Annotated in this window: 54 protein-coding genes, 1 tRNA gene and 1 pseudogene (1 of these 56 running past the window's edge); 26 read left to right on the forward strand and 30 right to left on the reverse strand. The window is 65.2% G+C overall.

Annotated features, from left to right (window positions below):
- Positions 1-18: 18 nt before the first annotated feature.
- Together GJ631_RS05105 and bioD are read left to right on the forward strand one after the other, a co-directional pair.
- On the forward strand, positions 19-1,218 hold the full coding sequence (locus tag GJ631_RS05105) for an 8-amino-7-oxononanoate synthase (RefSeq protein WP_156708209.1): 1,200 nt from the start codon (positions 19-21) through the stop codon (positions 1,216-1,218).
- On the forward strand, positions 1,215-1,880 hold the full coding sequence (bioD, locus tag GJ631_RS05110; RefSeq protein WP_370518562.1) for a dethiobiotin synthase: 666 nt from the start codon (positions 1,215-1,217) through the stop codon (positions 1,878-1,880). The genes GJ631_RS05105 and bioD overlap by 4 nt, the downstream gene beginning before the upstream one ends.
- A gap of 89 nt (positions 1,881-1,969) precedes the next feature.
- On the opposite strand, the gene GJ631_RS05115 is transcribed toward bioD, so the two are convergent.
- The 7 genes from GJ631_RS05115 to GJ631_RS05145 form a co-directional block, all read right to left on the reverse strand.
- Positions 1,970-2,686 carry a bifunctional 2-polyprenyl-6-hydroxyphenol methylase/3-demethylubiquinol 3-O-methyltransferase UbiG gene (locus GJ631_RS05115; RefSeq protein WP_156708110.1) on the reverse strand — a complete coding sequence of 239 codons (717 nt, stop codon included), beginning with the start codon at positions 2,684-2,686 and terminating at the stop codon, positions 1,970-1,972.
- Positions 2,687-2,748: 62 nt separating this feature from the next.
- The gene (locus tag GJ631_RS05120; RefSeq protein ID WP_156708111.1) at positions 2,749-3,807 is read right to left on the reverse strand and encodes a phosphotransacetylase family protein; all 1,059 of its coding nucleotides are present in this window, start codon (positions 3,805-3,807) and stop codon (positions 2,749-2,751) included.
- Positions 3,804-5,897 carry an acetate--CoA ligase family protein gene (locus tag GJ631_RS05125; protein WP_156708112.1) on the reverse strand — a complete coding sequence of 698 codons (2,094 nt, stop codon included), beginning with the start codon at positions 5,895-5,897 and terminating at the stop codon, positions 3,804-3,806. Before GJ631_RS05125 ends, GJ631_RS05120 begins: the two co-directional genes overlap by 4 nt.
- A 59-nt stretch (positions 5,898-5,956) precedes the next feature.
- Positions 5,957-6,994 carry a metal ABC transporter permease gene (locus GJ631_RS05130; RefSeq protein ID WP_156708113.1) on the reverse strand — a complete coding sequence of 346 codons (1,038 nt, stop codon included), beginning with the start codon at positions 6,992-6,994 and terminating at the stop codon, positions 5,957-5,959.
- Positions 6,994-7,734: a metal ABC transporter ATP-binding protein gene (locus tag GJ631_RS05135; protein WP_156708114.1), complete on the reverse strand. Its 741-nt coding sequence runs from the start codon at positions 7,732-7,734 to the stop codon at positions 6,994-6,996. Before GJ631_RS05135 ends, GJ631_RS05130 begins: the two co-directional genes overlap by 1 nt.
- Positions 7,731-8,735 (reverse strand): metal ABC transporter solute-binding protein, Zn/Mn family, encoded by a 1,005-nt coding sequence (locus tag GJ631_RS05140; RefSeq protein ID WP_156708115.1) that lies wholly within the window; start codon positions 8,733-8,735, stop codon positions 7,731-7,733. The genes GJ631_RS05135 and GJ631_RS05140 overlap by 4 nt, the downstream gene beginning before the upstream one ends.
- Positions 8,736-8,831: 96 nt before the next feature.
- Positions 8,832-9,308 carry a YbaK/EbsC family protein gene (locus tag GJ631_RS05145; protein ID WP_156708116.1) on the reverse strand — a complete coding sequence of 159 codons (477 nt, stop codon included), beginning with the start codon at positions 9,306-9,308 and terminating at the stop codon, positions 8,832-8,834.
- Between the two features lie 102 nt (positions 9,309-9,410).
- Here GJ631_RS05145 and GJ631_RS05150 point away from each other — a divergent pair, with 102 nt between their 5' ends.
- Positions 9,411-9,962, forward strand: a complete 552-nt coding sequence (locus GJ631_RS05150; RefSeq protein WP_156708117.1) for a hypothetical protein — start codon at positions 9,411-9,413, stop codon at positions 9,960-9,962.
- A 1-nt stretch (position 9,963) separates the two neighbouring features.
- On the opposite strand, the gene GJ631_RS05155 is transcribed toward GJ631_RS05150, so the two are convergent.
- The 3 genes and pseudogenes from GJ631_RS05155 to GJ631_RS05165 form a co-directional block, all read right to left on the reverse strand.
- Positions 9,964-11,337 (reverse strand): zinc ribbon domain-containing protein, encoded by a 1,374-nt coding sequence (locus tag GJ631_RS05155; RefSeq protein ID WP_156708118.1) that lies wholly within the window; start codon positions 11,335-11,337, stop codon positions 9,964-9,966.
- Positions 11,334-12,524 (reverse strand): thiolase domain-containing protein, encoded by a 1,191-nt coding sequence (locus GJ631_RS05160; RefSeq protein WP_156708119.1) that lies wholly within the window; start codon positions 12,522-12,524, stop codon positions 11,334-11,336. The genes GJ631_RS05155 and GJ631_RS05160 overlap by 4 nt, the downstream gene beginning before the upstream one ends.
- A 126-nt stretch (positions 12,525-12,650) precedes the next feature.
- A pseudogene (locus GJ631_RS05165) lies at positions 12,651-13,686 on the reverse strand (guanosine monophosphate reductase).
- Positions 13,687-13,811: 125 nt separating this feature from the next.
- Here GJ631_RS05165 and GJ631_RS05170 point away from each other — a divergent pair.
- From GJ631_RS05170 to GJ631_RS05180, 3 genes are all read left to right on the forward strand, one after another.
- Positions 13,812-14,246, forward strand: a complete 435-nt coding sequence (locus tag GJ631_RS05170) for a hypothetical protein (protein ID WP_156708120.1) — start codon at positions 13,812-13,814, stop codon at positions 14,244-14,246.
- Positions 14,247-14,333: 87 nt separating this feature from the next.
- Entirely contained in the window at positions 14,334-15,521 is a 1,188-nt protein-coding gene (gene aroC, locus GJ631_RS05175) for a chorismate synthase (RefSeq protein WP_156708121.1), read from the forward strand.
- A gap of 89 nt (positions 15,522-15,610) precedes the next feature.
- Positions 15,611-16,042, forward strand: a complete 432-nt coding sequence (locus tag GJ631_RS05180) for a hypothetical protein (RefSeq protein ID WP_156708122.1) — start codon at positions 15,611-15,613, stop codon at positions 16,040-16,042.
- A gap of 14 nt (positions 16,043-16,056) precedes the next feature.
- Here GJ631_RS05180 and GJ631_RS05185 read toward each other — a convergent pair.
- From GJ631_RS05185 to GJ631_RS05195, 3 genes are all read right to left on the reverse strand, one after another.
- Positions 16,057-16,140 (reverse strand) — tRNA-Ser (locus GJ631_RS05185).
- Between the two features lie 107 nt (positions 16,141-16,247).
- Positions 16,248-16,661: a group I intron-associated PD-(D/E)XK endonuclease gene (locus GJ631_RS05190; protein ID WP_156708123.1), complete on the reverse strand. Its 414-nt coding sequence runs from the start codon at positions 16,659-16,661 to the stop codon at positions 16,248-16,250.
- A gap of 69 nt (positions 16,662-16,730) precedes the next feature.
- A complete protein-coding gene (locus tag GJ631_RS05195) occupies positions 16,731-17,453 on the reverse strand; it encodes a hypothetical protein (RefSeq protein WP_156708124.1) in 723 nt (240 codons plus the stop codon).
- A 59-nt stretch (positions 17,454-17,512) separates the two neighbouring features.
- Here GJ631_RS05195 and GJ631_RS05200 point away from each other — a divergent pair, with 59 nt between their 5' ends.
- Positions 17,513-17,728, forward strand: a complete 216-nt coding sequence (locus tag GJ631_RS05200) for a hypothetical protein (protein WP_156708125.1) — start codon at positions 17,513-17,515, stop codon at positions 17,726-17,728.
- Positions 17,729-17,791: 63 nt separating this feature from the next.
- Here the strand turns inward: GJ631_RS05200 and GJ631_RS05205 are convergent, their stop codons facing one another.
- Positions 17,792-18,337 carry a hypothetical protein gene (locus tag GJ631_RS05205; protein ID WP_156708126.1) on the reverse strand — a complete coding sequence of 182 codons (546 nt, stop codon included), beginning with the start codon at positions 18,335-18,337 and terminating at the stop codon, positions 17,792-17,794.
- 237 nt (positions 18,338-18,574) lie between these two features.
- The gene (locus GJ631_RS05210; RefSeq protein WP_156708127.1) at positions 18,575-19,558 is read right to left on the reverse strand and encodes a peptidylprolyl isomerase; all 984 of its coding nucleotides are present in this window, start codon (positions 19,556-19,558) and stop codon (positions 18,575-18,577) included.
- 93 nt (positions 19,559-19,651) lie between these two features.
- Here GJ631_RS05210 and cyaB point away from each other — a divergent pair, with 93 nt between their 5' ends.
- The 5 genes from cyaB to GJ631_RS05235 all read left to right on the forward strand — a co-directional run bounded on the left by cyaB (position 19,652) and on the right by GJ631_RS05235 (position 23,469).
- Positions 19,652-20,185: a class IV adenylate cyclase gene (gene cyaB / locus GJ631_RS05215; RefSeq protein WP_156708128.1), complete on the forward strand. Its 534-nt coding sequence runs from the start codon at positions 19,652-19,654 to the stop codon at positions 20,183-20,185.
- Positions 20,186-20,257: 72 nt separating this feature from the next.
- Positions 20,258-21,463 (forward strand): methionine adenosyltransferase, encoded by a 1,206-nt coding sequence (locus GJ631_RS05220; protein WP_156708129.1) that lies wholly within the window; start codon positions 20,258-20,260, stop codon positions 21,461-21,463.
- Between the two features lie 40 nt (positions 21,464-21,503).
- On the forward strand, positions 21,504-22,052 hold the full coding sequence (locus GJ631_RS05225; RefSeq protein WP_156708130.1) for a hypothetical protein: 549 nt from the start codon (positions 21,504-21,506) through the stop codon (positions 22,050-22,052).
- A 64-nt stretch (positions 22,053-22,116) separates the two neighbouring features.
- Positions 22,117-22,569 (forward strand): DUF5804 family protein, encoded by a 453-nt coding sequence (locus GJ631_RS05230; RefSeq protein ID WP_156708131.1) that lies wholly within the window; start codon positions 22,117-22,119, stop codon positions 22,567-22,569.
- Positions 22,570-22,605: 36 nt separating this feature from the next.
- Positions 22,606-23,469: an alpha/beta fold hydrolase gene (locus GJ631_RS05235; protein WP_156708132.1), complete on the forward strand. Its 864-nt coding sequence runs from the start codon at positions 22,606-22,608 to the stop codon at positions 23,467-23,469.
- Here the strand turns inward: GJ631_RS05235 and GJ631_RS05240 are convergent.
- Entirely contained in the window at positions 23,466-24,446 is a 981-nt protein-coding gene (locus GJ631_RS05240; RefSeq protein WP_156708133.1) for a PLP-dependent cysteine synthase family protein, read from the reverse strand. The genes GJ631_RS05235 and GJ631_RS05240 overlap by 4 nt on opposite strands.
- Before the next feature lie 110 nt (positions 24,447-24,556).
- On the opposite strand from GJ631_RS05240, the gene GJ631_RS05245 reads away from it, so the two are divergent.
- Both GJ631_RS05245 and GJ631_RS05250 read left to right on the forward strand, forming a co-directional pair.
- Positions 24,557-26,032 carry an HTTM domain-containing protein gene (locus GJ631_RS05245; protein WP_156708134.1) on the forward strand — a complete coding sequence of 492 codons (1,476 nt, stop codon included), beginning with the start codon at positions 24,557-24,559 and terminating at the stop codon, positions 26,030-26,032.
- 113 nt (positions 26,033-26,145) lie between these two features.
- On the forward strand, positions 26,146-26,517 hold the full coding sequence (locus GJ631_RS05250; protein WP_156708135.1) for a thioredoxin family protein: 372 nt from the start codon (positions 26,146-26,148) through the stop codon (positions 26,515-26,517).
- Between the two features lie 18 nt (positions 26,518-26,535).
- Here the strand turns inward: GJ631_RS05250 and GJ631_RS05255 are convergent, their stop codons facing one another.
- Positions 26,536-28,641 (reverse strand): thioredoxin domain-containing protein, encoded by a 2,106-nt coding sequence (locus GJ631_RS05255; RefSeq protein ID WP_156708136.1) that lies wholly within the window; start codon positions 28,639-28,641, stop codon positions 26,536-26,538.
- Positions 28,642-28,816: 175 nt separating this feature from the next.
- Here GJ631_RS05255 and GJ631_RS05260 point away from each other — a divergent pair, with 175 nt between their 5' ends.
- The 3 genes from GJ631_RS05260 to GJ631_RS05270 all read left to right on the forward strand — a co-directional run bounded on the left by GJ631_RS05260 (position 28,817) and on the right by GJ631_RS05270 (position 31,797).
- Entirely contained in the window at positions 28,817-29,596 is a 780-nt protein-coding gene (locus GJ631_RS05260; protein WP_156708137.1) for a hypothetical protein, read from the forward strand.
- 137 nt (positions 29,597-29,733) lie between these two features.
- Positions 29,734-31,029 carry a phosphoribosylamine--glycine ligase gene (gene purD, locus GJ631_RS05265; RefSeq protein ID WP_156708138.1) on the forward strand — a complete coding sequence of 432 codons (1,296 nt, stop codon included), beginning with the start codon at positions 29,734-29,736 and terminating at the stop codon, positions 31,027-31,029.
- A 69-nt stretch (positions 31,030-31,098) separates the two neighbouring features.
- The gene (locus tag GJ631_RS05270; protein ID WP_156708139.1) at positions 31,099-31,797 is read left to right on the forward strand and encodes a sterol carrier protein; all 699 of its coding nucleotides are present in this window, start codon (positions 31,099-31,101) and stop codon (positions 31,795-31,797) included.
- 1 nt (position 31,798) lies between these two features.
- Here GJ631_RS05270 and GJ631_RS05275 read toward each other — a convergent pair whose 3' ends face one another.
- Positions 31,799-32,677 (reverse strand): helix-turn-helix domain-containing protein, encoded by an 879-nt coding sequence (locus tag GJ631_RS05275; protein WP_156708140.1) that lies wholly within the window; start codon positions 32,675-32,677, stop codon positions 31,799-31,801.
- Positions 32,678-32,719: 42 nt separating this feature from the next.
- On the reverse strand, positions 32,720-34,357 hold the full coding sequence (locus GJ631_RS05280) for an NADH-quinone oxidoreductase subunit D (protein ID WP_156708141.1): 1,638 nt from the start codon (positions 34,355-34,357) through the stop codon (positions 32,720-32,722).
- A gap of 87 nt (positions 34,358-34,444) precedes the next feature.
- Here GJ631_RS05280 and GJ631_RS05285 point away from each other — a divergent pair, with 87 nt between their 5' ends.
- Positions 34,445-35,107 carry a helix-turn-helix domain-containing protein gene (locus GJ631_RS05285; RefSeq protein ID WP_197424840.1) on the forward strand — a complete coding sequence of 221 codons (663 nt, stop codon included), beginning with the start codon at positions 34,445-34,447 and terminating at the stop codon, positions 35,105-35,107.
- Here GJ631_RS05285 and GJ631_RS05290 read toward each other — a convergent pair whose 3' ends face one another.
- Both GJ631_RS05290 and GJ631_RS05295 read right to left on the reverse strand, forming a co-directional pair.
- The gene (locus tag GJ631_RS05290; protein ID WP_156708143.1) at positions 35,108-35,548 is read right to left on the reverse strand and encodes an RNA-binding protein; all 441 of its coding nucleotides are present in this window, start codon (positions 35,546-35,548) and stop codon (positions 35,108-35,110) included.
- 4 nt (positions 35,549-35,552) lie between these two features.
- Positions 35,553-35,753 carry a DUF1918 domain-containing protein gene (locus GJ631_RS05295; protein ID WP_156708144.1) on the reverse strand — a complete coding sequence of 67 codons (201 nt, stop codon included), beginning with the start codon at positions 35,751-35,753 and terminating at the stop codon, positions 35,553-35,555.
- Between the two features lie 152 nt (positions 35,754-35,905).
- On the opposite strand from GJ631_RS05295, the gene GJ631_RS05300 reads away from it, so the two are divergent.
- On the forward strand, positions 35,906-36,472 hold the full coding sequence (locus GJ631_RS05300) for an NUDIX hydrolase (protein WP_370518563.1): 567 nt from the start codon (positions 35,906-35,908) through the stop codon (positions 36,470-36,472).
- Here the strand turns inward: GJ631_RS05300 and GJ631_RS05305 are convergent, their stop codons facing one another.
- The 3 genes from GJ631_RS05305 to pyrB form a co-directional block, all read right to left on the reverse strand.
- On the reverse strand, positions 36,473-37,339 hold the full coding sequence (locus GJ631_RS05305) for a hypothetical protein (protein ID WP_156708146.1): 867 nt from the start codon (positions 37,337-37,339) through the stop codon (positions 36,473-36,475).
- A gap of 198 nt (positions 37,340-37,537) precedes the next feature.
- Positions 37,538-37,999 carry an aspartate carbamoyltransferase regulatory subunit gene (gene pyrI / locus GJ631_RS05310; RefSeq protein WP_156708147.1) on the reverse strand — a complete coding sequence of 154 codons (462 nt, stop codon included), beginning with the start codon at positions 37,997-37,999 and terminating at the stop codon, positions 37,538-37,540.
- Positions 37,996-38,898 carry an aspartate carbamoyltransferase gene (gene pyrB / locus GJ631_RS05315; protein ID WP_156708148.1) on the reverse strand — a complete coding sequence of 301 codons (903 nt, stop codon included), beginning with the start codon at positions 38,896-38,898 and terminating at the stop codon, positions 37,996-37,998. Before pyrB ends, pyrI begins: the two co-directional genes overlap by 4 nt.
- A gap of 154 nt (positions 38,899-39,052) precedes the next feature.
- Here pyrB and GJ631_RS05320 point away from each other — a divergent pair, with 154 nt between their 5' ends.
- From GJ631_RS05320 to GJ631_RS05335, 4 genes are all read left to right on the forward strand, one after another.
- Positions 39,053-39,679, forward strand: coding sequence for a transcriptional regulator (locus GJ631_RS05320; protein WP_156708149.1), 627 nt, complete (start codon positions 39,053-39,055; stop codon positions 39,677-39,679).
- A 168-nt stretch (positions 39,680-39,847) separates the two neighbouring features.
- Positions 39,848-41,203 carry a phosphopentomutase/phosphoglucosamine mutase gene (locus tag GJ631_RS05325; protein WP_156708150.1) on the forward strand — a complete coding sequence of 452 codons (1,356 nt, stop codon included), beginning with the start codon at positions 39,848-39,850 and terminating at the stop codon, positions 41,201-41,203.
- Between the two features lie 55 nt (positions 41,204-41,258).
- Positions 41,259-41,651: a cytidine deaminase gene (cdd, locus tag GJ631_RS05330; RefSeq protein WP_156708151.1), complete on the forward strand. Its 393-nt coding sequence runs from the start codon at positions 41,259-41,261 to the stop codon at positions 41,649-41,651.
- Entirely contained in the window at positions 41,648-42,472 is an 825-nt protein-coding gene (locus GJ631_RS05335) for a nucleoside phosphorylase (RefSeq protein ID WP_156708152.1), read from the forward strand. The genes cdd and GJ631_RS05335 overlap by 4 nt, the downstream gene beginning before the upstream one ends.
- Positions 42,473-42,637: 165 nt before the next feature.
- Here GJ631_RS05335 and GJ631_RS05340 read toward each other — a convergent pair whose 3' ends face one another.
- A complete protein-coding gene (locus GJ631_RS05340; RefSeq protein ID WP_156708153.1) occupies positions 42,638-43,804 on the reverse strand; it encodes an NAD(P)/FAD-dependent oxidoreductase in 1,167 nt (388 codons plus the stop codon).
- 97 nt (positions 43,805-43,901) lie between these two features.
- The gene (locus tag GJ631_RS05345; protein ID WP_156708154.1) at positions 43,902-44,441 is read right to left on the reverse strand and encodes an Rrf2 family transcriptional regulator; all 540 of its coding nucleotides are present in this window, start codon (positions 44,439-44,441) and stop codon (positions 43,902-43,904) included.
- 137 nt (positions 44,442-44,578) lie between these two features.
- Here GJ631_RS05345 and rocF point away from each other — a divergent pair, with 137 nt between their 5' ends.
- Positions 44,579-45,478: an arginase gene (rocF, locus tag GJ631_RS05350; protein ID WP_156708155.1), complete on the forward strand. Its 900-nt coding sequence runs from the start codon at positions 44,579-44,581 to the stop codon at positions 45,476-45,478.
- A gap of 12 nt (positions 45,479-45,490) precedes the next feature.
- Here the strand turns inward: rocF and trpB are convergent, their stop codons facing one another.
- The 4 genes from trpB to GJ631_RS05370 all read right to left on the reverse strand — a co-directional run bounded on the left by trpB (position 45,491) and on the right by GJ631_RS05370 (position 51,813).
- The gene (gene trpB, locus GJ631_RS05355) at positions 45,491-46,651 is read right to left on the reverse strand and encodes a tryptophan synthase subunit beta (protein ID WP_156708156.1); all 1,161 of its coding nucleotides are present in this window, start codon (positions 46,649-46,651) and stop codon (positions 45,491-45,493) included.
- A 58-nt stretch (positions 46,652-46,709) separates the two neighbouring features.
- Positions 46,710-49,223: a DNA gyrase subunit A gene (gene gyrA, locus GJ631_RS05360; RefSeq protein WP_156708157.1), complete on the reverse strand. Its 2,514-nt coding sequence runs from the start codon at positions 49,221-49,223 to the stop codon at positions 46,710-46,712.
- A 31-nt stretch (positions 49,224-49,254) separates the two neighbouring features.
- Positions 49,255-51,183, reverse strand: a complete 1,929-nt coding sequence (gene gyrB / locus GJ631_RS05365; RefSeq protein ID WP_156708158.1) for a DNA topoisomerase (ATP-hydrolyzing) subunit B — start codon at positions 51,181-51,183, stop codon at positions 49,255-49,257.
- 81 nt (positions 51,184-51,264) lie between these two features.
- Positions 51,265-51,813: a mechanosensitive ion channel domain-containing protein gene (locus GJ631_RS05370; RefSeq protein WP_156708159.1), complete on the reverse strand. Its 549-nt coding sequence runs from the start codon at positions 51,811-51,813 to the stop codon at positions 51,265-51,267.
- 153 nt (positions 51,814-51,966) lie between these two features.
- On the opposite strand from GJ631_RS05370, the gene GJ631_RS05375 reads away from it, so the two are divergent.
- Both GJ631_RS05375 and GJ631_RS05380 read left to right on the forward strand, forming a co-directional pair.
- A complete protein-coding gene (locus tag GJ631_RS05375) occupies positions 51,967-54,375 on the forward strand; it encodes a DNA topoisomerase VI subunit B (protein ID WP_156708160.1) in 2,409 nt (802 codons plus the stop codon).
- A 1-nt stretch (position 54,376) separates the two neighbouring features.
- Positions 54,377-55,031 carry the 5' portion of a DNA topoisomerase IV subunit A gene (locus GJ631_RS05380; protein ID WP_156708161.1) on the forward strand. 452 nt of this gene lie beyond the right edge of the window, so the window shows 655 of its 1,107 coding nt (coding positions 1-655); the start codon lies at positions 54,377-54,379; the stop codon falls past the right edge of the window.

Consider the following 55,031-nt stretch of genomic DNA (forward strand, 5'->3'; position numbering starts at 1 on the left):
GCCGGGCTTTTGAACGGCATGAGCCTCCAGCACTCTCACGGTTTCGACCTCGAAGCGCGACTCCGCGACCGTGAGCGGTCGGGCCTCCGGCGAGACCTCCACGCCCGTCGAGTCGGTCGCCGCCTCGAACCCCGGTCGCCCGCAGACCCCGGTGGCGACCCGCCGGTCTTCGGCGAACAGCGACTCGTCTTCGCCGCTAACAACTACCTCGGACTTGCGGGCGACGAACGGGTCGCTGCGGCAGCGGCCGAAACAGCCCACGAGGTCGGCACCGGCGCCGGAGCCTCCCGACTCGTCGTCGGTGACACCCCCGCTCATCGTTCGCTGGAACGCCGGCTCGCGGACGAGAAGGGAACCGAGCGGGCGCTGGCGTTCTCCTCGGGCTACGCCGCGAACGTCGGGACGCTCACCGCCTTAGACCCCGACGTTATCTTCTCGGACGAACTCAACCACGCCAGCATCGTCGATGGGGCGCGACTCTCGGGTGCCGACGTGGTGGTGTACGACCACTGCGATGCCGAGGCGCTGGCCGAGGCCATGGACGCCCGAACGGAGGCCGGCCCTTCGGAGTCGTGGCTCGTCGTCACCGACTCGGTGTTCTCGATGGACGGCGACGTAGCGCCGCTGGAAGCCATCTGTGACGCCGCCGACACCTATGGCGCGTGGGTGATGGTCGACGAGGCCCACGCCACGGGCGTCTACGACGGTGGCATCGTCGGCGAGCGTGGCCTCGAAGAGCGCATCGACGTGCAACTGGGGACGCTCTCGAAGGCGCTGGGCGCACAGGGTGGATTCGTCGCCGGCGACGAACCGCTCGTCGAACACCTGCTCAACACCGCGCGGTCGTTCGTCTTCTCGACGGGGCTGGCCCCGCCGGCGGCAGCGGCCGCCGAACGGGCACTGGAACTGGCCCCCGAGCGGCGCAACGCGCTGTGGTCGAACGTCGAACGGCTTCGTTCGGGATTGGTGGAACTCGGCTACGACGTGTGGGGCGACACCCACATCCTGCCGGTGGTCGTCGGCGACCGTGACACCGCCGTCGCGCTCGATGAACGTCTGGGGGAAGCGGGCATCGTCGCGCCGGCGATTCGCCCGCCGACGGTTCCCGCCGGGTCAAGTCGGATTCGGCTCGCGCCGCAGTCGACCCACACGGACGCCGATATCGACCGCTGTCTCGCCGCCTTCGAGGCTGCGGGTAATGAGGTCGGTCTCCTGTGACCCTCGCCGTCGTCGGGACGGACACTGGCATCGGTAAGACCGTCGTGACGGCTGCGGTCGTCTCGGCGCTACGGGAGTCGAGCACCGACGCGCGTGCCATCAAACCCGCTCAAACCGGTTTTCCCGAGGACGACGACGCCGCGTTCGTCCAGCGGGTCTGTGGGGACGACGACGCCGCGGTGCGACTCCGAACCTACGGGGAACCGCTGGCACCTGCCGTCGCCGCCCGCCGAGCGGACGACCCCATCACCTACGACGCACTCCTGGCCGAAACCCGCGAGGCACTCGCCGATAGTGACGCGGCCATCGTCGAGGGTGCAGGCGGACTCCGAGTGCCGCTGTCGAACGACCCACCGCGGGAGATTCTCGACCTCGTCGCCGACCTCGACGTGCCGGCGTTGGTCGTCGCGCGGTCGGGACTCGGGACGCTCAATCATACGGCGCTGACCGTCGAGGCACTGCGGCGGCGGGACGTACCCGTCGCCGGCGTCGCGCTCAACCGATACGAAGGTGCGACCGTCGCAGAACGGTCGAACCCCGAAGAACTCGAAGGAATGTGTGACTGTCCGGTCTGGACGCTTCCGGAACTCGAGGACACGACGCCGGAGGAAATCAGGGGCCTCGCGGACCACCTGCCCGCACACAGACTGATGGGGGAGTGACCCCCGTGTGACACTACGGAGCCGTTCGGCTCCACTGTGTTATACCGTAGCAATCGGCTTAACTCTGTGGTCGGCCGTCGAATGGGCCATCAGCGGTCACAGACGACGAAGTAACGCGCGCCGTCGCCGTCGATAACGTCGGTGACCGACCACGCCGTCGCGCCGATGGCGTCTCGAGCGGCCGCGGGCGTGAGACAGAGCAAATCCAGCCACGGCCCCACGAGGTCTCGATATTCGGTTCGCATCCGTCGGCGCGCGACCCCGGCTTCGCGGTCGAAATCGAGTAGTTCCTCCCGCCCGGCGACGTGGTCGTCGGCGACGGCGAAGGGGTCTTTGAAATCACCGACGACGCGACCACTTTCTGTCGTGGCGTCTTCGAGCGCCGACAGCGTCTCCTGAAGCGCCGCGACGGTCCCGCCGACGCCGAACTGCGTCCCGGCGAGAAAGACGCAGTCGGCGACGACCGGCAGCGACCGGAGGTCGGCGCGGGTGACTCGTTCGACGCCACGGTCACGGGCGACCCGGAGTGCGCCCCTACTCACGTCCGTTGCCACCACGTCGGTTCCCTCCTGCTGGAGGGCGAGCGCGTGCGAACCGGCGCCACAGCCGGCGTCGACGACGATGCCACCGGTCTCGCGAACGCGCTTCAGAGCCGCTTCGCTCTCCGGCGGAAAGGAGTCGCCGAAGTACCACTCGGGGTGGCCGTCGCGGGTCGCGCCGGTGTGGCTCCGGTAGCGGCCGCTGCCGTCGTAGTCGTCACGGTAGAAGCCAAGGACCATCCGACCGAAAGCATCCGTCTCCTCCATACGGTGATGCACCGACTCGGGCGTATTGTGTGTTATTGTGACAGGGTGACGAACCGCATGCCTTACGCTTCGAGCATCGCGTCGATGTCCGCGTAGTCGCGTAGGAGTTCACCCATCCGCTCGACGGTGTGTGTATCGCGGGTCCGTCCCGAGCGAATGACCTTCTCGGCGCGGTCGAGCGTCGTCTTGGTGTCGGCACCCACGAGCAACACCGGCACGTCGGCGGCTTCGGCACGGCCGAGGACGGCCTCGGGCGGCCTGAACCCACCGGTCAACAGCAGACACTCGATACCGGATGCCTCCAGGGCTGCTGTCACTACGTCGGTCCGGTCGCCGCCGGTGATGAGCGCGGCGTCGCGGACCCGGCGGAGCTGTCCGAGCGCCTCGCCGGCGGTCATCGCACCGACGACGAACCGCTCGAGGAGCCCGTCGGTCGGCGCCTCGCTGGTCAGCACGTCGGCGCCGAGTTCGCTGGCCAGTTCCGCGACCGTGACGCCCGCGAGGTCGCGGTCACGCGGGACGGTTCCGAACACCCGGACGCCTCGCCCTTCGAGGAAGGGGACCACGTCGCTCGCGAGGCCGTCGAACGCCGCGTCGGAAACCGCGTTGAACAGCACCCCACCGAGGCGGTCACCGAGGTACTCGGCGGCGGCCAACACCTCGTCGATGTCGCTCGGCTGGGCGTAGGGAACGACCAGTACGACCGTCGCGTCGAGCAACTCGGCGATGTCGCGGTCGGTCAATCCGACGATACCGCCGGTCGTCAGCGACCCGCCCCCCTCGAGTATCATCCGGTCGCTGTCTTCGGCCAGCGCCTCGAACTCCTCGGTGATTCGCTCCCGGAGGGCCTCGGGGTCTTCGCGGCCGCGAATCGCCTCCTGAATGAACGTCGAGGAGTAGACGACCGGCTCCATCTCGTGGGTCTGGCTGTCGATGTCCAACACCTCGCGAGCCAAGAGCGGGTCCTCGTCGAGGGTCTTGCCGACCGACGACTGCAGTCGCGTCCCTTTGGGTTTCATGTAGCCGACGCGCTCGCCGCGCTCCTGGGCGGCTTTGGCCAACGCCAGTGCGACGGCGGTCTTGCCTGTGCTCTCTTCGGTCGAGGTGACGAGTAGGGTCATAATCTTTCTGGGTCGACGGTGAGTCTGATGTCGATGGCGACGACGCCGTCGGGCGTCGCCACCAGCGGATTGATGTCCAGTTCGACGATGGCGGGGAAGTCGGTGACGAGTTGGGAGAGTCGCTGGATGGTCTCGACGACGGCGTATTCGTCGACCGGCGTCCGGCCGCGTGCGCCCCGCAACAGCGGTGCCGCGTCGATGTCGTCTATCATGCTCGCCGCCTCGGGTTCGGAGACCGGGGCGACCCGGAGCGTGGTGTCCTCGAACACCTCGACGAAGACGCCGCCGAGACCGAACAGCACGAGCGGGCCGAACTGCGGGTCGCGGTTCAACCCGAGGATGGTCTCGACCCCGTCGTCGAGGTCGACCATCTCCTGGACCTGCACGCCGAGGATGCGGGCGTCGGGTTGGTAGTTGCGGGCGCGCGTAAGGAGGGTCTCGTAGATGTCCGCCACGTCGGCGTCCGCGACGCCGACTTCCACCCCGCCGACGTCGGTCTTGTGGAGGATGTCCGGCGAGACGATTTTCATCACCACGTCGCCGTCGATTCCTTCGGCGACTCGTCGGGCGTCTCCCGGGGAGTCGACGATATCGCTTTCGGGGGTCGGAATCCCGTAGGCGTCGAGCAGTCCCATCGCCTCGATGCCGAGTCGGTTGTCCCGTGCGCCTTCGACGCGCCCCAGAATCTCGCGAGCGCGGTCGCGGTCGACGTCGAACGTCGTCGGCTCCTCGTACTCGCGCCGTCGAATCTCCCGATAGTCGTACAGCGCCTCGAGGCTTCGGACGGCCCGAGCGGGGTCGAAGTAGGTCGGCATGCCAGCCGCCGCGAGCGTCTCCGCCGCCGTCTCGGTCGAGGAACCACCCATCAGACAGACGGCGACCGGTTGCGCTCGCGTCTCGCCGAGTGCGGTCAGCCGCTCGGCCAGCGACTCGAAGGACAGCGTCGCGGTCGGACAGGCGATGACGACTGCCGCACCGACGGCGGGGTCATCGAGGACGACCTCCAGGGCTCGCTCGAAGCGTTCGACCGGCGCGTCACCGATGATATCCACCGGATTCTGCCCGCTGGCCGACTGGGGGAGGACGTCGGCCAGCGCTGCACGGGTCTCCCCGCCGAGCGAGGCGAGGTCGAGGGCTGCGTCGCCGATGGCGTCGGTCGCCATCACGCCCGGCCCGCCGGCGTTGGTCACGACGGCGACACCATCAGCGTTCGGGATGGGTTGGCCGGCCAACATCGCGCCGAAGTCGAACAACTCCTCGGCTGACTCCACGCGGAGGACACCTGCCCCGTCCAATCCGGCTTCGTAGGCGGCTTCGCTGCCGGCGATTGCGCCGGTGTGTGAGGCCGCGGCGTGGGCGCCGGCCTCCGTTCGGCCCGACTTCACGACGACGACGGGCGTCTCGGCGGTCACCTCGCGTGCGGTTCTGACGAACGCTTCGCCGTCCTCGATGCTTTCGAGGTACCCCAACACCACGTCGGTCCCCGAATCCGCCCCCCACGCCTCGATGAAGTCCGTCTCGTCGAGGACGGCCTTGTTACCGAGGGAGACGATGTCGTTGAAGCCGATGTCGCGGTCGGCGGCCCAATCGAGGACGGCCGTGACGAACGCGCCGGATTGGCTCATAAACGAGATGGAACCGGGGTCGGCGTTCCGCGGACCGAACGTGGCGTTCAGTCCCGACGGTGTCGAGATGATGCCCAAGGAGTTCGGCCCGACGAGGTTCAACTCGTAGTGGTTCGCGAGGTCGACGAGCGCCTCCTCGCGGGCGGTTCCGTCGCCGCCGGATTCGCCGAACCCGGCGGTAATCACGACGACGTTTTCGATACCTGCTTCGCCTGCCGACTCGATGACCTCGAGGGCCGTCGCGGCCGGCACCACGACGACGGCGAGGTCGGCGCTGGTCTCGGATACGTCGTCGTAACAGGGGCGGTCGAACAGCCGGTCGTCGGTCGGGTTGACCGGGACGACCGACCCTTCGAAATCCGCGAGGAGGTTCTCCATCACGGCTCGCCCGACCGACCCCTTGCGGTCGGTCGCTCCGACGACGGCGACCCGCTCCGGGGCGAACAGTCCCGAGAGTTCGCTCATCGGCTGTCGGTTCTCGGCGGCGGCGTAAATAGCTGTACCTCGTGGTGGGCGGTTCGCTGTCAGTGCGTCGAAACCGCTCGGAACTCGCCGGTGGAAGCGGCGACAGACAGCGCGTAGATTCCGATGGCGACGACGACGATGGTGCCGCCCGGCGGGGCGTTCAGCGGGAAGGCGACCGAGAGGCCGACCAACACCGAGAGTTCGCCGAACAGCACGCCGAGGTACATCGATTCGCGGAAGTCGGCGGCGATTTGGGTGGCCGCCGCGACCGGGACGACCAGAAGCGCCGCGACGAGGATGATGCCGAGCACCTGCATCGCCCCGACGACGACGAACGACGTGAGGACGACCAGCAGCGTGTTGTGGAGGCCAACGTCGAGTTGGGCGACGCGGGCGGCCTGTTCGTCGAAGGTGATGAACAGCAGTTGCTTGTGTCGGGCCGCGATGACGGCGACGACGACTGCCGACAGCGCGCCCATCAGCCACGCACCGCTCGGCGTGACGAAGCCGACGTTGCCGAACAGGAAGCTCTCGATGTTGAGCCCCGAGAACCCGCCACCGATGGAGATAATGATGGTGCCGACGGCGAACGACCCCGTGAGCATGATGGCGATGGGCACGTCGCCGTAGGTGTCGGTGTGCTCGGTGAGCCACTGGACGGCGAAGGCACCGAGAATGCCCGCGATGAGCGCCGGGAGCAGGATGGGCGTCGACCAGCCGGTCGAGGCGGCGAAGAACAGACCGAAGGCGACCCCGGCGAAGGCCGTGTGAGCCAGCGTCTCGCCGATGAGCGCCATCTCCCGGTGGACGAGGTAGGTACCGACCAGCGGCGCGACGATGCCGATGAGGACGCCGGTCGCAAGCGAGTTCCAGACGAACCGGAACCGAAGCAGGTCGGTCCCGACGAGGAGGCCGAGGAGGTGGCCGGTGTCGACGAGCGTCGTCGCCAGCGTCGCACCGAGGCCGCCGATAGTTCCGGGGCCGTAGGCTTCGGCGAACGTCGCCAGCAGGTAGAGTCCGGAGACGACGGCCAACAGCGCCGTCACACCCACGCCGACTCGGACGAGGCCACGTCGGGCAGCGCGTTCGACCGCCATCAGTGGTGGTGGCCGACGACCTGTCCGGTCGAGCCGTAGGCGCGCTCTAAGGCGTCGCTCTCGTGGAAGGACTCGGGGTCGCCGTGGTGGTACAGTTCCGTGTTGAGACAGGCGATGCGACTCGCGCGGTCGGTGACGACGCCGATGTCGTGTTCGATGAGGACGATGGTGATGCCCTCGCTGTTGAGTTCGTCGAGCAGGCCGTAGAAACGGTCCCGGGACTCGGCGTCGACACCGACGGTCGGCTCGTCGAGTGCGAGCAGGTCGGCGTCGCTGGCGAGCGCGCGGGCGATGAACGCCCGCTGGCGCTGGCCGCCGGAGAGGGTGTTGAGCTTTCGGTCGGCGAGGTCGGTGATGTCCACCCGGGCCATAGCGGCCTCGACGGCCTGGTGGTCTTCCTCCCGTAGGCGGCCGGAGCCGACGTGGGGATAACGACCCATCTCGACGACTTCCTCGACGGTGACGGGCATCGCCGTTCCCTTCTCGGTCGACTTCTGGGAGACGTAGCCGATTCGGTGGCCGTCCTCGAAGGACTCGATAGGCTCGCCGAACAACTCGACTGAGCCCTCGTCGGGTTCGACGAGTCCCAACATGACGCTCAACAGCGTCGTCTTCCCCGAACCGTTCGGGCCGATGAGTCCGAGGAATTCGCCTTCCGCGATGGTCAGCGACACGTCTCGAAGTGCGGGGGCCTCCCCGTAACTGAACGAGACGTTCTCGATGCGGACGGCGTCGGTCATTCGGCTTTCAGTGCGGCTTTGAATGCCGGCAGGTTTAGCTCTTTCATCTGTTCGACGTACCCCCAGCCGTCGTCGAGCCACTGCTGTTTCGTCCCTTCCGCCGAGGAGATGGCGACCGCTTCCTCGGCGTTCGATTCGTTGACGATGGTCTCGGCGAGACGTGGCGAGGAGAACGTGTCGTAGAGGACGACATCGATACCGTTGTCGTCGACGATGTCGATGGTTTCGCTGATTTCCGCCGACCCGGGTTCGGCGTTCGGGGAGACGCCGACCGGCGAGTGGACTTCGAAGCCGTAGCGCGCAGCGAGATACTGATAGGAGTCGTGGCCCGCGACGACGACGGTGTCGATGGAGCGCTCGGAGAGTTCCGACTCGAAGGTCTCGTCGAGGGTTTCGAGTTCCTCGACGTAGGCGTCGGTGTTCGAGCGGTAGGTCTCGGCGTTGTCGGGGTCGGCCTCAGCTAGCGCCTCGCCGATGGTCCGGACGCTCGTGGCCGACCGGACCGGGTCGGTCCAGTAGTGGGGGTCGAAGTCGCCGCCGTCGTGTGTATCTTCTTCGTGTTCCTCGGTGTGGTCCTCTTCGTGGTTGTCATCGCCGTGTTCGTGGCCGCTCCCGATTTCTCGAAGCTCCACGTTCGCGAGTGCATCGGTGACCGTGACTCCCTCGTGATTCGACCGGAGGTTCTCCGCGCTGTCGAGGGCCCAGTTCTGGAATCCCGGGATGTCGAGGTAGACGAACGCGGCCGACCGAGCGGCGTCGACCTGTGCCTGGGAGCCGACTTCGTACTGGTGGCCCATCTCTCCGGGCGGAATGGGGTTCTGCACCTCGGCCACGTCGCCGACGACGTGACGGGTGAAGTCGGCCAACGTGAAAAACGAGGTGAACACTCCCTCCCCCTCGCTATCGCCGCCAGCGGCGCCGGGGTCACCGAGACAGCCAGCGAGGCTCCCGCCGACAACCGCCGCCGTTCCGCCGAGTACCTGTCGTCGCGTCGGGTTCATACCCATCAGTTACCCATCTCCAGTTAAAAATGTTATTATCTATTAGACCTCAGTTAATAAGATACGGGCCAATACCGCGATGACTTGTTAACCACCTCACTCCGCGACGTCGGCGACCGTCGCGCTCGCGAGGTCCCGGAGCGTCTCGGGGTCGATGGGGAACACTGCCTGTGGCGTTCCGGCGGCAGCCCACACCTCCTCGAACTCCAGGAGCGTCTCGTCCATGAAGACTGGCACATCCGAATCGTGGCAGAACGGCGGTACACCGCCGATAGACCAGCCCAACGTCGATTTGATATCGTCGGCGTCACCCATCGACACGCTCTCGGCATCGACGCCGACGAGGTCGGCGACCTTCGCCTCGCTCACGCGGTTTGCGCCACTCGTGACGACCACGACGAGATCGCCGTCGGCCGAGAGGACGATTCCGCTGGCGATTTGGGCAACGTCACAGTCGATGGCTGCGGCGGCGTCGGCCGCCGTCTTCGTTCCCTCGGGGAACTCGTGTACGTCGACTTCGAAGCCGTGACGGTCCGCAGCACGGGTCCGAAACTCCGCTGCACTCGGGTGCATAGCGGGGGGGTGTCGGCCGGCGTGCAAGAATCTCCCGATGAGAGTCAAACAGTCGTTTGAACCTTCGGCACGGTTTTTGTATCCTCCCCAGTAGCCGACACCGTGAAACGACGCTCCCTCCTCGCGGCCGCCGCGGCCGCGACCACGACCGGTATCGCCGGCTGTCTCGGTGGCAGCCCCGGAACGGCCCCCGAAGACGACGAAAGCGACGACCCGACCGATACGCCGACCGGCCCCCGACTCGTCGACCAGTCCTTCGAGGTCGAACGCGTCGAGTGTGGCGACGATTACGGTAGCCACGAGGTGACAAAAGAGGACGGCGTCGTCACCGTCGAGGGCGTCCTCGACGGTCGAGACCCCTCCTACACGGCCGAACTCGTCACGAGTGAGTACGACTCCGAGGCCGACGAACTGTACGTAAAAATCGAGAGCGCCGAGGGCGACGACGACGGCGTGTCGGCGCAGTGTATCGTCGAAATCGAGTACGTCGCGACGTTCACCTTCGAGAACGGCGAACCGTCGTCGGTGCGGGTCGACCAATCGGGAATCAGAACGGGGTCCTCGAGCGCCAGTCAGTCGGTAAGCGCCAGTCCCGAGACCGAGACGCCGGAAATCACCGGCACGCCGACCCAGACACCATCAGAGGACGCCTGAATTACAGCGTGATGGCTTTCAGACCGTAGCGTGGCACGCCCTCTTCGACGTAGACGCGCCGGGGAACCGCGCGGACACGGTCATCGACGGATGCACCGCCGGCAACCTGCATCGGCAGCGACACTTCGCCCCCTTCGGCATCGAACCGTACGATAGCGACGCCGAAAGCGCCCTGTCGGGCCTGCTGTTCGGCGAACTCCGGCGGCGCACCGCCCTGTCCGATAGTCGTCGCGGCGTCGACGACGCCCTCCAGTTCCGGTTCGACAGGCTCGAACTCGACGAGCGACAGGCAATCGGGGCAGGCGCCGTCGGGCGGGAACGCGACTGCGCCACACTCCGGACACACACCCGCCTCGTGGCGGTGTCGCTGCGGGAGGCTCCGGCGCCACGTCGGCACCGGAACGTGTGCCGCGCCGCCGTCGGGTTTCTCGCCGACGATGTCGCCACGCCGACGGAGATACGCCGGGTAATCGAGTTCCCGGTCGCCGTCCAGCGACGCCTCGACCGGCGCGGTTCCCTCGACGACGAACACGGTCGCACCAGCGCCGGACCCCCACGCGACGCCGAGGGTCCGCTCGTGGCCCGACCGGAAGGATTCGGCCAGCGACAGCGGGACGCTCGCGGCGGCGGTGTCGCCCAGGGAGGAAACCGTCTCCACCGCCGCGATGGCTTCGGCGTCGAGGTTCGTTCGGTAGGGGAGTTTCCCGTTGGGTGCCTGCAGCGCGATGGCTTCGGCGTCAGCATCTTCGAGGGCGTCGACGGCCGCCTCGATTGGTTCGGTGAACGCGGCCCGGTCGTAGGTGCCGATGTCGAGTCCCTCGACGTTCTCGCTGCCGTGCTGTCGGAATCTCGTTCCCGGGCGCACGTCGGCGTGGGTCGCCCGTCCCGTGACGACTGCCGGGGCGTCTTCGCCGACGAGGAACGCTGCCGCGCCCGCCCCGGCGGCGTGCTCGCGGCTGTCGTCCGGTTCGCCTTCCGGGCAGTCAGCGACGACGACGAGCGCGGTGCCGTCCCCGTCGATGGCCTCCAGTAAGGCGTCGATGCCCGCGCGTGTGCTGCCTGCGTAGGTCCGCCGGACCGAATCGGCCGGGACGTTCAGGTACGACCCCACGCGTGCGGTGAGGTCCTCCTCTTCCAGCGGCGGGGTCGTCGTCGCGACGGCGAGTCGGTCGACGGCCTCGCCCGCAACTTCACTGGCCGATAGTGCCCGCCGTGCGGCCTGGACGCCCATCGTCAGCGCGTCCTCGTCGGCGTCGGGGACGGCTTTCGTCTCGACGCCCGGCGCATCGAATCGTCCCCACGCCTCCTCGAAGGCCTCGGCTGGCACCCGGTTCTCGGGAGTGTAGGCGCCGACGGCCAGGATACCGCGGCTCATGCGTCCACCTCCTCGGACGCTCGGTCTTCACGCTCGAAGACGTGAACCACCGCCGCGCCACCGGAGCCGCCGACGTTGTGGGCCAACCCAACGGCCGGGTCGTCGAGTTGTCGCTCGCCGGCCCGGCCGGTCAACTGGTCGAACACCTCCACGACCTGTCCGGCACCCGTCGCGCCGATGGGGTGACCCTTCGACTTCAGGCCACCGGAGGTGTTAACGGGGAGTTCGCCGTCGATTCGAGTCGCCCCCGACTCGACGTAGGGGCCGGCCTCACCGCGCTCACAGAAGCCCAAGTCCTCGTAGGCCATGAGCTCCGCGATGGCGAAGCAGTCGTGTACCTCGGCGAAATCGAGGTCGTCGGGACCGACGCCGGCTTCCTCGTAGGCGGATTCGGCGGCCTTCTTCGAGGCTGGCACCGAGTTGTAGGTGTCGCGCTGGAAGAGCCCGACGCGGTCGGAGGCGGCGCCGACGCCCGCCACGCGGACCGGGTCGTCGGTGTACTCGTCGACGACATCCTCGCTGACGACGAGCGCCGTCGCGGCGCCGTCAGTCGTCGGACAGCAGTGATACAGGTTCAGCGGTTCGGCGACATCCGGGGCGTTCACCGCGTCTTCGAGCGTGCAACTGAACCCGAGGTGGGCCTTCGGGTTCTTCGAACCGTTTGCGTGATTTTTGACGGCGACGTGGGAGAGCTGTTCCTTCGTCGTGCCGTGTTCGCGCATGTGAGCCGAGGCCATCTGGGCGTAGACGCCGGCGAACGTCGTCCCCGACATCCGCTCCCACTCCGTCTCTCCTGAGACGCCTAGCCAGTAGCGAACGGCGTCGCCGGAGAGGTCTGTCATCACTTCGACGCCCCCCGCGAGGGCCACGTCGGCCATCCCCGACCGAACCGCCATCACGGCCTGTCTGACCGCGTATCCCGAGGCCGCACAGGCGTTCTCGACGCGGGTGACGGGCACGCCGTGGAGTCCGACGTGTTCGGTTACTGCGGGCCCGGGCAGGCCGAGTTGGCGTCCCCCGACGCCGAGGGTGCCGACGTAGGCCTCGTCTATCTCGGCGGTGTCGATTCCGTGGTCGACGGAGTCGACCGTGTTCTCGACAGCCGTCCGGAACAGCGACCGGTAACTCTCGTCAGGAAAGGAACCGTACTTCGATTGGCCCGCCCCGACGACGTAGGCATCGCGCATACCGGTGGCTGGGTTGGGCCAGTCATAAACCCGACGACAACTGAATATCGGTTGTACGATGAGGTCGGTGTCGGATGACCGTCTGGAGTGTGCCTTGCGGTGTGGTTGGTGGTCAGCTCCGACAGTTCACTTCTTGCGCGCGAACCCGTGGGCGCCGTTTCTCCCCTTCGTCGTCGCGTTGACCTCCATGAATTCGGCGTTCTTCTGGGCGGTCGAGAGGTCGTGAGCGCCGGCATACGAGAACCCCGACCGGATGCCGGCGACGAACTCCTCGAGATGCGGCGCGACGGGACCGACGTACTCGGTGACGGCCTCGACGCCCTCGTCGGCGTCGACATCGCCCTCCTTGTCGTCGCGGTCCTCGGCGGCCGCCGCCGTCGACATGCCACGGGAACGCTTGTGTTTCTTGCCGTTGATTTCGACGGTTTCGCCCGGCGCCTCCGCACACCCGGCGAAGAACCCACCCATCATCACGGCGTCGGCGCCCGCCAACAGCGCCTTGACGGCGTCGCCGGAGGTCCGGATACCCCCCGTCGGCGATGGTCGTGATGCCGGCCTCGTCGGCCGCGGCCGCACAGCGCTCGACGGCCGTGAACTGCGGCATCCCGAAGCCCGTCACTTCGCGGGTGGTGCAGTGTGACCCGGGCCCGACACCGACCTTCACGCAGTCGGCGCCCGCCGCCGCGAGGTCGGCAACCGCCTCAGGAGTGACGACGTTGCCAGCACACAGTGGCGTCTCCGGGAACGCCTCGGCGAGGTCGGCCGTCGCCTCCAGTGTTCGTTCCATGTGGCCGTGGGCGACATCGACGACGAGCATCGAGACGCCCGCCTCGACAAGCGCCCGCGCCCGTTCGAGGTGGGCTTCGGCGATACCGACCGCGGCGGCGACGGAGTGGCCGTCGTCGGCCACCGACCGAACCATCGCGGCCTGTTCGTGGATTGGGAGGAACCGATGGACGACGCCCATCCCACCGAATTCGGCGACCGCGTGGGCCATCTCGGCTTCGGTGACGGTGTCCATCGCCGCCGTCGTTATCGGCACCTGCAGTTCGATGCCATCGGCCAACTCCGTCGAGAGGTCGACCTCCGAGCGGCTGTCGACCGGTGACCGCTGTGGCACGAGCAACACGTCGTCATACGAGAGTCCCGTTTCGTAGGGCATACGCAAACCTTCCAAGCGTATCCGATACGGCCGTATAAGCCCAGCGGTTTCGGCAGCGTACGACCGTGGGCTGTGGCCGCACCACCGCCGAACGGTTTTGTTCCGTCGGGTTGTCACCTTCGGCAATGGACGACCCCGACGACGTGTCGACGATGCGGCTGTACGGTGCGACGATTGCCCTCGTCTCCGGGCTGTACTCCAGTTACGTCGCAGTCACCGGGATGGAAATGACGCTCGGAGCGTGGTTCATGCTCGGATTGGGTGTTGTCGTCTTCGTCCACGGTGTCATTTTGCTCACGCCCGCGGCCGACAGCCTCGGGGACGCGAGCGGCCCGCTCATGCTCGGCTACGCCGCGTTGATGCTGTTGAATCAACTCAGGCTGCAGTTCGGCAGCGGTGTTGGGATGATGAACGATGGAATGAGCGGCGGAATGGACGGCGGAATGGGAAGTGGAATGAACTCCGTCGGGATGATGGGCCCCGACCCCGGAATGGTCGCCATCGCCGCGCTGATGCTCGCCAGCGGCGTCATCATGACGGTCCGAGACGACGGGATGTGACGGCGGTCGGGGGACAGCCACCTGCCGAACACAGCGTGCGTTGCGCGATTGCAAAACCTAAACCCCCGGCGGTCCCAGAGTCCGACAATGAACGGCAACCGCTTCGGTCGGCTCTTCCAGGTGACCACGTTCGGCGAGAGCCACGGCGACGCGATGGGCGTCACCGTCTCCGGCTGTCCCGCCGGCGTCGAATTGGACGAGGAGGCAATCCAGTACGAACTTGACCGCAGAAAACCCGGGCAGTCGAAAATTACCACCTCACGCGGGGAACCAGACGAGGTGACCATCAACTCGGGTACCCAGGACGGCTACACCACCGGTACCCCCATCGGCATGGTCATCCAGAACAAGGACGCCCGCTCTGGCAAGTACGAACCCTTCATCACCGCACCGCGGCCCTCCCACGGCGACTTCACCTACTCGGCGAAGTTCGGCACGCGCAACTGGGGCGGTGGCGGCCGGTCGTCGGCGCGCGAAACCGTCAACTGGGTCGCCGCCGGCGCCGTCGCAAAGCAGGTACTCGAACAGTCCGAGTACGACGTGCGAATCAAAGCCCACGTCAACCAAATCGGCGACATCGAGGCACCCGACATCACCTTCGACGAGATGGTCGAACACAGCGAAGACAACGAGGTTCGGTGTGGCCACCCCGAGACGGCTGAGCAGATGAGAGAGTGCATCGACGAGTACCAACAGGAGGGCGACTCCATCGGCGGCTCAATCGAGTTCGAAATCCGCGGCGTCCCACGCGGCCTCGGTGCCCCCCGGTTCGACGCCTTCGAGGCCCGTCTCGGGCAGGCCATGATGTCCGTTCCGGCGACGACGGGCTTCGAGTTCGGCCTCGGTCGGGAGGCCCGGACCTACACCGGCAAGGACAGAAACGACGAGTGGACCTTCTACGAGGGCGGCCGCGACGATGTCGTCGCCGAAGAGGGCGACCCAATCCCCGTCGAGAACGACCACGGCGGTCTGCAGGGCGGTATCACGACCGGCCTCCCCATCTACGGCGAGGTGACGCTCCACGCGCCGACCTCGATTCCCAAGGAGCAACAGACCGCCGACTGGGAAACCGAGGAAATCGTCGACGACGCACAGGTCATCGGCCGCCACGACCCCGTCCTCCCGCCGCGTGGCGTCCCCGTCGTCGAGGCGATGCTGTATCTGACGGTACTCGACTTCATGTTGTTGGGCGGCCGCATCAACCCCGACCGACTCGACGGCCGCGCCGGCGAGTACGACACCGACTACCACCCTTCCAGTCCGCGCAACGAGTAACTGCGCTGGCGAGGGAATCGTTTGCTCGCTTCGCTTCGGCGACGGGCGTTTCCAAAGCGCCTATTTCGTCTCGTTGACAACGGCCGACGATGCGTCGACGCGACGTTCTGCGTGTCGCTGCCGGAACTGCCGTGGCTTCCGTCGCTGGATGTACGCTCCCGGGCGATGAAGAGGGAGTTGCCGCGGCGGTGACACACGTCTACGTTCTCAATCGGCGTTCGCAGGCGTGCCCCTTCGAGCTAGAAATCGAGTACGACGGCGACCGAATACTCGACCGCTCACGCGAGATATCCGGCACGGAATCGGACTCTCAGCCGACGGCGCTAACGTTCGACGACTTTCCCGAACAGCAGGGACAGTATCGATTCGGATTCCGGGTCGAGGACGGCGAGTGGCTCCGAGCCACGCCGGCGGAACTGAACGTCACCGAAGCCGGCGCCACCTGTGTCCGAGTGACGTTCGTCATCAACCTCGACGACCGGGTAACGGCCTACGCCCGACAGCCGTGTGTCGAGGAGTAGGCTGAAAACACGAGCGGTGGGACTGGGATTCGAACCCAGGAGCCCTCTCGGGGACCGGTTCTCAAGACCGGCGCAATAGTCCACTCTGCCATCCCACCGTACAGGTGCTACTGGTGGCTGATTGTAAGACCTGTCGGTCTACTCGGTCGGGAAGTATTACCCCTGGTGAGGCGTCATTTGCTCAGTATCGAGCCTCTATAGAACATTAAAACGGTAGTCTCTCATCAAGTCGATACTCCGATGCGGCGTTCTGTTGGGGATGGGCTCCACCATTCAGCCGTAGCGTCATTTCTCGAGATGGAGCGTCAGATACTGGAACAAAAAATAATCCATCTTCGTCTGGATTTCGGACCAGAAACGCGTCGACTTCACCCTCGTAACTCCGGTTCGCGTGATGCCCCGATGCATTGTACTCTGTGCTACACGCCTTGAAAACTAAGCACTCCTCATCTCTTATCCATCCTGTCTTACACTGGATACGAAGAATCTCAGCCCCAGTATCCAATAGAAGGTCGTAGCGGGCCGTCTCACCAACTGGTGTGGAGACAGTGTATCCGTACCGCTTCAACTCTGCGACAGCAATTACTTCCGTGAGGTCGCCTCGCTCTTTTGTGTTCATCGATTTCCGTGATAGTTGAGCAGGCTCTTTACCGTATTCAAAAGTTCAGAAAATAATTCCTAATATCGGTCACCGGACGAGCGTCAGGCCGTCGGCGTCGGCTTCGACTGCGAGGTCCGAATCCGCAATCCACTCCGCGAGGTGTCGCGGGACGATGCGGTCGGCCTTCCGGCGAGTTCGGACGGTCGTAACCGCTTCTGCGAGGTCGGCGCCGGTTTCGACGACCGGTTTACGTTCGAGAAAGTCCACCTCGTAGCCGGCGTCGAGGCCGCGGTCGGTGAGCGTCTCGACGGCCGGCGCGGCGAAGGAATCGGCGTAGTCGATGGTGTCTTTGAACGCCGCGAAGTACACTCGGCCGCCCGGTGCGGGGCCGAGGACGACCTCGCTGCTGCGGAGTTTCATCGCCGATCCGTCGATTTCGGTGCGGGCGAGGAAGGCGGCCTCGGGGCGCGTGATTGCGACCGAGCCCTCGTCTTCGGTCTCGAGGAGGTGCGTCGCGGTGTTGCCGGCTCGTCCGGAGAAGGTCTCGCCGACCTGCACCTCGAAGCGAACGTCGTCGGCGTTGGGGTCGACGACGCCGTCGAGGAGGTCACGGATTTCGGCTTCGGCGTCCTCGGAGCGGTAGTTCACCAACAGCGGCCCGCCGCTTTTGTCGACGGCCGAGACGACGTCTTTCGTCATCGCGGCGTAGAGGTCGGCCGCCTCGCTCTCTGAGAGCGGCGACGTTTCGACGAGTCGGTCGAGAACTTCGCCCGCTCGTGGCGGGTCAACGAGGACGGCGGTCGTGGTCATACCGACACCACTCGCGGGAAGGTCTTGAGTTTTATAATCCGGCGCTCGCAGTGTCGGGTATGGAATCGACGAAACCGCTGTCGTTCGCACTCGCCGCACTGGTCGCGCTGTTGGCCATCGGCGCGGTCGTAGAACTGCTCCGCTCGACGTTCGCCAGTGAGTTCGCCATCGCCGCTATCGCCACGGTTGCACTCGTCGCCGTCGCCGTCATCGGGATGGTCGTCGTCGGTGCGCGGAACCGCCAATGGCTCAGCAACCCCGATTCTTACTGGTAGGCGTCTCTGGGCCAACGTTGGGTACGGCCGGTTGAGGCTGTCAAAAATATAGGTTCGTAATCGTTAGTGAGAATCGCAGTCCTCGGGGTGGAACTGCTTTCGCGGATTCGTATGATGGAACACGCCGTCCGGGTTGTGGGTGTGTACCCAGGCGTGGAGCGTCCATAGAAGCGGCATCTCCCCAAGGTCGAGGATATCCCATTCGGGGTCGGCATGGTCGAACAGCCCCGATGGAGGGTCCGCCTCGTAAGAGCCTGCCTTCGGTACGATGTATTCTACGGCCCCGAGAACGAGGTTACCGCCGTCGGTCTCGCCGTACACCATCCCCTCTGGTCGGAGCTTTTCCGGCCCCCCGTCACTTACGAGGTCGAAATTCACGTAGTGATAACCCATCCCACAGACTGCCTGGTCTTCGCCTTCGTACCCGTCTGCTTCCGCGTTGACTGGGTTGTTGTACTCCGCCGTTGTCGAACGTACCTCGGCCAGTTCCCGGCTTACCCCGCCTCTGTGTGCCGCGACCGCCCCGCTCAGAGCAACACTGCTAACAGCACCCGCGCCGATTGTTTTTAACACTGTTCGCCGTTGAAACGGTCGATGTTCGGGGTCCATTGTTCCTCACGTTCCCTGCCTTCTCGGGCAGTGTGTTACACTCTATCACGCGAAATCTTAGTTAGTTCGTACTTATCCTCAGGAACCGAGAACTGCTGTTCACTCGGCCGATGCGGTAGAAATCGCTTCTTTGCGCTACGTTTTCCGGTCGCTACCGAACAGTAAGTGCTTCTCCAACGAGTACGGGATGGACCGCAATAGGCCAGTTCCGAATCGCTGGGGTGGGCTAAACTGAGATTACAGTTCGTCGGCGATTTCGTCGGCGTCGATGTCGGCCTCTTCGAGGGCCTCCTCGATGTCGACGTCGTCGGGGACGCCACCGCCGCCGCCCATACCGCCCATCATACCGCCCATGCCCATCCCCATGCCGCCGCCGTCGAGGATTTCCTGGATGAGGATGCGGTCGATGTCGGTGAGGTCGATGACCTGTTGTGCGATTTGCTGTTTCTGCATCATCCACTGCTGGTTCATCGAGAGCTGGGGCGTCGACTCGACGTAGAGGGTGCGCTTCTCGACGGTCTCGGTGACGGTCTCGGGTTCGGCATCCTCGTCGTCCTCTTCCGGCTCTTCGACGCGGGTCTCTTCGACCTCGTCGGTTTCGACCCACATCTCGAGGTCGAGGTCGAGGAACATACCGAGCAGGCCCTTGGCCTGTTCGAGGTCGCCGTCGACCTCTTCGAGGATTTCGTAGTCGTACTCGATGTCCTCGCCGGCCAGCGGGTGGTTGAAGTCGACGCGTGCGCGGCCGCCGATGATGGTCTCGAGAACGCCCTGCTCGCCGTCAATCTGGATACGAGCACCAGGATAGCGGTCGTCCTCGCCGATTTTGTCGGCCGAGACGGTGCGGACCTGCTCTTCGTCGTACTCGCCGAAGGCGTCCTCGCCGGCGACGACGACGCTGCCCTCGTCGCCGACCTCCTTGCCCCGAATGTCGTCTTCGACCTGCGGGAAGAGGTGGCCCTCACCGAGGACGATGACGCGCGGTTCGAAGGTGCCCTGGTCGCCGACACCCTCCTCTTCTGCGACTTCCTCGTCGGTCGTGTCGACGAGGTTGTCGTCTTCGACGGTGCGGGCGGTGTAGGCCAGTCGGATGAAGTCGCCGTCCTGCAGCCCTTCGGCTTCCACTTCTTCCTGCTCCTCGGTCTCGGTGTCTGTTACTTCTTCCTCGGCCGCTTCGGCCTCGGTGTCGGTCTCCTCGACCTCATCGGGTTCGTCGCTCATACTCGCTACGTCAGCCGTCGCACCCTTAACAATCACGTTTCCCGTCCGCCCGGAGCCGAGGTGCTTTAGTCGACGCCGAGACACCCAAAGTCCATGTACGAAGTCGAACTGAAGGTCCGAGCCGAGCACGCTCCCGTCCGCGAGCGACTCTCAGAGCTTGGCGCCGAGCCGCTTGGGACGGTCGAACAGGCCGACACCTACTACGACCACCCGGTTCGGGAGTTCGCCGAAACCGACGAGGCGTTCCGCATCCGCCGGGAGACACACGACGGGGAGACTGAGAGCCGGGTCACCTACAAGGGGCCGCTCGTCGAGACGGCCTCGAAGACCCGCGAGGAACTGGAGACCGGCGTCGCCGACGGCGAAACGATGGCCGAAATCGTCGAGTCGCTGGGGTTCGTCCCCGCTGCGACCGTCGAGAAGCGCCGCGAACGGTTCGCCTACGGCGAGTACACCGTGACGCTCGATTCGGTCGTCGGACTCGACGAGTACGTCGAAGTCGAGACCGAAGCCGAAACCGTCGAACCGGCCCGAGAGGGTGCTGAGGAGCTGCTCTCGGAGTTGGGTCTCGACGCCGCAGACCAGATTCGAACGTCGTATCTCGGCCTGCTGCTCGACGACGAGTAATGCTCCGCGGTAATCTATCAACCGCGTTTGGTTTCCGTAAGTTATAGAACCGCCCGAGAGCTACTGCGGGTAATGAGCGAGCGAAACATCCGCGTCGAGCCGGTCGTCGGCCGCGCGGTCGAGGACCAAGAGGTCGAAATCGTCGAGCGAAAGGGGTTGGGACATCCCGACTCCATCTGTGACGGCATCGCAGAACACGTCTCACAGGCGCTTGCGTCGGCGTACATCGACCGCGTCGGAAAAGTCCTCCACTACAACACCGACGAGACGCAACTGGTCGCCGGCACCTCCGCGCCCGCCTTCGAGGGCGGTGAAGTCATCGAACCCATCTATCTCCTCATCACCGGCCGTGCAACGAAAGAGTATCAAGGGACGCGAATCCCGACCGAGACGATTGCGCTCCGTGCTGCTCGTGAGTACTTCGAGAAGCACTTCCCGCTGGTCGATTTCGGAACGGAAATCATCGTCGACGTGAAGTTGGGCGAGGGCTCCGGGGACCTCCAGGAAGTGTTCGGTGAGGAGGGCCAACAGGTACCGATGGCCAACGACACCTCCTTCGGTGTCGGCCATGCACCGCTGACCGAGACCGAGAACATCGTTCTCGAGGCTGAGCGGCAACTCAACGGCAGGTACAGCGTCGACAATCCCGAAGTCGGCACGGACATCAAGGTGATGGGCAAACGCGAGGGCGACGAAATCGACGTGACCGTCGCCGCCGCGATGGTCGACCAATACATCGAAGGATTGGACGACTACGACGACGCCGTCGGTGGCATCCGCGAGTTCGTCACCGACCTCGCCGAGGAGTACACCGACCGCGAGGTGAACGTCCACGTCAACACTGCCGACGACTACGAGGAAGGCTCCATCTACCTGACGACGACGGGCACCTCCGCCGAACAGGGCGACGATGGCTCCGTCGGCCGCGGCAACCGCGCCAACGGCCTCATCACGCCCAATCGGTCGATGTCGATGGAGGCCACCTCCGGAAAGAACCCCGTCAACCACATCGGGAAGATTTACAACCTGCTCTCGACGGACATCGCGGAATCGGTCGTCGAGGAGGTCTCCGGCATCCGCGAGATTCGTATCCGTCTGCTCAGTCAAATCGGCCAGCCCATCGACAAACCCCACGTCGCCGACGCGAGCCTCGTCACCGAAGACGGAGTCGAGGTCGGCGACATCGAAGACGAGGTCGAAGCCATCATCGACCGCGAGTTGGCGAACGTCACCTCGATTACGAAACGCGTCATCGACGGGGAACTGACGACCTTCTGAGCACAGAAGAATTGTATAGGTCCTCTCGTTAGTTCGTGGCGTGAACCTGCTGCCCTGGCTGCTCGATTGGCCGCCCTCCCCGGCGACTATCGCCGTCTTCGTCGTCCTGACGACGCTGAGCGTCGGCACGCTCGTGGTGTTCGGTGGTGCCGTCGACGACGGAACGGACGAGAACGTCACCGTCGAGGAAGTCGACCTCACGGTGGCGTTGAACGAAGAGCTGTCGTTCCCCGACGGCGAAAACGGGACCGTACAGACGTGCATGGCGAGCGGAACGCCGGGCGACTCCATCAGCGTTCTCGGCGACGTGGTCGTCGAGATACCGCCCGACTCCGGCCGTGGATACGCCGCCGAGCGCTCGGCGACAGTCGAGGTGAGCCTCGCCCACACCGACGAGACGACGACAGCGACGGTCGAGGGACCGGGCCGAGAGACGATGGACGTGTTCTGGATTCTCGAGGACGACGAGACGCTCTCGGTCGGTGACACCGAGACGGTTCAGGTTCGCGTCCGAATCGATGGCTCACGGGTCACACGCGCCACTCGAAACGTGACTGTCCAAGAGGGGTCGCGGTCCTACGACTGCTGACCGCCTCCGAACCGGCCAAGCGTCGGTCCGAAACCGCTTTTTGATGCCTCCCGAATGAAAACCCATGACGCGGGTGTGTCTGGTCGGCAGCGAGGACGTGGAGTTGCGCTACGAACTCGTCAGCCGCGAGACTGCCCGCAACGCACTCGCGACCTACGACCTTCGGGAGCCGTATCGAAACACCGTCGCCTTGGAGACCGTCTCTCTCGGTGCGGCCGTCGCCCTGTTGAACGACCTCAACTGGTATCTCGTCCGTTTCGCCGACGAATCGCTGGTCCTCGAACCCTCGGTCAGCGACGAAGAGTGGCTCTCCCGCGACCTTGCGGCGGCCATCCGGGACAACGACGTTGCGGCCGATGAATCCGAACGCTTCCTGAAGGTGTTCGGCGTCAGCGACGGCGAGTTACTCGAACCGATGTTCGTCACCCGAACCGGCCACGAACTGCCGGAGTACGACCTCCACGAGGTCGACGACACGCTCGTCGTTCGCGTCACCGAAGACGAGTTCGGCGCGTAGCCGACGGTATTTCACGCCGGCCCCCAACGGGACGGTATGAGCGAACTCGACGCGACGACGCGAGATATCTCCGTGGACGGAACGGACGTTCGCGTGTACGTGGCCGGCCCCGACGAGGGACGCCCGATACTGTTGCTGCACGGCGGCGGGATGGACGCCACCGGCGTCTCTTGGAAAAAAGCGTTCCCGGCGCTTTCGGAGACCCACCGCGTCTACGCGCTCGACTGGCCCGGGTACGGCGACAGCGACCCGGTCCCAGAGACGAAAACCCCACACGTCGACTACTACGTCGACGTACTGGGTGCCGTCCTCTCGGAACTCGAGCTCCTCGAGGTGACGCTCGTCGGCATCTCGAAAGGGGGCGGCATCGCCCTCGGCTACACGCTCGACCGACCGGCACGGGTCTCTCGGCTCTGCCTCGTCGACAGCTACGGCCTCGGTGGCGAGGTTCCGGGCGGTAAACTCGGTGCGGCCTACGTCAAGGCGCCGAAGCTACTGGAGGCGACGTGGTGGGCGATGAAGCGAAGCCGCCGCGTGACGAGAGCCTCCATCGAGAACCTCGTGAATCCGGCGAACCTCGACGAGGAGTTCGTCGACGACGCGGTTCGAGAGGTTCAACGACCGAATGCCGGCGACGCCTACCGACGCTTCCAGCGTGCGGAGGTCGGCTGGCGTGGCCTCCGGACGAACTACGCCGACCGGATGTCCGAATTGCCGGTCCCGACGCTTTTCGTCCACGGCGAGGACGACGACCTCATTCCCCTCGAACAGTCGAAGGCGGCGGCCGATGCCGCGCCCGTCGCTGACCTGTTCACGCTCGCCGACTGCGGCCACTGGCCGCCGCGGGAACACCCCGAGGCGTTCGTCGCACGACTGGACGCGTGGCTTCAGCGGGGCTAATCGAACATTCCGGTCGACATGTAGCGCTCCCCGGAGTCCCAGAAGACGGTGACGACGAGCGGGCAGTCGTCGGGAATCGGTTCGGGGTCGGTAGGGTCGTCTTCGAGGATGCCGACCTCGTTGTCCGGGCCGGGACAGGACTCGACGCCGCGGTCTTCGGCCAATCGCTCGGCGACCCGCTTTGCAGCCAACAGGCTCCCGCCCGACGATTGCCCGACGAGAATGCCCTCTTCGCGGGCGAGGCGGCGACACTCGGCTTCGGCCGATTCGATGTCGACCGTCTCGACGCTGTCGAGGAGGTCACGGTCGAGGTTCGGACTGACGAAGCCGGGACCCATCCCCTGGAAGTCGTCGTCGCCCGGTTCGCCGCCCGAGAGGACGGCGTTGTCATCGGGTTCGACGCCGACGACCTCCATCTCGGGGAACGCCTCCTTGAGTCGGCGGGCGGTGCCCGTGATGGTGCCGCCGGTACCGATGCCGGCGACGAGGGCGTCGACGGTTCGATCGCCGACCTGTTCGATGATTTCGGCGCCCGTCGTCCGGTAGTGGGACTCCGGGTTGGCGGGGTTCTCGAACTGTCGAACCTGAACCATCCCTTCGGCTTCGAGTTCGTCGGCGCGGTCCTTGGCTTCGGAGATGGTCCCGTCGACCAGCTCCAAATCGGCGCCGTAGGCGTTCATGATGGCGCGGCGCTCCGGGGACTTCGAGGCGGGCATCACGACCGTGATGTCGTAGCCCTTCGCCGCGGCGACCATCGAGAGCCCGATACCCGTGTTGCCCGAGGTCGGTTCGACGATGCGGTCACCCGGAGTCAACTCACCGGCGGCTTCGGCGGCTTCGACCATCGCCAGCGCCGGGCGGTCCTTCGCGGAGCCACCGGGATTCTTCGATTCGATTTTCGCCGCGATGACCGACCCCGGCGGCGACTCGACCTGCACCAGCGGCGACCCGACCGTACCGAGAATGCCCCGTTTCATAGCCGGCGATTGACCGTCGCGGTATAAAACCTCCCTGAACGCGGGAGGGACTGCCGTCGACGGCGACAGCACAAGAGCTATCGGCCGCCGGGTGAATCCCCCAGCAACGAATGGCGTCGGGGCTACCGGTTCCGCGAACGCTCGGAGCGGTTCGGCCGGCGCTGGAGCGTCGACTCGGCATCGACGCCCGCGGCCTCGCGGCGTTTCGAATCGCGCTGGGGTGTCTCCTCGGCTACGATTTACTGCTCCGAGCTGGCGATTTGCGGGCGTTCTACACCGACTCGGGCGTCCTCCCGCGGACGACCAACGCGGCGCTGTATCCGACGCTCTCGGAACTGTCACTGCACGGTCTCTCGGGGGAGCTGTGGGTACAGGCTGCCCTGTTCGCCGTCGCCGGTGTCTTCGCAGTCCTGCTCGTAGTCGGCTACCGAACGCGGTTCGTTGCGACCGTCTCGTGGCTACTCCTGGCGTCGCTACAACTGCGGAACTACCTCGTCCTCAACGGCGGCGACACCGTTCTGTTGGTCGCGCTGTTCGTCGGCCTGTTTCTCCCCCTCGGCGAGCGGTGGTCGCTGGACGCCCTCGGCCGCAGGTCGGGAACCACTCGGCAGTTCGTCGTCGGCTTCGGGACCGCCGCACTGCTCTCACAGGTCCTGTTGATTTACACGACGAACGCGATTTTCAAGCTCCGGGGGTCGCTGTGGATGGAGGGGACGGCCGTTCGGTACGTCTTCGCCCTGGACCGCTTTACCGTTCGACTCGGCGATTTCTTCGCCGGTATCGAGCCGTTGCTCGTCGCGGTCAACTGGGCGTGGTTCGGCCTACTCGTCGCCGCGCCGCTGCTCGTCGTTTTGGTCGGCCGCGCTCGGACGGCGCTCACCGCTGCGTTCCTCGCGGCCCACGTCGGAATGTTCCTCACGATGGAGTTGGGGCTGTTCCCACACGTCATGGTGGCCTGCCTGCTCGTGTTCCTGCCACCGGCTGTCTGGGACCGCATCGAGCGACTGCTCTCGGGTGCGGTGAGGCAACTGGAGGGGCGACTGACGACCGCGGAAGGTCACCCGAGGATTCCCTTCGGACCGTCGCTCCCGGTGTCGGTTCGACGCTTTGGCCATCGCATCGCCCCCGCTGCGACGGCGACGATACTCGTCGTCGGACTGCTGTGGCAAGCCGCGGCGGTCGGCTACCTCTCGGTACCGAACGACTCCCCGGTCGACCCCGAAGACCACAGTTGGAAGCTGTTCGCGCCGGACCCGCCGACGACCGACGGGTGGTTCGTCGCCGACGCCGACCTCGAATCGGGCGAGACGGTCGACGCCTACCCCCACGCCGACACCGGATTGGACCGGCCGCCGGACGTGGCCGCGACGTACCCCAACACCAGATGGCGAAAGTACCTCTCGGAGGTCCGCGGCGGCGGCGAGACGGAACGCCGGGCGTTCGCCGCCTATCTCTGTCGAAGCACGGATGGCCCAGTCGAATCAGTTACCGTCGGCTTCGTCCGCGAGGAGGTTCGACTCGACGGCCCCAACCCGACCGAGTACGTCCACTTGGGGACCTACGACTGTCCCGCTGTCGGCCGGTGACGACGGTTTGAAGCGGAGTTTCGAGGGGTGTCGAAGAGGAGTGATTCGACGGCGCTGACGCCGGCAGGACCGGGGAGCGCGTCCCTTAAGAAGCGTGCGACGAATCGATAGATATGGAACTGGAAACGATGCGGCCGAACCCGGTGTGGGACGCCGACTCCTACGACGATGCGGTCGCGACCTTCGAGGCACTAGCCGACGACATCGTGGTGAAGGTGTGGGGCGGCGACTGGTGTAAGGACTGCCGCTCGCAACTGCCCGATTTCGGCGCGGCACTCGAGGCCGCCGGCGTCGAGAACGTCGAACACTACCCCGTCGAGAAGGAAGACGACGGGAGCAAAACCGGCCCGGAGGTCGAGGAGTACGGCATCGAGTTGATTCCGACCGTCGTCGTGGAAGACGTCGGGACGGGAGAAGAGCTCGCCCGTTTCGTCGAAGACGAGGACGTGCCGATTGCCGTCTATCTCGCAGAGCAGTTGGCATAACCGCGGTCGATTGTTCCGTCAGAGGTCTTCCGCCCACTCCAGCGCCGCGTCCATGTCGTGTTGTGGCGGCGAGCAGGTGAACGACCGACAGGCGTAGACGGTGGGTTCGCCGTCGCGGGCCTCGCGGTTGGCCCAGATGGGCGGCACTTCTTCGAGTCCGAGCGTGTCGACCCATTGCTCGACACCGTCCTCTGCGGGCGGCCGGACGGTGAGGAATCGCGTCGGGAGATATCGCTCAGACAGCGACGTTCGCCACGACTCGGGCAGGTGGTCCGCGGCGACGGTCAACTCCAGGGCCCCGACCGCGCGGTCGTCGGCCGCGAGCGCGAGTGAGGCGTGTGATAGCGGGTCCGAGTCCAGTTTCGAGGCGTGGGTCTCGAGGACGGTTTCGGCGATTTCCTGGAACCCCTCCTCGGGGGCGACGTGGGCGAGGTTGGTGAGCAACTGGACGGCGACGCCGCTCGAGGACGGCGTCGACGTGTCGGTGAGTTCCTGCGGCCGGGCGACTAGCGACTCGCCGTCGACCGGCGTAAAGTACAGCGTCCTCTCCTCGTCGTCGTAGAACGCATCTCGGATGACACGGCCGAGTTCCAGTGCGAAGCGCAGGTACGCCACGTCGCCCGTGGCCTGATACGTGTCGAGTGCGCCGCGGCCGAGGAAGGCGTAGTCTTCGAGGTAGCCTTGAATCCCCACGTCGTCGTCCTTCAGTCGGCGGTTCAGTCGGCGCTCTTCTGTGTCCCACAGCCGGTCCATACAGAAGGTCAGCGCGTCTTCGGCCGCGGCCGCGTACTCGCTGTCGAGGGTCAAAGCACCCTCCGCGAACGCCGAAATCATCAGGCCGTTCCAGCCGGCGAGTACCTTCTCGTCGCGCGGCGGGCGCGGGCGCTCGCTCCGGGCGTCGAAGGCCTGTTTGCGGGCCCGTTCGAGTCGGTCGCGTATCTCACCCGGCGTCCGCTCGTGGCGTTCTGCCAACTCCTCGATGGACGCCGATTCGGTGAGGACGGTCGCCCCGTGCTCGAAGTTCCCCGCCTCGGTGACGCCGTAGCGGTCTCGGAAGATTGCGGCGTCGGTGTCGTCCTCGATTGCCTCGTCGACCGACTCGGGCGTCCAGACGTAGAAGACGCCCTCCTCGCGCTCGCCGTCTTCGTCCTCGCTTTCGGCGTCGAGCGTCGAGTAGAAGCCACCGTCGGGGTGGGTGAGTTCCCGCTGGACGAACGTGAATGTCCCCCGGACGGCCTCGGCGTAGCGTTCGGTGCCGGTCAGTTGGTAGCCGGCCAGCAGTGCCCGCGGAATCTCCGCGTTGTCGTACAGCATCTTCTCGAAGTGCGGGACGGTCCACTCGCGGTCGACGCAGTACCGGTGGAACCCGCCGCCGACGTGGTCGTAGAGGCCGCCGGAGACCATCGCATCCAGTGCCTCCGTCGCCACCTCACGGTATTCGTTGCGTCCGGTTCGGTCGAAGCCTCGCAAGAGCAGGTGGACTCGGCCGGGTTGGGGGAACTTCTGTCCGCGACCCCAGCCGCCGTGTTCGCGGTCGGCGCCGCGGACGGCCGCGCTGGCGGCCGAGTCGACGAACTCGGCGTCCGGTGTCTCCCCGGGCGTTTCGGGGGTCTCCTCCAGTTCGCCCGAAACGGCGTCGGTCCACTGCTCGGCGCGGCCCTCGATTTTCTCGCGCTCCTCGGGGTCGTTCCAGGACTCGGCGATGCCGTCCAGCACCTGCCCGAAGGCGGGGGTCCCCTGCTTCTGCTCGGGTGGGAAGTACGTCCCCACGTGGAAGGGTTTGCCCTCGGGCGTCAGCCACACTGACAGCGGCCAGCCGCCGTTGCCGCGAACCAACTGACAGACGGTCATGTACACCGAGTCCACGTCGGGGCGCTCCTCGCGGTCGACCTTGATGGGGACGAAGTTCTCGTTGAGTTGCTCGGCGATGTCGGGGTCCGAGAAGCTCTCGTCTTCCATGACGTGACACCAGTGGCAGGCGGCGTAGCCGATAGAGAGGAATATCGGCACGTCGCGCTCCTCGGCGAGTGCGAGGGCCTCCTCGTCCCACTGTTGCCATGCGACGGGATTGTCGGCGTGCTGTTTGAGATACGGCGAAGACGCCTCGTCGAGGCGGTTGTCCATACCGGGAGTCGGGTCGCCACGGTAGTAAACGGCGTGGCTTGCGAGACGCCGAGCGGAGCGAGGGGTCTCGATGCGAGGACGGTCGAGCGGAGCGAGGAGTCTCGATGCGAGCGGCGACGAGCGGAGTCGCGAGCGATTAGCGGGTTATTTGAGTCACCGGCCTGTCGTGGGCGATATGAAGCTCTCTCGTAGGGACGCCCTCCGTGCCGGCGGTGGGTTGCTGGCGGCCGGCCTCGCCGGCTGTATCGAGCAGCGCGTGACGCGCCGCGAGACCAGAGTCGAGACGTCGACGACGTGGGCGTTGAACCCGGGCGTCGGTGCTGAACTCGACGGCGCCGGGTTCGGCGATTACGTCGATTCGATGTCCGACCGCTACGGCGACAGCGGCGTCTGGGGCATCGAAAGCGAAACACCGGATACACTGGATACCGCCTACGTCCAGCGACTGGCGCTCTCCCGGGAGACGCCCGCCGACCCCGGTGGCAGCGAGTCGAGTCTGAACCCCGACGATGTCGACCCTGACGCGCCGCTTCTGTACGTCGACGCATCGGTGTCGGCCTACGAAATCGGCGAGAACCGCTATCGCTACTGGCTGTGGGTCGCCGCCGATGCCGCCGACGAGCGGCTGGTACGCGACATCGATTTGGCGATGCTCTCGGCGAACGTCGAACTCCGAGACGGAACGGTGGCCGACAGCGCGCAGTTCTCCCGAAGCGGTGGTGAGGCAACGGTCTCCCTCGGCGGGGCGCCGTCTGCGACGTTCCCGCTCAACGAGACGACCGAGAACCTCGAGACGAACAGCGACCGCAGCCAAAACGGCGCGTTCAGCGCCGAGTGGACCGGCAGCGTCGACGGCGTCCAGTCGCTCAACGGCGTCCTCGAGGAGAGCCGAAACGGCGACCACGACTTCTTCTGGACGGTCGGCGCCGCCTACCAGTTCGACGAGAACGTCTGAGTAGGGTTGCGTGCGAAGCGCGCAACCGAATACCGTGGCGGCGAAGCCGCCACGCGGCCGTCGGATGCGCACGTTTATGCATAGTTCGTCGGCGCCCAACAGCAACGTTTACACTTCTTTGCCCACCGGATTCGCGTATGACCGAGACCGTACTCCTCGTGGGTGGCGGCGGACGCGAACACGCCATCGCCCGGGCCGTCGCCGAGGCTGACGACGCGGAACTGTACGCCTGTGCGTCGAACCGCAACCCCGGTATCACCGACCTCGCGGAGGGGTTCGCGGAAGTCGACGAGACCGACCCCGACGCAATCGTTGAGTTCGCCGAATCGGTCGGCGCGACGCTGGCCGCAATCGGCCCCGAGTCCGCGTTGAACGCGGGTGTGGCCGACGCTCTCGACGACGCCGGCGTCTACGCCTTCGGCCCCCGAGAGGCCGAGGCGCGCATCGAGACGGACAAGGCCTTCCAGCGGGAGTTCATGCAGGACCACGACATCCCCGGCTGTCCCGACTTCGAGGTCTTCGAGGACGGCGAGGCCGCCGCCGACTACATCCGCGAGTACGACGGCGACCTCGCCATCAAGCCCCGCGGCCTCACCGGTGGCAAGGGCGTCCGCGTCACCGGCGACCAGATTACCAAAGAAGAGGGCGTCGAGTACGTCCTCGAAAGCGACTACGACGCCTACGTCTTAGAGGAGCGCCTCGTCGGCGAGGAGTTCACCGTGCAGGCGTTCGTCGCCGACGGCCAGTATCGCGTCTCCCCGGCCGTCCAGGACCACAAGCGCGCCTACGAGGGCGACGAGGGGCCGAACACCGGCGGCATGGGGTCGTACTCCGATGCCACCTTCGAGTTGCCGTTCATGACGGAGGGCGATTACACCGACGCCGTCGAAATCATCGACGCGGTGGTCGAGGCGATGCCCGACTACAAGGGCATCCTCTACGGCCAGTTCATGCTCACCGACGAGGGACCGAAGGTCGTCGAGTTCAACGCCCGCTTCGGCGACCCCGAAGCGATGAACACCCTGCCGGTCTTGGAGACCGACTTCGTCGAGTTGCTCGTCGCCGCACGCGAGGGCGAGGAATTGCCCGAACTCACGTTTTCGAATCAGGCGACCGTCTGTAAGTACGCCGTCCCCGAAGGGTACCCGACGGACCCCGAGGCCGGCGCGAAGGTGAACATCGACCCAGACAGCGCCGGCGAGGCGCTGCTGTTCTACGCCAGCGTCGATGCTCGCGACGACGGCGTCTACACGACCACCTCGCGCTCCTTTGCCGTCGTCGGACTGGCCGAAACTATCACCGGCGCGGAAGCCATCGCCGAGGAGGCACTCGCGAAGGCCGGCGAGAAGGGGCTTCGCGTCCGCCACGACATCGGCAAGGCCGAACTCCTCCAGCAGCGCATCGACCACATGAACGAGATTCGCGGCGAGTAGGGAGTCCCGACCCGCGTAAACGCGGCAGCAGCCTTTTTATACGGCAGGTCGTCGTCCGCGGCAAGACCGATGCCACCGTTTCCGACAGAACAGTGGTTAGAAGAGTACAGACGCCACCTCAACGACAGCGATGCCTTCGCGGAACTCGGCGAGGGATGGGGCGAGGGCTTCGACGGCGACGTGCTGTACGTCATCACCGACCTTCCCATCGACGAGACGACGCTCGGTGAGTTGCCCGAGGAGACCCTCGATGGCCTCCCCGACCACGTCCGCGAGCGGGTCGCGGATGTGACCGTCGCGGACGCCCCGGAGACGTTCGCGCCGATTCAGTCGGGCATCCCCGACGACTTGGCGGACAAACTCGACCAACTGGAGTCCCACGTCGTCGACGGTACGGTGTACGCCTACGTCGGACTGGAGGACGGCCGCTGTACCGAGGTGGAGGTCGTCGATGGTCCCGAGGCCCGCGAGACGGGATTCGTCATGCACGGCTCCTACGAGGTGTGGCGCGACATCGTCGACGGCCGTCCCTCGTCGTCGGCCGTCGTGACCGGCGAGCTGTCGGTGAGTGGCAATCGGCTTCGGCGGCTGCGGTATGCCCCGATGTTCCAGCTGCTCGGCTCTATTGCTAGCGAGGTGGAGACGACGCATCTCTTCGAGGGCGGCGATTCCACCTCGACGCCCCTTCTCGACACCGCGATGCGGGGACGAATGGTCGCCGAACGGGAGACACATCGAAGCGTCAAGCGAACGCTCGAGTTGTTCTGATTCAGGAGCGTTCCTCTTCGATAACGTTCAACTCGTCGTCGACCACCAGTGTCAGCGTCTCGCCATCACAGGGAACCGCGAGTTCGAACTCCCAGGGGTCCTTCGAGCGAACGGTCAGGTAGTTGTCCGTCATCACGAACGCCAACTCCCAGTGGGGAATCGCGGTCACGTCGACCGAATGGTCGTGGAAAAAGGAGACCACAGCGGGATGCTGCAGCAACGCTAGCCCGACGGTCATGTACTGCTCCCGACCGCAGTGACCACAGGAGCGATGGCAGAACACGTCGAGGCGTTCGGTTCCCTCGGCCCACCCGACGGCATCGCTTTCGAGGAACTCCAGCGACATCGGATTTACACACACCGGGCAGACGCCGTCGGCCGACAGCCCCATCTGGTGGCGGTTGTACTGGTCGACTCGCGTCAGCAGTTCGCTCCGGTCGCCCTCGACTGCGCTCGGCGGAAGCGTCGTCCGCGCGTAGAGGTGCTCACACCCCGGACAGGTCATCGTGAACAGGCCGTCGTCGTAGGCCGCCTCGACCGGCGTCTCACAGAAATAACAGTCGAAGTCAGCGTCGAAGGAGTCGACCGTAAGGCTCCGGCTGAACGCTCCGGCCTTGATTGCGCGATACAGCGCCAACCCCGGTGGACGGAGGAGGTAGCCGTCGTCGGTCTTTTCGACGAACGGCCCAACGAGTTTCTGGAGGTGGTAGTTGAACTGGCCGCTGTCGACGTCGCTGTCGACGCGCTCGCGGAGTTCCGAGAACGAGACGCCCTCGTGTGGGGCCTCTCCGAGGACCCGGAGGATGCCTGCCCGGAGTTCGTTGCCGACGAGTGCGAAGGCTTCTTCGGCGGTCGTTTCGACCGTCTCGCCGTCCGTCATCGACTGTCTGCAGTCACGGAGTGGTAAGGAATCTTTGGGTGGTCAGCGGTCGACTTCACCCATGATGGTGTCGAGGCTACCGAGCGTCGCGATGAGGTCCGGAATGTACTCGCCTTCCGTCATCGCCGGCAGCGCCGAAACGTGGGAAAACGACGGCCCACGAATCTTGAATCGTGCGGGTTTGTCCGTCCCGTCCGAGCGGATGTAGATGCCGAGTTCGCCCTTCGCGGCCTCGACGGCCCGATAGATTTCGGTGTCTGGGTCGGGCTTGAGCGTCCGCGGGACGTTGGCCTGAATCGTCCGCTCGTCTTCGGGCCACGATTCCAGCAGTTCGACACACTGCTCGATAATCTTCGCGGACTGCTCGACCTCCCCCAGTCGAACCAGCAGTCGGCTGAGGTTGTCACAGCCGTCTTCGGTTACCACGTCCCAGTCTAACTCCTCGTAGTAACCGTAGGGGTCGTCCCGGCGCAGGTCGTAATCGACGCCCGACCCACGAGCGACGGGACCGGTACAGCCGTAGGCCTTCGCCGTCTCGGGCGGCAGTTCGCCGACGCCGACCGTCCGGAGTTGGAGTATCTCGTTGGAGGACAGCAGGTCGTGATACTCCCGCATCTTCGCCGGCAGCCCCTGCGTGAACGACCGGACCTTATCGAAGAAGGCCTCCCGGTCGCCCGGAATGTCCCACGACACCCCGCCCAACCGGAAGTAGTTGAACATGAGTCGCTGGCCGGTCAAATCCTCGAGAATCTCCTGAACGAGTTCGCGGTCCCGGAAGGCGTACTGCCACGTGGCGTTGAAATCGCCGACCACGTCGAGGGCGTAGGCACCGACGGCGAGCATATGTGAGAGGATGCGGCTCAGTTCGGCGGCCATCGTCCGGATGAGTTGTGCGTACTCGGGGACTTCGATGTCGGCGAGGTCCTCGGCCGTGCGGGCGTAGGCCCACTCGTTGAGGATGCCGCCACCGCCCCAGTCCCAGCGGTCGGGGTACGGCATAATCTGGTGGCGGTAGGTGCCCTGCTGGCACATCTGCTCCTCACAGCGGTGGATGTAGCCGATGTCGGGTTCCACGTCGGCGACCGTCTCGCCGTCCAGCGTGACTGCGAGGTGCAGCACGCCGTGGGTCGCGGGGTGATGCGGTCCGACGTTGACCAACATCGTATCTCCCTGCCGTTTGTCGTCCTGTAGCGGGTTTGCGTGTTCGCGGTATGGAACCACCTGCGACGCTTCGGGGTCGTAGTCGGGCGCCAGTGGGTGGCCCTGCCAGGTCTCCGGTAGCAGGATGCGGCGCAGGTCCGGGTGGCCTTCGTACTCGATGCCGACGAGGTCGTAGGCTTCACGCTCGTGCCAGTCGGCAGTGGGGTACACCGATGCGCCGGATTCGCTGACCGGCGCGTCGCTGGCCGTCGGGACGACGATGCCGAGTTCCTCGGTCGGGTCGTCGTAACTGCGGAGGTGGTATATCGTCTCGTAGCGGTCTTCGTAGGCCTGGGCGGTGACGCAGGCGCAGTGGTCGTAACCGAGCGAGCGGGCCGCTTCGAGGGCGTCTGCGACCTCGTCGGCGCGGACGACGACCGCTGGGGCGTTCTCGTGGGTCTCGTAGTCGATTGCGAACTCCGAAAGCGCCTCGGGGATGGGCGTCTCCGAGTGCTGTCGGGCGACGGCGTCAGTCGACATACGCGAGGATACCGACGGCATTGGGGCATGAATACTGCCTCACGAGTTCGGCGTTTTAAGTTACGCGCGGTCGAACGCCCCCCAACGATGAAGTCCCTCCGCTGTACCCTGCGGTTCGAAGAGCAGGCGATGCATCCGGTTCACCGTCGACTCACGCGGGACGAGGCGCTCGTCAACGACCAACTGCTGCACAGCCACCGTACAGAGGACGGCCGTGCGACACTGTTGTTTTACGTCGAGGGGGACCAGGAGGCCTACGCCGACGCGCTGGAGGCGACAGACCGAATCGTGGAGTATCGAATCACGCCACTCGACGAGGAGACCTGTTACGCCTACATCCGAGAACAGTCCAGCGAATTCGATATGCGACTGCAGGACGCCTTCCAGCGGCCGGGGTTACTCGTCATCCCGCCGGTGGAGTTCCACAGTGACGGCACGGCCCGACTGACCGCGGTCGGCGAACCCGAGGCGCTGCAGACGGCTCTGGAAGACGTCCCGGCGGCCGCAAGCGTCGACATCGAACGCATCGGGGAATACGACACGCCCGAACTGACTTCGGGCGTCGACCTCACCGACCGGCAGTACGAGGCCGTCGTCGCGGCGTTCGACGTGGGCTACTACGACGTTCCGCGGGCGGGAACCGTCGAGGAGGTCGGCGAACGGCTCGACTGTGCGCCGGGCACCGCCTCCGAACACCTCAGAAAAGCCGAGCGGGCCGCGATGGGCGCCCTGCTGGACCGCACCGCGTAGTCAGTCGCGTTCCTCGGCCAACTCTTGGAGTGCCTCCTCGGCCGTCGCGACCGCCTTCTCCTTCTTGGCGGGGTAGGCTTCGACCTTGCCGCGGAGCATCAGCCCCGCTCCGAGTTCGACATCGCCCTTGTAGGCGGCCTGCTTGTCGAGTTGGATGAAGAAGGCGCAGTTGTCGTCGACGCGCTGGTCGAGTTCGTCGATGAGTTGCTGGAAGTCATTTAACCGCGCCAGCGCCGAGAGGACGTGCCGCACCTCGTCGGCGCGTTCGAGGCGCGCTGACATTACGAGGATACGGTCGCCGTGGTGGCCCTCGGTCTCCTCGCGTTCGATGTCGACGTCTTCGGGGAGAAACGTCCGCAGCGCCGCCTCGACCCGCTTTTCGTCCTCCGTCGCATAACAGAACGCACGCAGGTCGACGTAGTGGAACGGGACGGCGCTCATCGGCTCACTCCTCGTCTTCGTCGTCCGCGTCGGCAGCCTCCAAGGAGTCCTCGGGGATGCCCGCTTCCTGTCCTTCCTCGAACTGGACGATGTAGGTGTTGTCGCCGAACATCGTCTCGGAGACCTGCGTCACCTCGCCGGTCTCGCCGTCGTACTCGCTGTGCTGGTCGTGGAAGACGACGTCGTCGCCCTTCTCGAATGCCATACCCGCGGATTCTCGCCCGTGCGGAAAAAGCCCGTCGTTTCCCGGTTCGAACGGCTTTTGAGACGGTGGCACGAACGGCCGTGTATGACCGTCCCTGCCGTTCGTCCACGCCGCCCTCCCGCGTTCGCGGCTTCGGAGGAGGTGACGAGGCCGTGACGACCGTCGACGGCCTCTGGTATCTCGCCGACGAGGCCGAACAGCGCGCCGCACAGGCCTACCACCGAACCGTCGACACCTACGGCGAGGGCCAGCTCGAACGCACTTACCGAAAACACGTCTCACGCGGGCGGTTCCGGACGCTCGCCGAACGCATCCAGCGCAGCGGTGCACCCTACGGTGCCCACACGCTCGTGTACCGTCCGTCGGGGGAGGTCCTCCTCGTTCGCCACGAGGGCGTCGACCTGTGGGTGCTTCCGGGCGGTGGCGTCGATGGCGCTGAGTCGTTCCGCGAGACCGCCGAGCGGGAACTGCAGGAAGAAGCCGGTGTCGATGCGGTCTACGACGGCCTGGCGATGCTCAACCGCGTCGAGATTACCTGTGGAGGTCACCGGACGTGGGGCGTCCTCCCGGTGTTCTGTGCGCGGGCGGAGACGACCGACACGTCGATAGCCGACCCCGACGATGAAATCAGCGCGGCGCGGTGGTTCGACCCGCCGTCGGTCCCCGAGGACACCCGCGACCGCGAGGACCTCATCGACGCCGCACGCGCGGTCGCCTGACTACCACTCGACGCCGTCGCTTTCGTCGGCATCCATCCGTCGCAACAGCGCCCGCGCCGTCGAGGCGTCGTAGCCGAACAGCACCGACTCGCCGTACTCGCCGGCGACTTCGGCGGCGTGAATCAAATCGTCGATGTCCACGTCGACGGCGTAGAGTTCGATGCTGAGGGGCGTGTCGAGGCGGTCGACGAACCCGCTGGCGATGGTCTCCAGCCAATAGGTCGTCCCGTAGTGGGTGTCGTACAGCGGGACGACGAACTCGTCGACGTACTCCTCGATGGCGTCGAGGTCGATGCCGGCGCGTTCGTAGAGGTGGCCCTCGTAGGGGTCCGGATACAGCGTCATGTAGGTCTTTCCGGGGATGCGGTCTGCGGCCGCCTCGACGAACTCGGTGATGACCGCCGCGCGCCACTCGTATCGGTCCTCGACGGTCGTCTCCTCCGGCGGTGGCCCTTCCCCGTTTTCGTGCCGCGTCTCGACCCACGACTCGAAGGTCGCGTTACAGCGGTCACAGTAGCAGTACTCCGCCCGCGGGAAGCCGATGTCGTCGAGCCGAACGTCGGGGTTGACTTCGGCGCAGTCCTCGATTATCTCCAGGAGGCCGTCTCGATACCCTTCGTGAGTCGGACAGACGTACGCCCAATCGAAGTAAGGTCGCTCGCGGGTCGCCCGCTGGCCGTCCGGGTTGACGGGGACGATGTCCTCGTTGCCCTCGGCGGCAGCGTTGTCACCGAAACACGACACCATACTCACCGCATCCGCGATGGGGTCCGCAGAGCGGCCCGAGACGTCTTTCACCTCGTAGAACGCGCGGTCGAACTCCGGCCAGCGTGCCTCCTCTTCGTTTCGCGTGACGACGCCGTACATACCCGTAGTCGGCACTCGGCGTGGGTAAGTCGTTCGGAAGAGTAGTTGGGTGGCGGTACGCTTACTGTTTCTTCACGTACAGCAGGACTGCTGCAGCGAGGAGGACCAGCGCGATGGCTTTCTTCGACATACAGTATCACGGACGGACCCGAACGGCATAGTCTTTCCCCCGGCAGACTGCGGTCGGTCCGTCGGCCCCTACGCGACGCTGATGTGTGCGGCCAGCGACTCCCTGATGATGGTGTCGCAGTAGGCACAGCGGACGCCTTCATCGAGGACGTCGAAGCGAGACTCGACGGGTTCGTTTTCCGTGGTGATGCAGTTGGCGTTCGGACACGACAGCACGCCGAGGACGCTCTCGGGGCGGGAGACGCGGTGTTTCTCGACCACGTCGAACTCGCGGACGATGTTGATGGTCGCGGCGGGCGCGATGAGCGACAGCACGTCGACCTCGTTTTGACTCAGCTCTCGCCCCTCGACCTTCACGATGTCCTTGCGGCCGAGGCGGTCCGAGGGGACGTTCATCCCGACGGAGACCTCCTCGCCGGAGGAGCCGTCGATGCCGAGGATGGCGAGGACGTTGAGCGCCTGCCCACCGGCGATGTGGTCGATAACGGTGCCGTTTTCGATTTTCGAGACGCGGAGTTCTGTGTCGGTCATAGGATTGAATCGAGCAGTGCCATTCGAACGGGAACGCCGTTGTGTGCCTGTTCGAAGTACGTCGCGTACTCCGTTTCGTCGATTTCGGGTGCGATTTCGTCGACGCGCGGCAGCGGATGCATCACCGTCAGGTCGTCCTTGGCTTGTTCCAACAGTTCGGCGTCGATGCGGTACTCGCCCGCTATCTGCCGGTACTCGTTCTCGTCGGGGAACCGCTCCCGCTGGATACGGGTGACGTACAACACGTCGAGTGCTTCGAGGACGTTCTCGATGTCCGTATGTTCGCGGACCTGCGCACCGGCCTCGTGGAGGTCGTAGCGAACGCTGCGCGGCAGGCGCAGGCTCTCGGGGCTGATGAAGTGCTGGCTGGCGTCGAAGTTCGTCAGCGCGTGGGCAAGCGAGTGGACCGTCCGGCCGTACTTCAAATCGCCCATGATGCCGATGGTGAGGTCGTCGAAGCCGGCGTTCTCACGGATGGTGTACAGGTCCAACAGCGTCTGAGTGGGGTGTTGGCCCGCGCCGTCGCCCGCGTTGATGACGGGCACGTCGACGAACTCGCTGGCCAGTTTCGCGGCGCCCTCGGAGGGGTGTCTGAGGACGATGGCGTCGGTGTACCCCTCGATGACGCGAACGGTGTCGGCCAGCGACTCGCCCTTCTTGACCGACGAGGACTCGACGCTCCCCATGTCGACGGTGTCGCCGCCGAGCCGCTTCATCGCGGTGTCGAAGGACATCTTCGTCCGCGTACTCGGCTCGAAGAACAACAACCCGAGGAGGTCGTTGTCGTGAGCGTGGGCGACCGCGCCGGGGTCGTCGGCGATTTCGGCGGCGCGGTCCAACACCGCCTCGATATCGCCACGCGACAACTGCTTCGCGCTTATCAGGTAATCGTGGCGCATTACCGAAAGACCCGCCCCGAACGCTCTTGAATCTCCCGACCCGACCGGACTCCGCACACCGCTCCCGTGGTTTGCAGTCCCAATCGCTGTCTTGCCGAATCAACACACAACCTTGCCAGAAGGTTTAATCAGGTGGACATGCAAACAGAAACAGATGAGCGAGCGCCTCAGGACCGGAATCAACGTTCTCGACCGGAAGCTCAACGGTGGGATTCCGGCCGGGAGCATTGTGGCGCTCACCGCCCAGCCTGCGAGCCAGGCGGAACTGTTCCTGTACGAACTCACGGCCACTCGCGGGACGCTGTATCTCTCACTGGACAGAACAGGGGATTCGGTCTCAAACAGCATCGACAACTCGAACACGATGACGGGTGACCCGACGGTGCGGGACGTGACGGGCGACGCACCGCTCGACAACGCGACGAAACTCGTCTCCGCGCTTCCGGAGTCCTCGAACCTCATTATTGACCCCGCCGACGTGCTCGAACGCCAGGAGCCGACCCGCTATCGGAACTTCATGAACGAACTACAGAACCACATCTACAATACGGGTGGGCTCGCCGTCCTGCACTGCCTCGACGGCCGCAACGTCCCCGACCTCCGGGACACCACCGAGCACATGGCGGATTTGGTGTTCCAACTCGACACCTCGGTGAAGGGCGACCGCATCGAGAACCGCCTCGCAGTCCCCAAGTTCCGCGGCGGGCAGGCACTTTCGGACGTTATCAAACTGGAACTGTCCGACGAGGTCGACATCGACACCAGCCGCGACATCGCATAGGGTCGCCGCTCGAGTCCCCGACAGTTTATATACGAACCCGCAGCCAGAGAGCCCGTGCTCTGAACGAACGCCGGCAGTCCGCCGAGGCCGAAGTACAGCGTGAGGGCTGTCGGACGTGAGCGCTGTCGTTCGCCACTATTGAAGTGTACCCGCCGCACAACTCCGGGTATGGAACTGTTCGGAACCGCCGGGATTCGGGGCGACGCGACGACGGCAGTGACGCCGTCGCTCGCGCTCGCTGTCGGCAGCGCCGCGGCCGTCGACGGCGAGACGTTCGTCGTCGGCCGCGACGGCCGCGAAACCGGCTCGGCGCTCGCCGCAGCCGTCGAGGCCGGAATAGCAAGCGGTGGGGCCGAGGTCGTCAGGGTCGGCCGCGTCCCGACGCCGGCGCTCGCCTACGCCTCCCGGGGGCGTCGCGGTGTGATGGTCACGGCGAGTCACAACCCACCGCAGGACAACGGTCTGAAACTGTTCGTCGATGGAACGGAGTACGACCGCACGGCCGAGGAAGCGGTCGAATCACGCGTCGACGCCGGGACGGAACCGACCGACTGGAACGCGTGGGGGGATTCGACCTGCGAAGAGGTACTCGACGACTATCGCGACGCCGTCGTCGAGTACACGCGTCGAACAGTCGGCGACTGTGAAAACACGAAAATCGCCGTCGACTGCGGCAACGGGATGGCGAGCGTCGCGACTCCCCAGGTCCTCCGAGCGCTCGGTGCCGACGTCGTCGCACTCAACGCCAACGTCGACGGCCACTTCCCCGGACGCGAGTCGAAGCCCACACCCGAGAGCCTCGAAGACCTTCGGGCGTTCGTCGCCGACGGCGACTTCGAGTTCGGCATCGGCCACGACGGCGACGCCGACCGCATCGTCGTCGTCGACGAGCGGGGCGAGGTCGTCCACGAGGACACCGTCCTCGCGATGCTCGCGGGCTTTTACACCCACCAGAGCGACGCGGGAGACCCGGTCGTCGTGACGACGCCGAACGCCTCGGCGCGCATCGACGAACACGTCGAGGCACACGGTGGCCGAATCGAACGTGTCCGCCTCGGCGCGCTTCACGAAGGCGTCGCCGCCGCCGGGGAAGCGGGGACGGCCGACACTGAGGTCGTCTTCGCGGCGGAGCCGTGGAAACACGTCCACACCGATTTCGGACCGTGGATAGACGGCGTCGCCAGCGCCGCGGTCGTCGGTGCGTTGATAGCCCGCGAGGGCCTCGCCGACCTCCGAGCGCCCATCACCGAACGCCCCTACCGGAAGGTGAGCGTCGACTGCCCCGACGACCGAAAGGCCGCGACGATGGACGCCCTCGAAACCCGGCTCCCGGAGTCGTTTCCCGAAGCATCGGTCGACACCGAATACGGCGTCCGGTTGACCTTCGACGACGCCTCGTGGACGCTGGTCCGTCCCAGCGGCACCGAACCGTACGTCCGCATCTACGCCGAAAGCAACGACGTCGAGGCGCTCGTCGATGAAGTCACAGACGTCGTTACCACCGCCATCGACGACGTGTCGTAGCCCCGCCGTCGCTTTCGACGGCAAGTATTTGCGCCGTGCGGCCGAGACCCGGCGTATGGACGACAGGGAACTACTCGAAACCGCACGCGAGGCCGTCGAGCGGTCCTACGCACCGTACTCGGAGTACTACGTCGGGGCAGCCCTCGAAACCGACGACGGGTCGGTGTACACCGGCTGTAACATCGAGAACGCCAACTACTCGAACAGCGTCCACGCCGAGGAGTTGGCGCTGTCGAAAGCCGTCGAGGACGGCCACCGGGAGTTCGAAGTAGTCGCGGTCAGTTCGGACCGCCGGGACGGCGTCACACCCTGTGGGATGTGCCGACAGTCGCTGTCGGAGTTCTGTGCCGCTGATTTCCGCGTTATCTGTGAGGGTGAGGATGGGCCGACAACGTACACGCTCGGTGAACTGCTCCCGAACACCATCACGATGGAGCATCTCGAATGACCGGGGGAAGCGAGGACCCGAACGACGACGAGCAGTATCATGTCGAACTCGCCGATGGGGATATCGAGGGGCCGGTACTCCTCCCGGGCGACCCAGACCGCGTCGAAATCATCGCGGACTGCTGGGACGAGTACCGCGAGCGGGCGTCCCACCGCGAGTACCGAACGCTCGCCGGAACCTACGACGACGAACCGCTCGCGGTCACGTCGACCGGAATCGGCTCGCCATCGGCCGCTATCGCCGTCGAGGAACTCGCCCGCATCGGCGCCGAGTCGTTCATCCGGGTCGGCTCCTGTGGCGCCATACAGGAAGAGGCGTCCGTCGGTGACCTCGTCATCACGACGGCGGCGGTCCGACAGGAGGGGACGAGCGACGAGTACGTCCGCGAGGAGTATCCGGCGGCCGCCGACGACGAGGTCGTCACGGCGCTCGTGACTGCCGCCGAGCGCCTCGGATACGACTACCACCTCGGCGTCACCTGCTCGACGGACTCGTTTTACGCCGGCCAGTCACGGCCGGGATTCGAGGGGTTCCGTGCCGCCGGGGCCGAGGAGCGAATCGAGGAACTGCAAGAGGCAGGGGTCCTCAACTTCGAGATGGAAGCCAGCGCCATCCTCACGCTTTCGAGTCTGTACGGACTCCGAGCCGGAGCCGTCTGTACCGTCTATGCCAACCGCGTCACCGGCGAGTTCAGAACCGAGGGCCAGCGGAAGGCCGCGGAAACCGCCTCACTCGCGGCGGCGCTGTTGTCGAAAATGGACCGGAAGAAATCCGAGGCCGGTGTCGACCACTGGCATGCGGGGCTGTCGCTTTCGGAGTAAATACCAATACGAAAGCATCCGCGAGGCGCGCGGAGCTCGCCGAAGCGGTTCCGCCGCGCGACCGAAGGGAGCGCGGGACCGAGGCCCGACTGTAAGGAGGGCCGACGTGTCTTTTTCATCGACGTTTTTCCCGGCGCGCGGAGCGCGCCGTGGAAAAAGGTCGTTTTACATGTCCGGGAACGCTTTCGCGGCGTCGGCAAACCCGTTGACCGTCTTAATCCAGCGTGCGGCGACGGTCTTCTTCAGCGCCTTCGCGGCGGGGCCCCCGAAGGTGTCGACGGGCAGGCCCTTCACGTCGTGGGCAACGGCCTTGCTGCCGACGGAGATGAGCGTCCCCTTGTCGTCGTAGGTCCACTCCTTCAGCGGCTGGCCGCGGATGGTGCGGGCGATGTTCTCGCCGGCGACCTCGGCGGCCTGCCAGGCGGCCTGTGCGGTCGGCGGTGCGGGCTGTTCCTGGCCGGGCTGGTCGATGAGTGCGGCGTCACCGAGGGCGAAGACCCGCTCGTCGGAGGTCTGGAAGTTCGAAGCGGATTCGATGCGGTTACTGCGCTCGTCTTTGTCGACTTCGGCCGTCTCGGCAGCGTCTTGGCCGGTGATGCCACCGGTCCACAGCAGCACGTCGTAGTCGAGTTCCATCTCGTCGCCGACGTAGACGGTTTCCTCGTCGACCTCGCCGATGAACTCGCCGGTGTGAATCTCGACGTCCTTCTCCTCCAGCAGTTTGCGGAGTTTCGCCTGCACGACGGGGTCGTTGTTCGGGAAGACGTTGTCGAGCCCCTCGACGAGGTGGACGTCGAGTGGGGCGCGGTGTTTGTCGCGGAATTCCGCGATTTCGCCGGCCGACTGGATGCCGGAGAGGCCGGCACCGCCGACGATGACCTGTGCGGGGTCGTTCCGGGAGGCCTCCCGGGCGGCCTCGGTGATGGCCTCGTGGATTTCGAGGGCGTCGTCGAGTGACTTTAGCGTCAACGAGTGTTCCTTGAGACCGTCGATGCCGAAGAAGGCAGTCTGGGAGCCGAAGCCGACGAGGAGGTAGTCGTAGTCGATGGTGGAGTCGTCGTCGAGCGTAATCTGGCGGTCCTCGGTGTCGATTGCCTCGACGCGGCCCTGTACGAACCGGGTCGAGGGCGATTTGATTTCCGACACCGAGAACGTGATTTTCTCCTGTACCTCGGGGTTACGGATACAGCGGTGGGATTCGTGGAGAACGAGGTGGTGGTCGACGTCCGACACCCACGTAATATCCGCCTCTCCGTCGAGTTCCGATTCGAGCCGTTTGACCGCGCCGGTGCCGGCATAGCCGGACCCGAGCACGACGACGTCGTCCGTCATGTAAGGCAGTCGGGATGCCTGCGATACAAACCTGTTGGAACCGCGCGGCTGGCGAAAGTTGCCGATTCGACTTCCCTCTGGTGGTTGTGATTCGGTATCAGTGAGCAGCCTCCTCGTTTCCGGCCGGGGCCTCCATCTTGTCGATGGTGAGGATGAGGCTGTTGTTCGTGTCGTCTTTGCCCTCGATGGTCCCGGCGATGAGGAGCCGCGACAGCGGGGTCGGCCCGACGGTGATGTCGTCGCCTTCGCTGAAATCGGCGATGGAGCCCTGTAGTTTGATTTCGGCACGGCACAGCTCGGGGTGGTGGACGCTCGTGAGGTCGATTTCCTGTACGTTCGCGCTCTCGATGAGTTCGCCGTTGTGTCGGAAGGGTACGTCCGCCGCCTGGTCCATCTCCTGTATCTTCAGCGCGTCGTAGGCGTTCGCCGTCGGCTTGTAGCCGCCTTTCGGGCCGGGGACGCCCTCGACCAACTGGAGCGCCTTCAGACTCTGCATCTGATTGCGAATCGTCCCGGGGTTTCTGTCTACCTGTTCGGCGATGTCTTCTCCTTTGACGGCACTTTCGGACTCACGGTGAAGGTTGATGAGCTCCTGAAGAATCGTCTTCTGACTGGGGGTGAGCTCGATTGATGACATAAGCTATCATTCGATAGTTCCGTCCTTAAACCCGACGGTGGGGGAGTGGCGTTTCGGCGGCGTTCGGTTTCCTCACGGTCGCTGACGTGAAGGGCCACTGGCGGCGGTTTTTAGACGGTCGGTACTGTACCGGTGGTATGGACCTCCGAGTAATCGGTGCGCCGATGGACCTCGGCGCGGACCGCCGTGGCGTCGACATGGGGCCGTCGGCGATTCGGTACGCCGGTCTCTCCGATGCCGTCCGAAACGTCGGGCTCTCCTACGACGACGCCGGTGACTTACCTGTCCCGCGCCCGGAAGGCCGTGATCCGAACGCCGAAACGCCGGGTGTGGGTCGAGCGAAGTACCTCCGGGAGACGCGGTGGGTGTGTCGCCGGGTCGAGAGCGCCGTCGCCGACGCCATCGACGACGGCGACCTCCCCTTGGTCCTCGGCGGCGACCACTCCATCGCCATCGGCAGCGTCGGTGGGGCGAGCGCGGACCAGGATATCGGCGTCCTCTGGCTCGACGCTCACGGCGATTTCAACACGCCGGAAACGTCGCCAAGTGGGAACGTCCACGGGATGCCCATCGCAGCCATGCTCGGTCGTGGGGCATTCGCCGAGAAGCGGTGGGCCAACGCGGACATCGACGAGGGGAACATCGCGATGGTCGGTCTTCGGGACATCGACGACGAGGAGCGTCGCGCTATCCGCGACAGCGACGTGACGGCGTTCACGATGAGCCACATCGACAACCGTGGACTCGTCCCGGTCATCGAGGACGCCATCGCCGCGGCGCTCGACGGCGTCGACGCGCTGCACGTCAGCCTCGATATGGACTTCCTCGACCCCGACGAGGCCCCTGGCGTCGGGACGCCCGTCCGTGGCGGCGTCACGTACCGGGAGGCACACGCCGCGATGGAACTCATCGCCGACACCGGTGCCGTCCGGTCGATGGAGGTGGTCGAAGTCAACCCGATTCTCGATTCCCACAACCGGACTGCGGAGTTGGCCGTCGAGTTAATCGCGAGTGGCCTCGGAAAAGTGATTCTCTGAAACGGGCCGACGCTACAGGTCGAGCATCGACGCGACCTGCTGCATGTCCTTGTCGCCGCGCCCCGAGAGGTTCACGACGATAGTGTCGTGGTCGCCCTCGTCGGCCAGTTGGCCGGCCAACGCGACGGCGTGGGCGGTTTCCAGCGCCGGGATGATGCCCTCCAACTCCGAGAGGTCACGGAACGCGGCCAGCGCCTCGTCGTCGGTGATGCCGCGGTACTCACAGCGACCGACCGCACGGAACATGGCGTGTTCCGGGCCGACACCGGGGTAATCCAGTCCCGCGGAGACGCTGTGGACCTCCACATCGTCGTCGATGACCCGGGTCTTCATCCCATGGATGACGTCCTCGTTGCCGGCCGCAAGCGGTGCGGCGTGGCGCTTCGAGTCGGCACCTTCGCCACCACCCTCACCGCCGTAGAAGTCCACGTCGTCGTCCCGGAAGGCGTGGAATAGGCCGATGGCGTTCGACCCGCCGCCGACGCAGGCAACGCAGGCGTCCGGGAGCCCACCGATTTGCTCCTTGGCCTGCTCGCGGGCCTCCTTCCCGATGACCGACTGGAATTCCCGGACCATCCGCGGGAACGGGTCGGGGCCGACGACGCTGCCGACGAGGTAGTGGGTGTCGTCCATGTTCTCGGCGAAGTCCTCTAAGGCGGCGTCGACGGCGTCGGCCAATCCGGACCCGCCGCGGGTGACTTCGTTGACCTCGGCACCCATCAGGCGCATCCGGAAGACGTTCATCTGCTGGCGCTCGACGTCTTTCTTCCCCATGTAAATCTCAGTGTCGAGGTCGAACAGTGCCCCGACCATCGCCGTCGCGGTGCCGTGTTGGCCCGCGCCGGTTTCGGCGATGATACGCTCTTTGCCCGCCTTCTTCGCCATGAGTGCCTGCCCGACCGCGTTGTTGATTTTGTGTGCGCCGCCGTGGAGGAGGTCCTCGCGTTTGAGGTAGATGTCGGCGCCGTAGGCCTCGCTGAGATTCTCGGCGTGGAACAGCGGCGTCGGCCGACCCGCGTACTGTTCGAGAACGTGTCGGAACTCGGCTTGGAACTCCTCGCTATCGACGATGTCGTCGAACGCACCGGCCAACTGTTCGAGCGGTTCGAGCATCGGTTCGGGGACGTAGCGTCCGCCGAACTCGCCGAACTCGTTGTCGTCCGCGTCTGACATGGATAGTGGTACGCACTACCGTACAAAACGGTTGCGAAGTGAACAGGGATGTCGACGATTACTCGTCGTCCGTCTCCTCGGCGGACGCTTCGTCGTCGCCGTCGTCACCGGTGTTGTCAACCACGTCGACGCCGGCGACGTGGTCGTCATCGTCGAGCCGCATCACGACGACGCCCTTCGTGTTCCGGCCGACTTCGGAGACCTCGTCGACGTGCGTGCGCATGATTTGGCCGGACTCGCTCATGATGACGAGTCCGTCGCCCGTCGAGACGGCGTTGATGGCACAGACGGGGCCGTTGCGCTCGTCTGTTTTGATGTCGATGAGGCCCTTCCCGTATCGGGACTGCTGGCGGTACTCGGTCAGGGGCGTCCGCTTGCCGTAGCCGTTCCGCGTCACCGTCAGCAGGTCGCGGTCGTCGTCGGGTTCGGCCGCGACGAGGCCGGCGACTTCGTCGCCGTCTTGGAGTTTGATGCCGTTGACACCCCGGGCAGACCGCCCCATCGGCCGGGCGTCGGCCTCGTCGAAGCGGATGGTCATCCCCCCTCGCGTCCCGATGAGCAGGTCGCCATCTCCGGTGGTGACTTCCACGTCGACCAACGCGTCGTCTTCCTCCAGTCGGACGGCACGGATGCCGCCGGAGTGGACGTTCTCGAAGTCCGAGACCGCAGTCCGTTTGACGTAGCCACCGCGGGTCGCCATCGCGAGGTAGCCGTCGTCGATGTCGTCGGTGTTGACGACAGCCGTAATCTCTTCGCCATCGTCCAAATCGAGGACGTTGACCGCCGAGGTGCCACGAGCCGTCCGACCCATCTCCGGCAACTCGAACACCTTCAGACGGTACACCTGTCCCTGATTCGTAAAGCAGAGCAGGTAGTCGTGCGTCGAGGCGGTGAACACCGTCGAGACGCGGTCGCCCTCCTTCGGGCGCGTCCCGATTATGCCCTTCCCGCCGCGGTGTTGGGTGTCGAACTCCGCAAGCGTCATCCGCTTGACGTAGTCCTCCTCGGTGACGACGACGACGACTTCCTCCTCGGCGATGAGGTCCTCGCGAGTGACCGACCCCGCGTCCTCGATGATTTCGGTTCGACGGTCGTCGCCGTACTCGGCTTTGATTTCGCGGAGTTCGTCCTTGATGACTTCTAGCAGTTCCGACTCGTCGCCGAGGATGGTTTCGAGGCGCTCGATTTCGGCCTGCACGTCCTCGTACTCGGCTTCGACCTCGCCGGCCTCCATCGAGGTGAGCGACCCCAACTGCATCCGGACGATGTGTTCGGCCTGCTCCGTCGACAGTTCGAACTCGGTCTCCAGTCCGGCGATTGCGGCGTCGCGGTCGTCGCTGCCGCGGATGAGTTCGACGACGTCGTCGACGTTTCCGAGAGCGACGAGGCGGCCTTCGAGGATGTGGGCGCGGTCTTCGGCCTCCTCGAGTTCGAACTGCGAGCGTCGGCGGACGACCTCGCGTCGATGCTCGACGAACTGTTCGAGCATCTCCTTGAGGTTCAACACGCGGGGTTGGCCGTCGACCAGCGCAAGCGAGATGACCGAGAACGTGTTCTCGAGGTGGTGTTCGAGCAGTTGGTTCTTCACCACGTCGACGTTCGCGCCGCGCTTGCAGTCGATGACCACGCGGATTCCGGTCCGGTCGGACTCGTCGCGGATGTCGCTTATGCCCTCGATTTTGCCCTCTTGGACGTCGTCGGCGATGCGCTCGATGCGGCGGGCCTTGTTCTGCTGGTACGGCATCTCGTTGATGACGATGCGGTCGCCGCCGCGGTCGGTGTACTCCACGTCGATGTCCGCACGCACGCGGAGTCGACCCCGTCCCTCCGTGTAGGCGTTCATCAACCCCTCGCGGTTGACGATTTTCGCGCCGGTCGGGAAGTCCGGGCCCTTGACGTACCCCTCGGAGTTCGGCGTGTCGATGAGGTCCGACACCGAACAGTCGGGGTTGTCGATGAGGTGGATGGAGGCGTCGATAATCTCGCCGAGGTTGTGCGGCGGGATGTTCGTCGACATCCCCACCGCGATGCCCGAAGCGCCGTTGACGAGCAGGTTCGGCACTCGCGCGGGCAGCACTGCGGGTTCGGTGAGTCGGTCGTCGTAGTTGCTCTCGAAGTCGACGGTGTCCTTCTCGATGTCCGCCAACAGTTCCTCGGCGATGGGGGCCATCCGGGCCTCCGTGTACCGCATCGCCGCCGGCGGGTCGCCGTCGACCGAGCCGAAGTTACCCTGCCCGTCGACGAGCGGGTAGCGAAGCGAGAAGTCCTGTGCCATCCGGGCGAGGGCGTCGTAAATCGCACTGTCACCGTGTGGGTGGTAGTTACCCATCGTCTCGCCGATAATCGACGAGGACTTGCGGTGGCCGGCGTGGGCGGTGACGCCCATCTCCGACATCGCATACAGGATGCGTCGCTGGACGGGTTTGAGGCCGTCTCGGGCGTCGGGCAAGGCACGCCCGACGATGACGCTCATCGCGTAGTCGATGTAGGACTGCTCCATCTCGTCTTCGATGCGCACGGGCTCTACTCTGTCTGCGGGTTCGTCCGGGGGTTCTGGTGTCTCTGAACTCATGTGTGAACTGGTGGTTTCTCGTCGTTCGGTCTCAGATGTCGACCCATTCGGCGGCGTCGGCGTGTTCCTTGATGAACTGTTTTCGTGGCTCGACGGCGTCGCCCATCAGCACCGAGAACATCCGGTCGGCCGCGGCCGCATCCTCGATGGTGACCTGTTTGAGAATGCGGTTTTCGGGGTTCATCGTCGTCTCCCAGAGCTGTTCGGGGTTCATCTCGCCGAGACCCTTGAACCGCTGGACCTGCGAGGGGTTGCCGTCACAGATGTCCTCGACGATTTCCTCGCGTTCCGCCTCGGTCATCGCGTCGTAGGTCTCGCCCTTGTACCGGATGCGGTACAGCGGCGGCTGGGAGGCGTAAACGTAGCCTGCCTCGATGAGCGGCGTCATGTGCCGATACAGGAACGTCAACAGCAGCGTCCGGATGTGGGCGCCGTCGACGTCGGCGTCCGTCATGATGATTATCTTGTGATACCGGGCCTCCTCGATGTCGAACTCCTCGCCGATACCCGTCCCGATGGCGGTGATGAGGTTCCGAATCTCGTCGTTTTCGAGGATGCGGTCGAGGCGGTGTTTCTCGACGTTGAGGATTTTCCCCTTAATCGGGAGGATGGCCTGATATTTGGGGTTCCGGCCCTGTTTTGCCGACCCGCCGGCGGAGTCGCCCTCGACGACGAACAACTCCGAATCCTCGGGGTCCCGCGTTTGACAGTCCGCGAGTTTGCCCGGGAGACTCGTCGACTCCAGTGCCGACTTCCGACGCGTGAGTTCCTCGGCCTTCTTGGCGGCCTTTCGGGCCTTCGCCGCTTCGACGGCCTTCGAGATGATGGCTTCGGCGGTGTCGGGGTGTTCCTCGAGGTACGTCGCCAACTCCTCGTGGACGGCACCCTCGACGATGCCGCGAACTTCGCTGTTGCCGAGTTTGGTCTTCGTTTGGCCCTCGAACTGCGGGTCGGGGTGTTTGACCGAGATGACCGCGGTCATCCCCTCCCGGATGTCTTCGCCTTTCAGCGTGCCTTCGAGGTCCGACAGCATGCTGTTGGAGGTCGCATAATCGTTGATGACGCGAGTGAGAGACGTCTTGAACCCCGTCAAGTGCGTCCCGCCCTCGCGGGTGTTGATGTTGTTCGCGAAGGCGTGAATCGACCCCTGAACGCCTGCAGTCGCCTGTAGGGCGACTTCGACGTGGATGTCGTCTTCCTCGTCGGCGAAGTACACCACGTCCTCGTGGAGCACGTCGCGCGTCTCGTTGAGGTACTCGACGAACTCCTTGATGCCGCCTTCGTACTCGAAGGTTGATTCGACGACTTCTTCGGGGTCCTCGGGGCGTTCGTCCCGAATCGTGATTTCGACCCCTGGGTTGAGGAAGGCGAGCTCCCGGAGTCGCGATTCGAGCGTCGAGAACGTGAACTCGGTCGTCTCGAAGATGTCGTCGTCGGGCCAGAACCGAATCTCGGTGCCCGTCTCCTCGTCGTCGGCCATGTCGCGAATCCGTTCGAGGTCGTCTTCGGGCTCGCCGTGGTCGAAGCGATGCCGCCAGACGGCGCCGTCGCGTTTGATTTCGACTTCGAGCCACTTCGAGAGGGCGTTGACGACGGAGACGCCGACGCCGTGGAGGCCGCCCGACACCTGATAGGACTTGCTGTCGAACTTCCCTCCGGCGTGGAGGACCGTCATGATGACCTCGACGGCCGGTCGGTCGTACTCCTCGTGGGTGTCGACGGGGATGCCGCGGCCGTCGTCGCTGACCGACACTGACCCGTCCTCGTTGATGACCACCTCGATGGTGTCACAGTAACCGGCGAGTGCCTCGTCAATGGAGTTGTCGACGACTTCGTAGACGAGATGATGGAGACCGCGCGTATCGGTCGACCCGATGTACATGGCCGGGCGCTTCTGGACGGCTTCGAGCCCCTCCAGTACCTGAATCTGCCCGGCGCTGTATTCACTATCCTGAGACATCTGGATACCTGTCCGTCCCTAACTCCCCACCGGGTATAAATCCCCCGCACGCGCGGGCGCGAAAGCGCGAGGAACCGGCCCTCAGTCGCTCCGTTTCGTCCACTTGGACTCTACGTCCCGGTTGGCAAGAATCGTCGTGTCGCCGTTCTCGAGCGTGAACCGACTCTTCCGGAGTTCGATGGCGGCGACGGTGCCCTCGACGCTGCCGACCGATATCCGGTCACCGACCTCGAAATCCGGGTCACGGAGGAGGTACACCCCGGCGACGGTGTCTTCTATCATCTCCGAGAGCGCATACGAGATGCCCAACGCGATGAAACCGACGGCGGTGCCGAGACTCGCCGCGAGGTCACCCAGTCCGACGATTTTCAGGAACGCCAGGCCGACGCCGAACCACATGAAGATGCCCACGACGGTGACGAACAGGTCCGCGACCAGCGACTGCCGGTCCGAGTAAATCTGCTCTAAGGACCGTCGAAGGACGGCCAAAACGACCCGGATAAGGATGTACGCGAGGGTGATGAATATCAACCCCGAGAGAATCTGTGGAATCGCCGCCTGAACGCCCGCTGCGAGTTCGGTGACCGTCCGAGCGACAGTGTCCGTCAGGAACTCCGTGGCCGTTGCCATACACCGACGGCGGCCGCCGACAGCAAAAGGGTTCGGCCGTCGTCGTTCTCCGCGGCGTCAGACGGGCGTCATCGGAGGCGTCCCTCCGCCTGCTTTCACTTTCACTCCGGTAGCGACGAGGTTTTAGGTGCCGGGGGATTCATCACAGAACGAATGACCTCGTTTCAGTCGCAACTCGGGGAGGGCGACGGTGACGATCCCGACCCCGACCCCATCGCGGAGGAGCTCGCCCGCAGCCAACGCTCCATCTCTATCGCCGAGTTCTTCGAGAAGAACAAGCAGATGCTCGGCTTCGACAGCGGGGCGAAGGCGCTCGTCACGGCCATCAAGGAGGCCGTCGACAACGCCTTAGACGCCACCGAAGAAGCCGGCATCCTCCCGGACATCTACGTCGAAATCGAGGAGGTCGGCGACTACTACCGCCTCACCATCGAGGACAACGGTCCCGGCATCACCAAAGAGCAGGTGCCGAAGGTATTCGGGAAGCTCCTGTACGGCTCGCGGTTTCACGCCCGAGAACAGAACCGCGGTCAGCAGGGTATCGGTATCTCCGCGGCGGTGCTGTACTCACAACTCACCTCCGGTAAGCCCGCGAAAATCACCTCGAAGACCAACAACGGCGGCGACGCCCAGTACTTCGAGTTGACCATCGACACCGACACGAACGAACCCGAAATCGACGTCGAGGAGGGTGCCAGTTGGGAACGTCCCCACGGAACCCGCATCGAGTTGGAGATGGAGGGCAACATGCGCGCCCGCCAGCAACTCCACGACTACATCAAATACACCGCAGTCGTCAACCCCCACGCGCGAATCGAATTCCACGAACCGAAGGAGTCGTTCAAGTTCGAGCGGGCGACCGACGACCTGCCGCCGGAGACCGAGGAGATTCGTCCACACCCCCACGGCGTCGAGTTGGGGACGCTTCTGAAGATGCTGGATGCGACTGATTCCTACTCGGTGACGGGGTTCCTGCAGGGGGAGTTCACCCGCGTCGGCCAGAAGACGGCCACCAGCGTCGCCGACAACCTCCGCGACCGTCACTACGGTCGGGAGGTCGCCTGGTCCGCACCGCAGGCCCACGAGGACGCCGACATCCGAGCGGCCGTCACCGCCGCCGTCTCGAACAAGGGCGCCGAAGCGACGAAGACACTCGCCACCAACGTCGCCGAAAGCGTCGAGGACGCCGGGCGAGTCGCCCACAGCGAGGTCGTCGCGCTGGTCGACGAACACGCCGAAGCGGTCGGCGAGGAATACGACAAGACGTTCGGGGAGACAGTTCGAGAAAACGCCGTCGAGGCAGCGTGGGGCGAGATAACCGCCGACCGACGGTCGGACCTCTACGAACTCGTCGACGACGCAACGACGAGTCGGAAGGACGATGCGGTCGTCGAGGCGATGGCCCGCCGACTGGCCGACAAGTTCGACGACCAGGAGGACCAGCGAAACCGCGTCACGCGCGACGAACTACGGGAGTTCGTCGACCGGGCCGCCGACATGACCATCGAGCGCGACGACGCCAGTTTCGGCGAGACGGCCCGCGAAAACGTCGTCGAAGCGGTCTGGTCGCAGTCGGTTCGGGTCCCCGACGAAGTGCCGAAAGTCAAAGACGTCGCCGACGACCGCGATACGGCCGCCCGACTGCTCGAAGCGATGCGAGAGACGGACATCCTCTCGCCGCCGACGGACTGCCTCGCTCCGATTTCGGAGGAACTCGTCTACGCCGGCCTCGAAAAGGAGTACGAGGCGGACTTCTACGCCTCCGCGACCCGTGACGCCGAAGTCCACGGCGGGGACCCCTTCGTCGTCGAGGCGGGCATCGCCTACGGTGGCGACCTCGAAGACGGCGGCTCCGTCGAGGTGCTCCGGTTCGCAAACCGGGTCCCCCTCGTCTACCAGCGCGGCGCCTGTGCCACCGTCGACGTGGTCAAGAACATCAACTGGCGAAACTACGGACTGGACCAACCCGGCGGCTCCGGGATGCCGAACGGTCCCGCAGTGTTGATGATTCACGTCGCCTCGACGAACGTCCCGTTCACCAGCGAGTCGAAGGACGCCGTCGCCAACATCCCCGAAATCGAAGACGAAATCGAACTCGCCTTACGGGAGGCCGCCCGCGAGTTGAAGTCGTATCTGAACAAACGCCGGTCGATGGAGAAGCGCCGCCGCAAGCAGAACGTCATCGCCGAGATTCTGCCGGAGATGGCCGAGAAGCTCTCGGAGGTCACCGACCGCGAACCGCTCGACATCGACGACTCGCTGGCCCGCATCATGAACAACGTCCTCGTCGAGCGGAGTGTCGAGGACGGGACGGTCGAACTGACCGTCCACAACCACGGTGACACGAACGTCGACCCCGAAATCACGGAAATCGTCAGTTCGGACCCAGGGGACCACGACGACGCCACCGTCGTCGAGATGGACGGCGAGTGGTTCCTGAAGTGGTCGCCGACGGTCGCGGCCGGCGACACCGCGACGCTTGCGTACGACATCGACGGCGACGCCGACTTCGACGTCTCCGTCGAGGGTATCGAAGCCGAGAAACTCACTATCAACGCCTAACATGAGCACAGACACCGACCCCGACGTGAAGGACGAACTCGCCCGCGAGCGACTCATCGAACTCGCAGCCGAGTTCTACGACCAGTTCGCCGAGGGCGACGTCCCCTCGATGCAGATACCGACCCGGACGAAGAGCAACATCGTCTTCGACGAGGACAACGACGTGTGGGTGTACGGCGACCGCCACTCGACGCGGTCGGCGAACAGCGTCCGCGGCGCCCAGAAACTCCTGAAGGCCGTCTACACCATCGAGTTCCTCGCCAACCAACTCGACGAGGACCGCTCCTCGACGCTGCGTGAGTTGTACTACCTCTCGGAGTCGTGGGACGAAGAGCGCGCACAGTTCAGCGGCCAAGACGAATCCAACCAGCTCGTCGAGGACCTCGAAATCGTCAGCGGGGTCACCCGCGAGGACTTCCACATGCGACCCGAGGAGTCCGGGGCGACCATCATGGGGCCGCTGTATCTCCGCGAACAAACCCGCCGCGGCGAACGAGAGATTCACTGCCAGAAGGACGTGGGTGAAGGTGGGTATCAGATTCCCAACAACCCCGACACCATCGAGTTCCTCGACAACGACGCCGACTTCGTACTGTGTGTCGAGACCGGTGGGATGCGCGACCGACTGGTCGAGAACGGCTTCGACGAGGAACACA

Source organism: Natronomonas sp. CBA1123 (assembly GCF_009741925.1).
Taxonomy (GTDB): domain Archaea; phylum Halobacteriota; class Halobacteria; order Halobacteriales; family Haloarculaceae; genus Natronomonas.

Excerpts from the sequence above, each read along its gene's own strand:
- GJ631_RS05370 (WP_156708159.1), bottom strand. The coding sequence starts at position 51,813 with ATGGCAACGGCCACGGAGTTCCTGACGGACACTGTCGCTCGGACGGTC.
- GJ631_RS05375 (WP_156708160.1), top strand. The coding sequence starts at position 51,967 with ATGACCTCGTTTCAGTCGCAACTCGGGGAGGGCGACGGTGACGATCCC.
- GJ631_RS05325 (WP_156708150.1), top strand. The coding sequence starts at position 39,848 with ATGGAACTGTTCGGAACCGCCGGGATTCGGGGCGACGCGACGACGGCA.
- purD (WP_156708138.1), top strand. The coding sequence starts at position 29,734 with ATGACCGAGACCGTACTCCTCGTGGGTGGCGGCGGACGCGAACACGCC.
- aroC (WP_156708121.1), top strand. The coding sequence starts at position 14,334 with ATGAACGGCAACCGCTTCGGTCGGCTCTTCCAGGTGACCACGTTCGGC.
- GJ631_RS05335 (WP_156708152.1), top strand. The coding sequence starts at position 41,648 with ATGACCGGGGGAAGCGAGGACCCGAACGACGACGAGCAGTATCATGTC.
- pyrI (WP_156708147.1), bottom strand. The coding sequence starts at position 37,999 with ATGACCGACACAGAACTCCGCGTCTCGAAAATCGAAAACGGCACCGTT.
- GJ631_RS05275 (WP_156708140.1), bottom strand. The coding sequence starts at position 32,677 with ATGACGGACGGCGAGACGGTCGAAACGACCGCCGAAGAAGCCTTCGCA.
- GJ631_RS05140 (WP_156708115.1), bottom strand. The coding sequence starts at position 8,735 with ATGAACCCGACGCGACGACAGGTACTCGGCGGAACGGCGGCGGTTGTC.
- GJ631_RS05125 (WP_156708112.1), bottom strand. The coding sequence starts at position 5,897 with ATGAGCGAACTCTCGGGACTGTTCGCCCCGGAGCGGGTCGCCGTCGTC.
- GJ631_RS05345 (WP_156708154.1), bottom strand. The coding sequence starts at position 44,441 with ATGTCATCAATCGAGCTCACCCCCAGTCAGAAGACGATTCTTCAGGAG.
- GJ631_RS05305 (WP_156708146.1), bottom strand. The coding sequence starts at position 37,339 with ATGTACGGCGTCGTCACGCGAAACGAAGAGGAGGCACGCTGGCCGGAG.
- pyrB (WP_156708148.1), bottom strand. The coding sequence starts at position 38,898 with ATGCGCCACGATTACCTGATAAGCGCGAAGCAGTTGTCGCGTGGCGAT.
- trpB (WP_156708156.1), bottom strand. The coding sequence starts at position 46,651 with ATGTCAGACGCGGACGACAACGAGTTCGGCGAGTTCGGCGGACGCTAC.
- GJ631_RS05270 (WP_156708139.1), top strand. The coding sequence starts at position 31,099 with ATGCCACCGTTTCCGACAGAACAGTGGTTAGAAGAGTACAGACGCCAC.
- GJ631_RS05135 (WP_156708114.1), bottom strand. The coding sequence starts at position 7,734 with ATGACCGACGCCGTCCGCATCGAGAACGTCTCGTTCAGTTACGGGGAG.
- GJ631_RS05250 (WP_156708135.1), top strand. The coding sequence starts at position 26,146 with ATGGAACTGGAAACGATGCGGCCGAACCCGGTGTGGGACGCCGACTCC.
- GJ631_RS05190 (WP_156708123.1), bottom strand. The coding sequence starts at position 16,661 with ATGAACACAAAAGAGCGAGGCGACCTCACGGAAGTAATTGCTGTCGCA.
- GJ631_RS05170 (WP_156708120.1), top strand. The coding sequence starts at position 13,812 with ATGGACGACCCCGACGACGTGTCGACGATGCGGCTGTACGGTGCGACG.
- rocF (WP_156708155.1), top strand. The coding sequence starts at position 44,579 with ATGGACCTCCGAGTAATCGGTGCGCCGATGGACCTCGGCGCGGACCGC.
- GJ631_RS05155 (WP_156708118.1), bottom strand. The coding sequence starts at position 11,337 with ATGAGCCGCGGTATCCTGGCCGTCGGCGCCTACACTCCCGAGAACCGG.
- gyrB (WP_156708158.1), bottom strand. The coding sequence starts at position 51,183 with ATGTCTCAGGATAGTGAATACAGCGCCGGGCAGATTCAGGTACTGGAG.
- GJ631_RS05240 (WP_156708133.1), bottom strand. The coding sequence starts at position 24,446 with ATGAAACGGGGCATTCTCGGTACGGTCGGGTCGCCGCTGGTGCAGGTC.
- GJ631_RS05210 (WP_156708127.1), bottom strand. The coding sequence starts at position 19,558 with ATGAGCGACGAACCCGATGAGGTCGAGGAGACCGACACCGAGGCCGAA.
- GJ631_RS05180 (WP_156708122.1), top strand. The coding sequence starts at position 15,611 with ATGCGTCGACGCGACGTTCTGCGTGTCGCTGCCGGAACTGCCGTGGCT.
- GJ631_RS05115 (WP_156708110.1), bottom strand. The coding sequence starts at position 2,686 with ATGGAGGAGACGGATGCTTTCGGTCGGATGGTCCTTGGCTTCTACCGT.
- GJ631_RS05160 (WP_156708119.1), bottom strand. The coding sequence starts at position 12,524 with ATGCGCGATGCCTACGTCGTCGGGGCGGGCCAATCGAAGTACGGTTCC.
- GJ631_RS05235 (WP_156708132.1), top strand. The coding sequence starts at position 22,606 with ATGAGCGAACTCGACGCGACGACGCGAGATATCTCCGTGGACGGAACG.
- GJ631_RS05105 (WP_156708209.1), top strand. The coding sequence starts at position 19 with ATGAGCCTCCAGCACTCTCACGGTTTCGACCTCGAAGCGCGACTCCGC.
- GJ631_RS05245 (WP_156708134.1), top strand. The coding sequence starts at position 24,557 with ATGGCGTCGGGGCTACCGGTTCCGCGAACGCTCGGAGCGGTTCGGCCG.
- GJ631_RS05285 (WP_197424840.1), top strand. The coding sequence starts at position 34,445 with ATGAAGTCCCTCCGCTGTACCCTGCGGTTCGAAGAGCAGGCGATGCAT.
- GJ631_RS05200 (WP_156708125.1), top strand. The coding sequence starts at position 17,513 with ATGGAATCGACGAAACCGCTGTCGTTCGCACTCGCCGCACTGGTCGCG.
- GJ631_RS05205 (WP_156708126.1), bottom strand. The coding sequence starts at position 18,337 with ATGGACCCCGAACATCGACCGTTTCAACGGCGAACAGTGTTAAAAACA.
- GJ631_RS05195 (WP_156708124.1), bottom strand. The coding sequence starts at position 17,453 with ATGACCACGACCGCCGTCCTCGTTGACCCGCCACGAGCGGGCGAAGTT.
- GJ631_RS05320 (WP_156708149.1), top strand. The coding sequence starts at position 39,053 with ATGAGCGAGCGCCTCAGGACCGGAATCAACGTTCTCGACCGGAAGCTC.
- GJ631_RS05130 (WP_156708113.1), bottom strand. The coding sequence starts at position 6,994 with ATGGCGGTCGAACGCGCTGCCCGACGTGGCCTCGTCCGAGTCGGCGTG.
- cyaB (WP_156708128.1), top strand. The coding sequence starts at position 19,652 with ATGTACGAAGTCGAACTGAAGGTCCGAGCCGAGCACGCTCCCGTCCGC.
- GJ631_RS05295 (WP_156708144.1), bottom strand. The coding sequence starts at position 35,753 with ATGGCATTCGAGAAGGGCGACGACGTCGTCTTCCACGACCAGCACAGC.
- GJ631_RS05340 (WP_156708153.1), bottom strand. The coding sequence starts at position 43,804 with ATGACGGACGACGTCGTCGTGCTCGGGTCCGGCTATGCCGGCACCGGC.
- GJ631_RS05220 (WP_156708129.1), top strand. The coding sequence starts at position 20,258 with ATGAGCGAGCGAAACATCCGCGTCGAGCCGGTCGTCGGCCGCGCGGTC.
- GJ631_RS05280 (WP_156708141.1), bottom strand. The coding sequence starts at position 34,357 with ATGTCGACTGACGCCGTCGCCCGACAGCACTCGGAGACGCCCATCCCC.
- GJ631_RS05290 (WP_156708143.1), bottom strand. The coding sequence starts at position 35,548 with ATGAGCGCCGTCCCGTTCCACTACGTCGACCTGCGTGCGTTCTGTTAT.
- gyrA (WP_156708157.1), bottom strand. The coding sequence starts at position 49,223 with ATGAGTTCAGAGACACCAGAACCCCCGGACGAACCCGCAGACAGAGTA.
- GJ631_RS05145 (WP_156708116.1), bottom strand. The coding sequence starts at position 9,308 with ATGCACCCGAGTGCAGCGGAGTTTCGGACCCGTGCTGCGGACCGTCAC.
- GJ631_RS05260 (WP_156708137.1), top strand. The coding sequence starts at position 28,817 with ATGAAGCTCTCTCGTAGGGACGCCCTCCGTGCCGGCGGTGGGTTGCTG.
- GJ631_RS05255 (WP_156708136.1), bottom strand. The coding sequence starts at position 28,641 with ATGGACAACCGCCTCGACGAGGCGTCTTCGCCGTATCTCAAACAGCAC.
- GJ631_RS05120 (WP_156708111.1), bottom strand. The coding sequence starts at position 3,807 with ATGACCCTACTCGTCACCTCGACCGAAGAGAGCACAGGCAAGACCGCC.
- GJ631_RS05230 (WP_156708131.1), top strand. The coding sequence starts at position 22,117 with ATGACGCGGGTGTGTCTGGTCGGCAGCGAGGACGTGGAGTTGCGCTAC.
- cdd (WP_156708151.1), top strand. The coding sequence starts at position 41,259 with ATGGACGACAGGGAACTACTCGAAACCGCACGCGAGGCCGTCGAGCGG.